46 protein-coding genes, 3 tRNA genes and 2 pseudogenes (2 of these 51 cut by a window edge) are annotated in these 57,671 nt (G+C 69.5%); 26 read left to right on the top strand and 25 right to left on the bottom strand.

Translation table 11 applies throughout. From position 1 onward, the window contains the following. Window positions 1-917, bottom strand: partial view of an SLC13 family permease gene (locus CITRI_RS0105855; RefSeq protein ID WP_010143737.1) — the 5' portion only. The gene continues 460 nt to the left of window position 1, outside the view; the window shows 917 of its 1,377 coding nt (coding positions 1-917); the start codon lies at window positions 915-917; the stop codon falls past the left edge of the window. 140 nt (window positions 918-1,057) lie between these two features. Between CITRI_RS0105855 and CITRI_RS0105850 the strand changes: the two genes are divergently transcribed. Further along, window positions 1,058-1,807: an IclR family transcriptional regulator gene (locus CITRI_RS0105850; RefSeq protein WP_010143736.1), complete on the top strand. Its 750-nt coding sequence runs from the start codon at window positions 1,058-1,060 to the stop codon at window positions 1,805-1,807. Window positions 1,808-1,975: 168 nt separating this feature from the next. On the opposite strand, the gene CITRI_RS16510 is transcribed toward CITRI_RS0105850, so the two are convergent. From CITRI_RS16510 to CITRI_RS0105840, 3 genes and pseudogenes are all read right to left on the bottom strand, one after another. Continuing rightward, entirely contained in the window at window positions 1,976-3,076 is a 1,101-nt protein-coding gene (locus tag CITRI_RS16510; protein WP_010143735.1) for a site-specific integrase, read from the bottom strand. 15 nt (window positions 3,077-3,091) lie between these two features. Beyond that, window positions 3,092-3,286, bottom strand: a pseudogene (locus CITRI_RS20580) (Arm DNA-binding domain-containing protein); the annotation flags it as partial. Then, window positions 3,283-3,945, bottom strand: coding sequence for a helix-turn-helix domain-containing protein (locus CITRI_RS0105840; RefSeq protein ID WP_010143734.1), 663 nt, complete (start codon window positions 3,943-3,945; stop codon window positions 3,283-3,285). The pseudogene CITRI_RS20580 and the gene CITRI_RS0105840, both read right to left, overlap by 4 nt. 115 nt (window positions 3,946-4,060) lie before the next feature. Here CITRI_RS0105840 and CITRI_RS0105835 point away from each other — a divergent pair, with 115 nt between their 5' ends. The 9 genes from CITRI_RS0105835 to CITRI_RS0105785 all read left to right on the top strand — a co-directional run bounded on the left by CITRI_RS0105835 (window position 4,061) and on the right by CITRI_RS0105785 (window position 10,241). Beyond that, the gene (locus tag CITRI_RS0105835) at window positions 4,061-4,267 is read left to right on the top strand and encodes an AlpA family transcriptional regulator (protein WP_010143732.1); all 207 of its coding nucleotides are present in this window, start codon (window positions 4,061-4,063) and stop codon (window positions 4,265-4,267) included. Window positions 4,268-4,407: 140 nt separating this feature from the next. Next, the gene (locus CITRI_RS0105830) at window positions 4,408-4,659 is read left to right on the top strand and encodes a hypothetical protein (RefSeq protein WP_010143731.1); all 252 of its coding nucleotides are present in this window, start codon (window positions 4,408-4,410) and stop codon (window positions 4,657-4,659) included. A gap of 43 nt (window positions 4,660-4,702) precedes the next feature. Then, complete coding sequence (locus tag CITRI_RS19310; protein ID WP_141565974.1) at window positions 4,703-5,473, top strand: hypothetical protein; 771 nt, start codon at window positions 4,703-4,705, stop codon at window positions 5,471-5,473. Continuing rightward, entirely contained in the window at window positions 5,470-5,781 is a 312-nt protein-coding gene (locus CITRI_RS0105810) for a hypothetical protein (protein WP_010143729.1), read from the top strand. Before CITRI_RS19310 ends, CITRI_RS0105810 begins: the two co-directional genes overlap by 4 nt. Continuing rightward, window positions 5,778-6,602, top strand: coding sequence for a sigma-70 family RNA polymerase sigma factor (locus CITRI_RS0105805; RefSeq protein WP_010143728.1), 825 nt, complete (start codon window positions 5,778-5,780; stop codon window positions 6,600-6,602). Before CITRI_RS0105810 ends, CITRI_RS0105805 begins: the two co-directional genes overlap by 4 nt. Window positions 6,603-6,682: 80 nt before the next feature. After that, window positions 6,683-6,823 carry a hypothetical protein gene (locus CITRI_RS19595; protein ID WP_157998905.1) on the top strand — a complete coding sequence of 47 codons (141 nt, stop codon included), beginning with the start codon at window positions 6,683-6,685 and terminating at the stop codon, window positions 6,821-6,823. Between the two features lie 392 nt (window positions 6,824-7,215). Beyond that, complete coding sequence (locus CITRI_RS0105795; RefSeq protein ID WP_010143727.1) at window positions 7,216-7,503, top strand: hypothetical protein; 288 nt, start codon at window positions 7,216-7,218, stop codon at window positions 7,501-7,503. Between the two features lie 112 nt (window positions 7,504-7,615). Next, the gene (locus CITRI_RS0105790) at window positions 7,616-9,187 is read left to right on the top strand and encodes an FAD-binding oxidoreductase (RefSeq protein ID WP_010143726.1); all 1,572 of its coding nucleotides are present in this window, start codon (window positions 7,616-7,618) and stop codon (window positions 9,185-9,187) included. Between the two features lie 547 nt (window positions 9,188-9,734). Then, a complete protein-coding gene (locus tag CITRI_RS0105785) occupies window positions 9,735-10,241 on the top strand; it encodes a hypothetical protein (RefSeq protein WP_141565973.1) in 507 nt (168 codons plus the stop codon). A gap of 427 nt (window positions 10,242-10,668) precedes the next feature. Here CITRI_RS0105785 and CITRI_RS16505 read toward each other — a convergent pair whose 3' ends face one another. Continuing rightward, window positions 10,669-12,369, bottom strand: coding sequence for a DUF726 domain-containing protein (locus CITRI_RS16505; protein ID WP_141565980.1), 1,701 nt, complete (start codon window positions 12,367-12,369; stop codon window positions 10,669-10,671). 231 nt (window positions 12,370-12,600) lie between these two features. Between CITRI_RS16505 and CITRI_RS19900 the strand changes: the two genes are divergently transcribed. Further along, window positions 12,601-12,942 (top strand): IS3 family transposase, encoded by a 342-nt coding sequence (locus CITRI_RS19900; protein WP_050813606.1) that lies wholly within the window; start codon window positions 12,601-12,603, stop codon window positions 12,940-12,942. Here the strand turns inward: CITRI_RS19900 and CITRI_RS18850 are convergent. Continuing rightward, window positions 12,912-13,958 carry an IS110 family transposase gene (locus tag CITRI_RS18850; RefSeq protein WP_083843325.1) on the bottom strand — a complete coding sequence of 349 codons (1,047 nt, stop codon included), beginning with the start codon at window positions 13,956-13,958 and terminating at the stop codon, window positions 12,912-12,914. The two genes, CITRI_RS19900 and CITRI_RS18850, sit on opposite strands and share 31 nt — an antisense overlap. Window positions 13,959-14,207: 249 nt before the next feature. Between CITRI_RS18850 and CITRI_RS0105770 the strand changes: the two are divergent. The 4 genes and pseudogenes from CITRI_RS0105770 to CITRI_RS0105755 all read left to right on the top strand — a co-directional run. Then, window positions 14,208-15,089: pseudogene (locus CITRI_RS0105770) on the top strand (IS3 family transposase); the annotation flags it as partial. An 81-nt stretch (window positions 15,090-15,170) separates the two neighbouring features. After that, on the top strand, window positions 15,171-15,866 hold the full coding sequence (locus CITRI_RS16495) for an HNH endonuclease family protein (RefSeq protein WP_237708998.1): 696 nt from the start codon (window positions 15,171-15,173) through the stop codon (window positions 15,864-15,866). 843 nt (window positions 15,867-16,709) lie between these two features. Continuing rightward, the gene (locus CITRI_RS0105760; protein ID WP_141565972.1) at window positions 16,710-19,001 is read left to right on the top strand and encodes a bifunctional UDP-sugar hydrolase/5'-nucleotidase; all 2,292 of its coding nucleotides are present in this window, start codon (window positions 16,710-16,712) and stop codon (window positions 18,999-19,001) included. Between the two features lie 203 nt (window positions 19,002-19,204). Continuing rightward, complete coding sequence (locus CITRI_RS0105755; protein WP_010143717.1) at window positions 19,205-22,030, top strand: ExeM/NucH family extracellular endonuclease; 2,826 nt, start codon at window positions 19,205-19,207, stop codon at window positions 22,028-22,030. Between the two features lie 92 nt (window positions 22,031-22,122). Here the strand turns inward: CITRI_RS0105755 and CITRI_RS0105750 are convergent, their stop codons facing one another. After that, window positions 22,123-24,090, bottom strand: coding sequence for an FAD/NAD(P)-binding domain-containing protein (locus tag CITRI_RS0105750; protein WP_010143716.1), 1,968 nt, complete (start codon window positions 24,088-24,090; stop codon window positions 22,123-22,125). Window positions 24,091-24,179: 89 nt separating this feature from the next. Between CITRI_RS0105750 and CITRI_RS0105745 the strand changes: the two genes are divergently transcribed. From CITRI_RS0105745 to CITRI_RS0105735, 3 genes are all read left to right on the top strand, one after another. Next, a complete protein-coding gene (locus CITRI_RS0105745) occupies window positions 24,180-26,576 on the top strand; it encodes a prolyl oligopeptidase family protein (RefSeq protein ID WP_040385773.1) in 2,397 nt (798 codons plus the stop codon). 81 nt (window positions 26,577-26,657) lie between these two features. Continuing rightward, window positions 26,658-26,746 (top strand) — tRNA-Ser (locus CITRI_RS0105740). 396 nt (window positions 26,747-27,142) lie between these two features. Beyond that, window positions 27,143-28,090, top strand: coding sequence for a DUF2382 domain-containing protein (locus CITRI_RS0105735; protein ID WP_010143713.1), 948 nt, complete (start codon window positions 27,143-27,145; stop codon window positions 28,088-28,090). 60 nt (window positions 28,091-28,150) lie between these two features. Here the strand turns inward: CITRI_RS0105735 and CITRI_RS18360 are convergent, their stop codons facing one another. From CITRI_RS18360 to CITRI_RS0105715, 4 genes are all read right to left on the bottom strand, one after another. Next, window positions 28,151-28,912, bottom strand: a complete 762-nt coding sequence (locus tag CITRI_RS18360) for a hypothetical protein (RefSeq protein ID WP_141565971.1) — start codon at window positions 28,910-28,912, stop codon at window positions 28,151-28,153. A gap of 23 nt (window positions 28,913-28,935) precedes the next feature. Then, the gene (locus tag CITRI_RS16485; RefSeq protein WP_010143711.1) at window positions 28,936-30,798 is read right to left on the bottom strand and encodes an ABC transporter ATP-binding protein; all 1,863 of its coding nucleotides are present in this window, start codon (window positions 30,796-30,798) and stop codon (window positions 28,936-28,938) included. A 7-nt stretch (window positions 30,799-30,805) separates the two neighbouring features. After that, entirely contained in the window at window positions 30,806-31,951 is a 1,146-nt protein-coding gene (locus CITRI_RS0105720; RefSeq protein ID WP_010143710.1) for a hypothetical protein, read from the bottom strand. Between the two features lie 204 nt (window positions 31,952-32,155). Further along, window positions 32,156-33,367 (bottom strand): MFS transporter, encoded by a 1,212-nt coding sequence (locus CITRI_RS0105715; protein WP_141565970.1) that lies wholly within the window; start codon window positions 33,365-33,367, stop codon window positions 32,156-32,158. Window positions 33,368-33,490: 123 nt separating this feature from the next. Between CITRI_RS0105715 and manB the strand changes: the two genes are divergently transcribed. Next, window positions 33,491-35,008: a hypothetical protein gene (manB, locus tag CITRI_RS0105710; protein ID WP_010143708.1), complete on the top strand. Its 1,518-nt coding sequence runs from the start codon at window positions 33,491-33,493 to the stop codon at window positions 35,006-35,008. Window positions 35,009-35,133: 125 nt separating this feature from the next. Here the strand turns inward: manB and CITRI_RS0105705 are convergent, their stop codons facing one another. Continuing rightward, entirely contained in the window at window positions 35,134-37,344 is a 2,211-nt protein-coding gene (locus tag CITRI_RS0105705; protein WP_010143707.1) for a RecQ family ATP-dependent DNA helicase, read from the bottom strand. A 129-nt stretch (window positions 37,345-37,473) separates the two neighbouring features. Here CITRI_RS0105705 and CITRI_RS0105700 point away from each other — a divergent pair, with 129 nt between their 5' ends. Both CITRI_RS0105700 and CITRI_RS0105690 read left to right on the top strand, forming a co-directional pair. After that, on the top strand, window positions 37,474-37,920 hold the full coding sequence (locus CITRI_RS0105700) for an Rrf2 family transcriptional regulator (protein WP_010143706.1): 447 nt from the start codon (window positions 37,474-37,476) through the stop codon (window positions 37,918-37,920). A 275-nt stretch (window positions 37,921-38,195) separates the two neighbouring features. Then, on the top strand, window positions 38,196-39,377 hold the full coding sequence (locus CITRI_RS0105690; RefSeq protein ID WP_010143705.1) for a globin domain-containing protein: 1,182 nt from the start codon (window positions 38,196-38,198) through the stop codon (window positions 39,375-39,377). A gap of 139 nt (window positions 39,378-39,516) precedes the next feature. Here the strand turns inward: CITRI_RS0105690 and CITRI_RS0105685 are convergent, their stop codons facing one another. Further along, the gene (locus tag CITRI_RS0105685; protein ID WP_010143703.1) at window positions 39,517-41,358 is read right to left on the bottom strand and encodes a phosphoenolpyruvate carboxykinase (GTP); all 1,842 of its coding nucleotides are present in this window, start codon (window positions 41,356-41,358) and stop codon (window positions 39,517-39,519) included. Window positions 41,359-41,658: 300 nt separating this feature from the next. Here CITRI_RS0105685 and CITRI_RS0105680 point away from each other — a divergent pair. Both CITRI_RS0105680 and CITRI_RS0105675 read left to right on the top strand, forming a co-directional pair. Then, a tRNA-Arg gene (locus tag CITRI_RS0105680) sits at window positions 41,659-41,735 on the top strand. A 259-nt stretch (window positions 41,736-41,994) separates the two neighbouring features. Beyond that, on the top strand, window positions 41,995-43,086 hold the full coding sequence (locus CITRI_RS0105675) for an AI-2E family transporter (protein WP_010143702.1): 1,092 nt from the start codon (window positions 41,995-41,997) through the stop codon (window positions 43,084-43,086). Window positions 43,087-43,111: 25 nt separating this feature from the next. On the opposite strand, the gene CITRI_RS0105670 is transcribed toward CITRI_RS0105675, so the two are convergent. The 12 genes from CITRI_RS0105670 to upp form a co-directional block, all read right to left on the bottom strand. After that, entirely contained in the window at window positions 43,112-43,666 is a 555-nt protein-coding gene (locus CITRI_RS0105670) for a histidine phosphatase family protein (RefSeq protein ID WP_010143701.1), read from the bottom strand. 43 nt (window positions 43,667-43,709) lie between these two features. Further along, window positions 43,710-44,996: an acyl-CoA dehydrogenase family protein gene (locus CITRI_RS0105665; RefSeq protein WP_237708997.1), complete on the bottom strand. Its 1,287-nt coding sequence runs from the start codon at window positions 44,994-44,996 to the stop codon at window positions 43,710-43,712. Further along, window positions 44,986-45,897 (bottom strand): 3-hydroxyacyl-CoA dehydrogenase family protein, encoded by a 912-nt coding sequence (locus tag CITRI_RS0105660; RefSeq protein ID WP_050813602.1) that lies wholly within the window; start codon window positions 45,895-45,897, stop codon window positions 44,986-44,988. The genes CITRI_RS0105665 and CITRI_RS0105660 overlap by 11 nt, the downstream gene beginning before the upstream one ends. 46 nt (window positions 45,898-45,943) lie before the next feature. Then, complete coding sequence (locus tag CITRI_RS0105655; protein ID WP_029139074.1) at window positions 45,944-46,780, bottom strand: enoyl-CoA hydratase/isomerase family protein; 837 nt, start codon at window positions 46,778-46,780, stop codon at window positions 45,944-45,946. Window positions 46,781-46,782: 2 nt separating this feature from the next. Continuing rightward, a complete protein-coding gene (locus tag CITRI_RS16480; protein ID WP_050813601.1) occupies window positions 46,783-47,958 on the bottom strand; it encodes an acyl-CoA dehydrogenase family protein in 1,176 nt (391 codons plus the stop codon). Window positions 47,959-48,044: 86 nt separating this feature from the next. Further along, window positions 48,045-49,712 carry an AMP-binding protein gene (locus tag CITRI_RS0105645; protein WP_010143696.1) on the bottom strand — a complete coding sequence of 556 codons (1,668 nt, stop codon included), beginning with the start codon at window positions 49,710-49,712 and terminating at the stop codon, window positions 48,045-48,047. A gap of 53 nt (window positions 49,713-49,765) precedes the next feature. Next, window positions 49,766-50,539: an SDR family NAD(P)-dependent oxidoreductase gene (locus CITRI_RS0105640; RefSeq protein ID WP_029139073.1), complete on the bottom strand. Its 774-nt coding sequence runs from the start codon at window positions 50,537-50,539 to the stop codon at window positions 49,766-49,768. Between the two features lie 77 nt (window positions 50,540-50,616). Continuing rightward, window positions 50,617-51,759: an acyl-CoA dehydrogenase family protein gene (locus CITRI_RS0105635; protein WP_010143693.1), complete on the bottom strand. Its 1,143-nt coding sequence runs from the start codon at window positions 51,757-51,759 to the stop codon at window positions 50,617-50,619. A 64-nt stretch (window positions 51,760-51,823) separates the two neighbouring features. Next, window positions 51,824-52,672, bottom strand: a complete 849-nt coding sequence (locus CITRI_RS0105630) for an enoyl-CoA hydratase-related protein (RefSeq protein ID WP_010143692.1) — start codon at window positions 52,670-52,672, stop codon at window positions 51,824-51,826. A gap of 73 nt (window positions 52,673-52,745) precedes the next feature. Continuing rightward, complete coding sequence (locus CITRI_RS0105625; protein ID WP_010143691.1) at window positions 52,746-53,420, bottom strand: TetR/AcrR family transcriptional regulator; 675 nt, start codon at window positions 53,418-53,420, stop codon at window positions 52,746-52,748. 169 nt (window positions 53,421-53,589) lie between these two features. Further along, window positions 53,590-54,426: a winged helix-turn-helix domain-containing protein gene (locus tag CITRI_RS0105620; RefSeq protein ID WP_010143690.1), complete on the bottom strand. Its 837-nt coding sequence runs from the start codon at window positions 54,424-54,426 to the stop codon at window positions 53,590-53,592. 378 nt (window positions 54,427-54,804) lie between these two features. Then, window positions 54,805-55,440, bottom strand: a complete 636-nt coding sequence (gene upp, locus CITRI_RS0105615; RefSeq protein ID WP_029139070.1) for a uracil phosphoribosyltransferase — start codon at window positions 55,438-55,440, stop codon at window positions 54,805-54,807. A gap of 55 nt (window positions 55,441-55,495) precedes the next feature. On the opposite strand from upp, the gene tadA reads away from it, so the two are divergent. The 3 genes from tadA to CITRI_RS0105600 all read left to right on the top strand — a co-directional run. Continuing rightward, entirely contained in the window at window positions 55,496-55,972 is a 477-nt protein-coding gene (gene tadA, locus CITRI_RS0105610; RefSeq protein ID WP_010143688.1) for a tRNA adenosine(34) deaminase TadA, read from the top strand. A 138-nt stretch (window positions 55,973-56,110) separates the two neighbouring features. Further along, entirely contained in the window at window positions 56,111-57,544 is a 1,434-nt protein-coding gene (locus CITRI_RS0105605) for an FAD-binding oxidoreductase (RefSeq protein ID WP_040385771.1), read from the top strand. Between the two features lie 47 nt (window positions 57,545-57,591). Further along, window positions 57,592-57,671: transfer RNA gene (locus tag CITRI_RS0105600), tRNA-Ser, on the top strand; it runs 7 nt beyond the window's last position.

Raw genomic sequence — 57,671 nt, 5'->3', positions numbered from 1 at the left:
TTGCCGGTTTGCGGGTCGATGAGGGCGAGCACGGTGGCGAAGACGAAGCACAGGATCCCGATGTCCGGGTCCATGCCCATCATGGCGACCACGATGACGCTGACCACCAGGCCGACCATGCACAGGATGGTGGCGATCTGGGCGACGCTCATCCGGGTCTTGGGCGCTGGTGCCTGAGCTTCGCGTTCCAGCAGTGCCGTGGTCACGGACTGGGACCGGGCGGCAAACTGTTCCTTCTCGAAAGGGTGCTGCGGCAGTGGTGACTTACCGGCAAGGCCCGGGCGCGGGGTCGCATCCGGGTCGATGCGCGGGGCGGATCTGAGAAGCCGAAGGCCGCCGAACATGAAGAAGGCCGCCACCGTGAGCACTAGGTTGAAGGCGAGGGCGATGGCGAACAGCACCAAGGGATTCAGCGGGATCCCCACTGAATGGGCGGTCCCGTAGGTGACGATGCCGAAGAGGCTGGTGGGTGCGAACCCGCCGGCGCTGATGCCCGAGCCGACGGCGAGGCCCATCAGGGCCCGGTCAATCCCGTATTTCTTGGCCAGCGGCATGGCGATCGGCAACATGACCAGGCCGGCCAAAGGCGCGCCCATGGCGGCGATGCCAGTGGTGAGGGCGAACATGGCGAAGGGCAGCACGGCGGCGCGGTCGCCGACCCGGGCGATGACGGCGTCGATGAGGCGGTCGACGGTCCCGTTGGCCTGAGCGATGGCGAAGAAGTAGGTGACACCGGCCAAGAGGATGAGCAGCGAGACGGGGAAGCCATCGATGACCTCGTCGAGGCCCATGCCGCCCATCCAGATGCCCACCCCGGCAGCCGCGGCCAGCATGATGACGCCCAAATGGACCTTGCGCAGAGTGGCGACCACGAAGACCGCCACAAAAATCAGGATGGCCGCGAAGGAAACCTCCATTGCCGCCCCTCCTTCCTTGTGGTTCACTAGGTGAACCAACGGTTCACTGACTGACACCGAGTAACCTAGATCACATTCGTGAGTCGGTCAACAGACCAGATGGAGGCCGAGTTTGCGGACCTCCGGGAAGAGAGTCACGCATGGCGACCCACAGTGTTTCGGCCGCGCTCGGGCTGGTCGAAGATCTGGCAGCAGCAGGTCCGCTGGGCCTGTCCGAGCTGGCTCGACGGCTGGACATGTCCAAGGCCACGGCGCTGCGGTTATTGCGCACGCTTCAGGAAGGCGGGTGGGCGACGCAGGCACCGGCGCCTTCGCTGGCCTGGTCCCTGACGCCGCACTTCGCTTGGCTGGGGCGCGGGGTCTCGGTGGACACCACGCTGCGGGAGATGGCGCTCGAGAGCATGAACCGTCTGCAATTGCAGACGAAGGAAACGGTCCATCTCGTGGCACAGGAGGCCGGGCATTTGGTGCTCATTGAACGCCTCGACTCCCCGCATGAGCTCAGGGCGTTCTTCCCGCTGGGTACTGTCATCCCATACCACGCCGCGGCCACCGGGCTCGCCTTCCTGTCCGCCCTACCTGACGAAGAGATCGACAACATCCTCGAAGGGTCGCTGGCGCCCCGCACGCCGCAGACCCTCACCGACCGCCACGCGGTGCTCGACCGGGTGCGTCAGGTCCGCAAAGAGGGGTTTTCCCTCAACAGCAGTGGACTGTTTGAGGGAATCAGTTCGGTCGGCGCGCCCCTGGTGGGCTCGGAGGGCATCCCCCTCGGCGCCCTGTCTGTCTCAGGCCCGAGCAGTCGGATGACCAGGGAACGCTGCCTGGAGTTCGCACCCCTGGTAGTCGACGCTGCGAAGGAAATCGGCCGCCGCGTGCAGCGGTTGTAGCACCTCGGTAGGGTGCTGCGTGGATCGGCCAGTGTCGGCCGGTATAGGCCCACTCGTCGTGGATGCTCAGCCAAGCCAGTCCCCATCGGGCGCGAGAAGTCGACGGGCGTTAGCGTGGGACCTGAATGCTCCGCTCAGCGGGGCCTCTTCCCTTGTCTCCGAGGCCGATTAGGCCCCATTCTTGGCCGAACTGTGGCCATCGGTGCGAGACGCCGCCCGCGGGATCATGCCTGCGCGCTGCTCCGCGGCGGCCTCGCCGACCCCCGGCAGCAGGTGTCCGTACGTGTCCACGGTGAGCTTGATCGTCGAATGGCGCAGCACCTTGGACACCACGGCCACGTCCACGCCGGCCGCGATCATCAGGGACGCCGTGCCGTGCCGCAGATCATGCAGCCGGACGCGCCTGAGCGGCCGCTGAGTGCCTTCCGGGTCCTCCGCGCTCACAGGGACGGTCACACCCTCCTGAAGCTCCAAGAACCGCGCAGTGAGCCAACTCGGCCGGATCGGCGCACCGTCCTCCCGGGCGAACACCAGCCCGTGGTCCCGGTATGCGTCCCCCCATGCCTCCCGCTCCTCGCCCTGCGCCAGCTGCTGGGACAGCAGCACAGACACGGTCCCGGCATCCAGGTGCACCACGGCCGCGCTGTCGTCCGTCTTCGGCTCCGTGATCCCGATCCCCGGGTGCGCTTCTCCGCAGTACTGACAGCTAGCCTCGACCGACTGAAGGTTCATCTGGACGACCTGCTGACGGATGACGACCCGGCGGCGCACCAGATCGACGTCATCCCAGCGCAGCCCCAGCGCCTCTCCCCGCCGCAACCCGAGGTACGCCACGACATGGAAGAGCGCCGCCAGCCGGTCCCCGGCCACCGCGTCCAGGAACGCTCCGGTCTCCTCCGGCGTCCATGGCTCGACCCTCTTTCGCGCCTCCCGCGGCATGTCGAGATCTCTGGCCGGATTCCACGACAGCAAACGTTCCTTCACGGCAGCCGCCAGCGCCGTGCGCAGCGTGGCCCGCACGCGGTGCACCATGGCCGCGCTCCGGCCCTCCGCTACGGTTTGGAGCATGGCGTAGACGTGCTCGGGCCGGAGGTCGCGCAGCTTCAGTCGGCCAAGCTCCGGCCGAATGTGCAGCTCGATGTGCGACCGGTAGGTGTCCACCGTTGTGGGCTTCAGCCCCGCTGCTTTCCGCGTCAGCCAACGGTCCAGGTACTCCCCCACGGTCTGCCGCTGGTCATCCGTCCAGGTGCCGGCCCCCACCGCGGCCATGGCGTCTGACAGCGCTGCTTCGGCTTCCTCACGAGTTACATAGCCGCCCTTGGAAGGCCGTCGTCGCTTCCCCGTCACCGGATCCGGGCCGGCATCCAACCTGTACGACCAGGTACCGTGACGCCGCTTGCACGCCAGCGGTCGCCCGTCCCGTCCCCGAGGCAACTCCTCCGGTTGGCACGGGCACCGCTTCCACACGTGCCCCTTCATGACTTCCTCCGACCCGCGATCAGATCTTGATTTTCATCCGTGACGTCGTCCTTGCCGGAGTGACCGAATCTCACATGAGGAAATATCTTCTCGAGGTCAATGACCCTGTCTTGATCCACTGATCCAACGCGGTGCTCACCCAACTGCGCAGCAAGCTCCCCGAGGTCCAGCGGGGGCTGGAAGGCATTGGTCCAGTAGGACACGAGCGCCTCAGCGCTCCACGAGACCCATTCGACGTTTGTCGCGCCATGGGTGAAATCGATCAGCAGACGAAGCGCCTGTGCGCGATCGCCCGCCGTCCCGAGAGCTGCGTCAACTTCCCGCATCTTTGCTTTCACGCGGATGTACTCCTCCCCGATCTCTTTGAGTTCTTGATCGAGTTGATGCACTTGCTTGGTCGCTTCCTGCAAGCGGAGTTGGAGGCCACTTTCCCATGGCGTGAATAGATCCGACACGTCCATGTCTAGAGCTTGCGCAATGGCCGGAATCTCGGTGGCCCTAACCGGCCTGTCCCCTCGCTCGACTTTGGAGATCGTGGCCTGAGACCAGACCAGCCCCTGAATCGCCAGGCGCTCAGACAGTTCCGATTGAAGGATCCCCAAACGCTGCCTGCCAGCCTGAATAGCGCGGCCGATGCCTTCATCTGTCAGTAGTGCCATTCGGACACAGTACTACGAAATGACATACGAAAGCCCTTGACCGCAGTCGGGATGAGAGATTACGATTTGAAGTGCAGAGACGGTTTTCGACATTCCTAAATCGAATGGAGACGCAATGAGCATCGAAAGTACGGCACGCCCCGAACAGCAGACAGTAAGCCTTCCCTATGCCGGCCGCGTGCTCGGCATCGGGAAAAGCACGGCCTACGAGCTGGCCGCGCGCGGCGAGTTCCCCGTGCGCGTGCTGCAGCTAGGCAGAAAGAAGCTTGTCAGCCGGTCTGAGCTTGAGGCTTTTCTGGCCGGAGAACCTAGGAGTGTCTGAGGGCATAGAGAACCGGCGGCAGAGCATGTCGCGGCTAACGAAGCGGCAAGAGCCGAAAGCACGAGAAAGGGCGTTCGCACACGTCTGGGGAGACCTGCGAACGCCCTTCGGAACCAGCCACTTTTCAGGAGTCAGGATCCATGACCCATTCTAGCGCGAGCGATTTTCCGTGTATCGACCCGCCAGCCGGGTTCACCCTGGACCCGGGCGGCCGGATCGCTTACGGCCCCCAGTCCGGGGAGGTTTACTCCATTTGGACGCCGAACCGGGACGTGGAGGTGGTGGTCCGGGAGGATGCCGCCGGTGGGCACAGCCTCGCCGCAGCTCGTGACCTACGCGACGACCTCGACGCCGTCGTCGTGGCTCTCGGCATTTTGGGGGTGACGGCGTGACCGCGTCCCCGCCGTGGCGCGGCGAGCCCCGGGAGCGTGGCTGATGGGTGCCTCCAACGCGCTGCTGGTCTCGCACTACTGGAAGCACCTAGGCCACCGCGACCACCGTCTGCTGACCTTCATGGCGCTGGTTTCCTTGGACGCCGGCACGCCACCGGTCTACTTCGGTGGCTGGCAAGTCGGTGCCCGGCATCTCGGCCTCGATCCCGAAGCCAACCCGGATAGCGCGGCCGAACAGTTCCGCCGGGTAACGGCCAGCCTGAAGCGTGCAGGCGCCATCGTCCCCAATGGCGCAGCGCGCCATGGTAATCGAGCCGAATACGCCCTGACCCTCGACCCGAACACGACGGCGACCCCGACGATCACCCGAAGCGGCACCGGGCGGCCCGTCACCACCTGGGCAGTTGTCCACAGGACTGACCCCAGACCGCAACGCAGCCCCGCCGAAATGGTGCCCCTGAGCCCCACCGAAACGGTGCCCCAGCAGCCCCACCGAAACGGTGGGTCGAGCCCCACCGAAACGGTGCCCCCTATGAGGACTGAGGAACCACTAGAGGAATACAGGCAGGAGGAACTGGTTGAGTCCCAGCCACCCTCACCAGCGCCTGTGGAAAACTTCGGCGCACAGACGGCAGACGGAATCGACACGGAGATCTATGCAGCCGCAAGTGCTTATCTCCAAGCCCGACCGATGCAGCACCTGGCCCTGATGGAACAGGCCGCGGCCGAGCTCGGCCCGAACTGCTCCGTCCGCCGTCAGGTCATCACCGCGGCCGCGCTCGGCGGGTGGCAACCGAAGGAAACCGCGGCATGAGTACCCACAAGCCCCCAGCCATGCAGCCGCCGCTGCTGGCCACCGTCACGCCCCTGCCGATCCAGTCGCTGAAACACCGCACCCGCGACCTGCTGCACACCCTCAACGCCGCGGACACCTCCGCCACCGATGCCCAGGCGCAAGCCCTCGCCGGGCACGGCATGACGGGCCTCGGCTGCTGGACCCCCAGCCGCGATCTGCGAGCTCTCGACCGGGCCGCGAACCAACACTTCAGCATCGCCCGACGCGCTCAGCGCGCAGCCGAGCAGCACATCGTCCGGGCCATCCGGAAGGAGACCACCCGATGACCACGACACAGGTAGACCTCGACCGCCTCCGCCCCGTCATTACCGCCATGGTCCGCCAGTACGGCGGACCGGCGCACGACATCGACGACCTGCTCCAAGAGACCTGGCTCTCCCTCCAGACGGTGAAGTTCGACCCGGACCGCGGGGACTGGCCCACCCTGTGCCGCGTGGTGGCCCGGCGCCGGGTCCATGACTACTACCGCAAGACCGCCAGCAACGGCTCCCAGTGCAACGGCGGCAAAGCGGACAGTCTCGAAGCCCTCACCGCCACACAAGGAGACTCAGCCGTCCATGGTTGCGTGGACGACGACACCGGGCGCGTGGACGCCGCCGACGAGCTCCGGCAGGTGCTGGGCGTGCTGCACCTGGTCCAGGATGCTCTCGGCATGGACGCCGGACGGGTGGAGACCTTTCTGCGCCTGCATCTGGTCTACGACGGGGACACCACGGCGGCCAGCGCAGCCCTCGGCGTCTCCGTCAACTCCCTGCGGTCCCTTTCCCGTGACGTTGTCGCCCTGGCGCAGGTGATCCGCGCCGCACTGGAGGCGCCCGAGGACGCGCCGTCCATCGTGGCGACGGTAGCCAGCGTGCCCAGCGCGATCGGCCGGCACGCACCGGTGTACCTCGGCGCAGCCCAACGCGCTGGGGGCGTCACGGCCGTGGACGCGCACGCCCTGGCTCGCATCACTGGGACACCGCGCAATACCGTCCGCCAGTACTGGTCACGGATCCGGGTCCTGGCCCGCGCCGCAGCGTGGGCCTTCCAATACAAGGGTTGGCCCGCCGCCGACCAAGACCAGCTGTTCCCCGGGGACCTGTGATGCTGCGCCGGTTTCGTCGGTCCCTCCGGGCCTCTGGCCGTCGGGTCCGCAGGGCCCGCCGAGCGTGGGTCCGTCAGTCCGTGGACGCCGCCCTGCCGCCGTCCCTGGAAGGGCGCGTCCCGGACTGGGCGCGGGGTCCGCGAGGGCGCGTCCTGTTGTCCGCGCTGGCCGTCGTCGTGCTGCTCGGTTGGCTCCTACTGCTGGCCCTCATCACCCTGTAGATGCCCCACCAGGACCGGGTTATCCACTCTCCGAACACACCGACAGACTTCGAAAGCAGGGCTCCTGGCCCAGCCCTTCGAGGCCGGTCGTTATGAAGGAATCTCATGGCCAAGGCGCGCCGCTCCTCTCCTCGTCGTCCTCTCGTCGTCCGCTGCGGGTGGTGTGATGAGCCCTTGACGGACCCTTCCGGGGGCCGGCGGTACTGCTCGGACGCCCACCGCCAGGCCGCCTACCGGGCCCGACACCGGCCCGTCCCCGAGGGGTCCGAGGTGGAGCAGCTGCGGGCACAGGTGCGAGCCTTGAAGACGACCGGCGCCGGCTGGAAGTCCAACTGCAGAGCGCCGAGGCAAGGGCCGTAGACGCGGCCGAGGAAGCCGAACAGTACGCCACTATGTGGGAGAAGACAGTGCGGTCCAATGGCCTGCTGGTGTCCTCCCTCGCAGCCTCGGAAGATCAAGCCGAGAAGCTGCGGACCGAGCTGGAGACGACGGGCGTGCGGCATGCCTATCGCTACGGGTACGAAAAAGGGCACAGGGACGCCGCAGACCAGATGACCCGGCGGGAGGACGTCGACGAACTGACCGCCTACGCGAAGCTGGCCGGATACATGGAGGGGTACGCGGCAGGCGAGAAGGGCAGTCCGAAGTTGACGATCCAGGACCTGCTGCCGAGACCCTAGCTCTGGCCTCGGTCGGGCGGCTGGTGTTCACTGAGCCATGGGATCGTCCGTGGCGCATGAGCGCAGTGGCAGCCCTCGGCCGCCGGAGCGCCGATCGCCGCGCAGGAGGCGGGTGCGCACCTTTCTTGCCGCGCTGGCCCTGCTGTTCGTCCTGGTCGTGGGCGGCCCGCATCTCGCCCTGTGGTCGGGGGATCCGGTTGCGGCGAAGGACTGCGTCGTCAGCCCGGCACCACCGCTACCCACCCCCGCCGCTGCGCGCGCGACCGCGCCGGTGGACGCTGCGGCATACCCCGGTGCTCTGGCCCAGCAGGGCGGCACGGTGTCCGATGCCAGTTGTTTGACCCGGACCCCGGTCTTCGGTGTCGTCCGCCCGGCCAACGAGGACGAGGTGCGGACTGCCCTCGCCTTCGCCGAGGAGAACGACCTGGTCGTTTCCGTCGGGGGCACGCAGCACGCGATGGGCGGGCAGGCGTCCTACCCCGGTGGGCTGGTCGTGGATATGCGCGGGCTGAACGCGATCACGGTGGACGAGCACGCCAGGACGGTCACGGTGCAGGCCGGCGCGACGTGGCATCAGGTGCTGGAGGCGGTGCACCCGCTCGGGCTGTCGGTGGCCACCATGCCCAGCGTGGATGTGCTCAGTGTCGGGGGCACGGTCTCGGTCAACGCGCACGGACTGGACTTTCGCGCCGGGAGCCTGTCGTCCACGATCCGCTCCCTGCGGGTGATGCTCGCCGACGGCACCGTGCACCGGGTCGGCCCGGACCAGGAGCCCGAATTGTTCCAGGCCGTCGTCGGCGGCTACGGGCTCTTCGGGGTGGTGCTCGACGTGGAGCTCAACCTGGTCGATAGCGAAATGTACCGGCTGCGCAGCACCGTCATCGAGCACCGCGACTTCCCGCAGGTCTTCGCCTCGCAGGTGGCGGTCGACGACGCGGTGCGGTTGACCTACACGCACCTGTCGACCTCCCCGGACAGCCTGCTGCAAGAAGCGATCGTCTACACCTATGAGCGGGTCGACACCACCGAGCTGGTCCCACCACTGAAGGAGCGGGCCTCGGACCCGGTGAGTCGGTTGATCTTCAACCTGGCCCGTACCGGTGATCTCGGGCAGCGCCTGCGGTGGACGGCCCAGCGCGAGCTGTTGCCGCGGGTGCGTGGTTGTCTGCAGTCGCGCAACGAGGCCCTGCGCGAGGCTGAGGCGTGCATGGTCGGACGCAACCAGGCGATGTACGAGAGCCTGGGCTTCCTGCAGAATAGGCTCCCGCAGTACACCGACGTGTTGCACGAGTACTTCCTGCCCCCCGAACAGATCGTCCCCTTCCTCGACGAGCTGCGTGTCCAACTCGGCCGTCACGACGCCCAGCTGCTCAGCGCCTCGATCCGTTCGGTCCACCGCGAGGACATCGTCCTGGACTACGCGCAGGGGGAACGGTTCTCGGTGGTGCTCTTCCTCAGCCAAGAGGTCAGCGACGAGGCCAGCGCGGACATGGCCTCCCTGACGCGTGCTCTGGTCGAGTCCTCCCTGGACCTCGGCGGCACGTTCTACCTGCCCTACCAACAGCACTACACCAGGGAGCAAGTAGCGCAGGCGTACCCGCGGCTCGAGGAGTTCTTCGCGACCAAGCGCCGCTACGACCCGGGGCTGCGGTTCCAGAACAGCTTCTCCGCACGGTTCGGATGATCGGTGCCGCATAGCACGTCGGCCACGGGGCCTAGCAGCGCGCCCGGGCGGATCGCCCGTCCGGCACCGACACATCCCACCAACTACACCGGGCCAGCACGGACGGCGCTTGGATCGCCGTGCAGCGCGGGGGCGGTCCCTGCCGTCAAAGCCATGGCAAACCCGTGTGGGCGCCCACTCCCCAGGAGGCACCTGATGCTGTCCGCGCTGGCCCTCGTCACGCTGCTCGGCTGGCTCCTACTGTTCGCCCTCATCACCCTGTAGACACCCCACCACGACCGAGCCATCCACTCTCCGAACACACGGACAGACTTCGCAAACAGGACTCCAGGCTCGGCCCCTCGAGTCCGGCCTCGCAGCCGCACTTTTAGCAGGCACTACCAACACCAAGATTCGTCAGCACACGTCTGGCACCAAGGTGCACTTGGGGACATTTTGTCCGTGACGATGTAACGGGTGCCCGTTATGAAAGGGAACCATGGCTAAGGCCCGCCGCTCCTCTCCCCGTCGTCCTCTCGCCGTCCGCTGCGGGTGGTGTGATCAGCCCTTGACGGACCCGTCCATGGGCCGGCGGTACTGCTCCGACGCGCACCGCCAAGCGGCCTACCGGGCCCGGTGCCGGTCGGTCCTCGAGAAGTCCGAAGTGGACCAGCTGCGGGCTCAGGTGCGGTCTCTGAAGGACGATCGGCGCCTGTTGGAGGTCCAGCTGCAGGGCGCCGAGTCAAGGGCGGCAGACGCGGCCCAGGAAGCGGAACAGTACGCCACCATGTGGGACAAGACGGTGCGCTCGAATGCCCTGCTGGTGTCCGCCCTCGCAGCCTCGGAAGAACAAGCCGAGAAGTTACGGACCGAACTGGAGACCTCCGGAGTCCGGCACGCCTACCGCTACGGGTACGAAAAAGGGCACATGGACGCTGCGGATCAGATGGCCCGGCGTGAGGACGTCGACTACCTGACCGCCATGGCGCAGATGGCTGGATACGTGGAGGGGTACGAGGACGGGTCCAAGGGGCGGCCGAAACTCACCCTCCAGGACATGCTCCCGAGACACTAGAACCGGCGGCCACAGCGTGCAGCGCCGAATCGTCAGTCAGAGCACGAATCGCACCGTCCGGTGGCCGGCAGCGTGATGCGACAAGTGGGGCAAGCTGCGGCCTGCCTCGATGAAGGACGTTGCTTAGGAGTCGGCCCAATTTTAGCTTGGGTCGTTGATGACGTCTGCCGTCGTTTCGGCGTCTCTGACCAGTCCAGTTGCTGCCGTTCCCGCCATTCGTCCCCGTCGCCGAAGGTGTCCTCAACCCGGCGGCCCCTCCATTCGCGGCCGCCATCGGCTCGGGCCTTTGCGGCGTTTCCAGTGAGGTTCCGGGCTCCGCGCTTAGACCTCAAGGTCGAGAGCACCAATCAGCGTGATGGCAATCCGACCGTCCAGTCTTATGGACGTGGCAGTTTGAGCCGCCGGCGAGCCCATCCGATGGGTGCAGTCAGGCATCAGCTGAAACCGAGGCTTCAGGTGCTGTGCCGCCGGGCCGCCCTGGATCGGACTCATCAGGGGATGCGGCTTTCTCCAGGTATACGTTGTGGTGGTAGTCATGGTGCGACTTGACGATGCTTGACACGTCAACGTTCTTCAACCGGTCCACCGCGGGCTCGAATCCGCTGTATCCGGCAGGGGTCTGTCCCGCCTGTGCAGCCGGATAAACGTACTTAAGGACATCGTCCATTTTGGAGTGGTAGTTGTACACCGCGTCATCAACCGTGGCCGTCAGCGAGTGCCAGTCGCTTTTGGCGCCGATGGCAGGTCCGAGCAAGTGCGCCGCGTGAACGCGTGGCCCACCAGGTTTGGTGCTCAGCGTCTGGGCTGTGACCACCATCGCCCTCGCGCCCAGGCTGTGCCCGATCAGCACATAGGACTCCTCATCGGTCCGAGCCAACAGGTCGGCGAGGATGACGCCGGTCTTGTCTGCACGGTTCTTGGCGACGTGCCAGGGGTTCTTCGCCAGGTCCGCGGCGATCAGCGCCGGTGCGACCGCGTTGATCTTTATCGCGGCCGATTTGGCTGCCCTTGCTGCGGCATTCTTGAGGGCCGCTATCCCGAAAGCGCCTGCAGCCCCGTTACCTCCAAGCAGTTCCAGGTGTCTAAGTTCCCTGGCACCCCAGTGGACGCGGTAGACGGGAGAGTCCGGGTATCGGCGGGTGACAATGTCCTTCCACTCGCCCCAGCCCTTGCCACTTTCGCTGAGAAACCCATTGCAGACCACCACAGGAATGCCGGTACCCCCCCTGAGCATCTCAATGTGGAAGGACTTGTCCTGCTGGACGTAGGCGTTCATGACCGAGGCCCCCAGGCTTCCGCCCAGGGCAGCACCCAGACCGGCGACCACATAGGTGCCACCGACCATCCCTAAACCGCCGATCGCCAGTGATCCTCCCCCCAGAAGGGCGAGACCGAAACTGGTGGCCGCGGCCCCCGAGTAGCCGCCGACCATCGCCCCGATCGCGCCCCCGACGACGGGGGCACCGAAGTAGGCGAGTGGCGTCGCCAAGGCAACGCCGGCGCCAACAGCGCCTGCGATCTTGGCGTTACGTGCCAAGTTCGGTTTGTCGTACGCGAGGAACTCCTCATACTCGTTCAGCGCTGCCAGCTCGCTATCGGCCTTGGCGAAACCGGGAATGTCGTGTCGATGCTCCGCACAATAGGGCTGCATCTTTAAGGCGGTCCGGTCGCGAACCGCCATGTTCTTACACCCGATTCCGGCGCAAGACCACGTTGGGGTACCACATCCGTTGCAGAGGTAGGCAGGCAGTTGACCGACGGGCTGCTTCACCTTGCGGTGCCCTTGTTGCTTGATGCAAGCAGAACACCACCCGAACTTCTCTTCGTCCGAGAGATCGTCGGCAAGGTCGGCCACCCACTCGGTGATCTTCCTCGCCTCTTCGGCTCGCTTCTCGGCGTTCTTCTGCTGGCCGAGGTCCGGCAGGTTAACGGCCTGAAACCTGGACAATGCGTAAGCCCAGGCATGGTCCACGAGAAACGCGTGGGTTCCGAGCCCAGACTTCTCGAACTGGGGAATCGGATCAGTCGCCGCGCCCGAGAGCGTCAGGGACTGACCCTGAGGTGGCGTCACCACGCATTCAAGTCGGTGTCCATCGAGGACTCGGGCAACAACCTTGGACGTCGTCATGACATGGATATTCTCACGGTTCGACACGTGAGCGTGCCCGCGTGGCGACCAGCAGACTCAAATGGATCCGCCGCCGTTTCGCTTCGACCTTTGGAACACAGATGGTGATTGATCAACGCATCACCATGGGCTGAGGACGCGAAGACATCGTGCACCGCAATAGGGACTGCTGCACGAATAGGTGACATCTGATCTGTGACGCTGTGAGGCGTTGCTGGAAGGATGAGCACCGTGCCCAAGCCCTATCCCCGGGAGTTCCGCGACGACGTCGTGCGCGTCGCCCGCAACCGTGAACCCGGCCAGACCATCAAGCAGATCGCCGCGGATTTCGGCATCGCGGAGTCTTGCCTGCGCAACTGGATGCGCCAGGCCGACGTCGAGGACGGCGCCCGGCCCGGAACGACCGCCGCAGAGAACGCGGAACTGCGCGAGGCCAAGAAGCGCATCCGGTTGCTGGAGCAGGAGAACGAGGTGCTGCGCCGCGCCGCGGCCTACCTGTCGCAGGCCAACCTGCCGTCAAAAGGACGCTTCTATGCCGGGAGTCAAGCCATTCGCCTGCGTAGCTCCCGGTAGAGGGAGCGGCAGACGTAGCGTTTGAGGCAGCGCCTGATCTCCCGTTTCGAGAGGCCTTCGGAGCGTCGGCGTGTCACATAGTTGCGGGTGGGTTGGTCGTAGCTCATGCGGGTTCGGACGACGACGTCGACTGCGCGGTTGAGTTGGCGGTCGCCGGATCGGGAGAGCCGATGGCGGGTGGTGTTTCCCGACGATGCTGGCAACGGTGCTATTCCTCCAAGGGACGCGAAAGCGGCTTCAGATCGCACGCGGCCGTGGTGGGAGTACGCGGTGACGAGAATCGCGCCGGTGACTGCTCCGACTCCGGGAATGGTCTGCAGACCGGGTGCGAGAGCTTCGGTGAGCTGGGCGAGGTGGCGGTGATTGTCTTGAAGGAGACGAGTTTGCTCGACAACGGTCTTGGCGAGCCGGCGCGCTTCTTCCCGGAACACCCGCGTGGTGGCATCGTCGCGTCCGGTCCGCCATCCGGCAATGGCTGCGACCTGGGTGTCTGTGAGCGGTTTGCGGGCGTCGACGGCCAGGTTCGTGCTGCGTAGCAGCGCGGTGAGTGCGTTCCGGTTGGCGGTGCGCTGCTGGTCCAGGAGGGAGCGAGCCGCAAGCAGTACCCGCAGGGCTGCTCGATCTCCGGTGCGGCGCGGTTGAGCGAGGCGGCGCAGGTCTTCGCCGATCACCACCCGCGCCGCGGCCTCGGCATCGATGGGATCCGACTTGCCCGTTCGGGCACGCGACGGTCGCGACAGTGGCCGGATCTCGGCCACCTCGATACCGGTGGCGGTCAGGGCTGCGGTGATGCCGGCACCGTAGGAGGAGGTTCCCTCGACGGCGGCCAGCACTGTCGTTCCTCGCGATCGTCGCCCGATCCAGCTGATCGCGCGGTCGAGCCCCGCGCTGCTGGTCGGGAACGTGCCGGTGTCGACGACGACACCGGTGCGCGTTTCGACGATGCAGTAGGTGTGAGAGCGGGCATGGGTGTCGATGCCGACAACGTGTTCGAAGTGTTCGGCGACTACAGGCATAGTGAGCTCCTTCGGGGTATCAGCACTGCGGCGGGCTGGCCCGGGGTCGCTCAGAGACACTTCTGTAATGAGTCACGCCGTGGGGGCGGACAGGCTTCTGATCAAGGCATCTGCGCGGACAGACCGAGCCGTAGTTCGACCGCGGACACGTCCTTTTAAAGACACCGCCACCGGGCGGGTCGGTTCTACCCGGAGTCACACGACCGAACTACGGCTCAGCCTCTCAGCCGGCCACAGGCCCGCCAGAAGCCATTACAGCGCTACCCGCTCGTGAAGGAGCTCGCCGCCGACGGAGTCCCCGTCACGGTGACGTGTCGGGTCCTGAAGCTCTCCCGCCAGCCCTATTACCGCTGGCTCGTCACTCCGGTCACCGACGCCGAACTGGCCGAGGCGCACCTGGCCAACGCGTTGTTCGACGCCCACTGCGACGACCCCGAGTTCGGCTACCGGTACCTGGCCGACGAGGCCCGCGATGCCGGCCACGCCGCGTGCGACCGGACGATGTGGCGGGTTTGCTCGACCAACGGGTGGTGGTCGGCGTTCGGGAAGAAGCGCGGCAAGAACGGCAAAAAGCCCGGCCCGCCGGTCCACGACGATCTGGTGAAACGCTACTTCACCGCCGACGCCCCGAACGAGCTCTGGTTGGCCGACATCACCGAACACCGCACCGGTCAGGGAAAGCTCTACCTGTGCGCGATCAAGGACGTGTACTCCAACCGGATCGTGGGCTACTCCATTAGCGACCGGATGAAGTCCCGCCTGGCCGTGGATGCGCTCAACAATGCCGTGGCCAGACGCACCGAAGTGGCCGGCTGCGTGGTCCACACGGACCGGGGGTCTCAATTTCGGTCCCGGAAATTCGTGCGCGCCCTGCACCGTCACGCCATGGTCGGGTCCATGGGCCGGGTCGGCGCGGCCGGGGATAACGCCGCGATGGAGAGCTTCTTCGCGCTCCTGCAGAAGAACGTCCTGGACCGCCGCCAGTGGACGACCCGCCAACAGCTGCGGATCGCGATTGTCACCTGGATCGAGCGGACTTACCACCGACGCCGCCGGCAAGCAGCCCTGGGCCGATTGACCCCCGTCGAATACGAGACCATCATGACCACACCGGCCGCTCAGGCAGCCTGACCCACCCTGTCACCTATTCGTGCAGCAGTCCCATTGATGCGTGCCCAGGGTGCGCCCTCGTATGTGCTGATCATGTGGCTGATGTCTAAGCAGTCCGAACTGGAACTGACCGACAAGCAAGTTGAGACGGCCGTTGATCGCCTGACAAGCTTCTTCGTCCGGCGTAACTTGACGGGGTACCCACCCACGTATGCCCTCGCGAAGCTGTTCATGACCACTATCGACGCTGTGGGTAATGCCCGTGGTGATGAGGTCCTGGCGGTCGTCAGCGAACGTCTAAATTCTGTTTCGGCGTCGGACGAAGAGTTCCGGGCGCGCCTGGTGGGGCGGATCTACGAGGAGAACACAGACGTAACGAGGTTCGTACTCGCAACGTTGGCCGAGGATGCCATGACCAAGGAGACGAAGGTGGACCTGTGGCGTCAGGAGAAGAACCATTTCGTCTGGACGATCGAGCACATCCTTCCGCAGGGCGAGAACTTGCCATCCGCGTGGCAGGAGATGCTCGGGGGCCCAGAGGCAGCCATGCAGGTTCAAGAGGAGCACCGGCACCGACTCGGTAACCTCACCATTACCGCCTACAACAGCAACCTTGGTAATAAGTCGTTTATGGAGAAGCGCGACCGTCAGGACTCCAAGGGCAGGTTCATCGGATACCGCAATAATCTCTCGCTGAACACCGAGCTCGCCACGCGAGACTCTTGGACCGCCGATGACATCGACAGTCGGACAACGTCGCTGGCCGATATGGTGATTAAGCGCTTCCCACTCCCTTGATCCCGCGGTCTCCCTCAGACGCCGCACGCTACGCCCAGGCTCATCTCAAAAGCCAGGATCTCTCGGACCAAGGCGGCTCGATTAGGGTGCGACCCAGCGCTAGCCTCAGGCCGGAGCTCAACGAAGTGGCGAGTACTAATCCGATGAAGCGACTATTGAGGCAGAAGAACTCCTGCCTTGTTTCTGCCCGCATTTTGCCCTCAGATGGCCCTATACCCACTATTCTCGCCGTATCGAATATTTCGAAATCATGCGGAAGTCCCCACTGGGATAGGCGGTGGGGGATTTCGGAGACCATGTGCCCGCCGTGGCGGACTACCTCCCGGGTATTCGAGCATCCCCATGCCGACTGTGGCGAAACACTCTGTTCAGACAACGCGCCGTCACTCTGAACGATCCGGAAAATGCCGGTGCCGACTGTGGCCATTCTGTGGCCACAGGCGCAGCAACGTCGCAACACGAGGAAGCACGCGACAGACTCAAATGCGCGTGATTCCGGGGAACTTGGGACACCGCGAAACCGTCCGGAACCCGCCATTCCGGGGTCGCCGAAACTTGAAAACCAGTGTGCGGTAACCCCGTGCCAAGGGTTCGAATCCCTTACCATCCGCTCTCCGCGGCATCACGCGCCGCATGCTCCCGTGTCAGGCGGGGAACCGGTCCGCCGTGCCCCTGCATCTGTCGTATGCCCTCCCGTTATTTCCGGCGTCACCGAGACTTCATGCGGGGGTGGTGCGATGATGGGACCGTCGTCCTTCTCGGACGGCGGTCGTCCACGCCGGAATCAGCCCCGTCGCCGGCTGGACCGCACCGTTTCTGGGGCACCAGAGGAACCACAGACTGATGCAGCCAAGGAAATCCTTGCTGGCCGGTGTGCTCACCGCGGGGCTCGCCATCGCCCCTGCCGCAGCGCTCCCGGCCTCCGCCGACACCACCGTGCCGACCGTGACCGCCGGGGAGGCCATCGAGGCCGCCGCCGTCCCGGCCGCCGAGGGCACGGAGAAGATCTCGCTCCTGAGCTTCAATGACTTCCACGGCGCCCTGTCCCCCGACTTCTCCGGCACGCAGTTCGCCGACACCGTGGAGGACTATCGTGCCGCGTTCGAGGCCGCCCAGGGGGAGGGGTCCACCCTGTTCACCAGCGCCGGGGACCTGATCGGCGCCTCGGCCTCGGTGTCCAACGTCCAGCAGGACGAACCGACCCTGGAGATCATGAACGCCCTCGACCTGGACGTCTCGGCCGCCGGCAACCACGAGTTCGACAAGGGCCTGGACGACCTGCAGGACCGCGTGCTGGAGATCGCGGACTTCGATATCCTGGCCGCGAACTTCGTGGACCCGGAGACCAAGGACCCGGTCCTGTCCTCCCACGAGGTGTTCGAGGTGGGCGGCGTGACGGTCGCCGTGATCGGCGCCGTGCCGAACAACCTCTACGCCACCACCACCGGTGCCGGCCTCGAGGGCAATGAGGTCCCGTACCACGTGGACGCCGTCAATGAGGTCGCCCGGATGCTCTCGGACGGCGTCGAGGACGAGGACAATGAGGAGGCCGACATCATCGTGGCCTCCTACCACGACGGTGCCGACGGCAACGGCTCGCTCGAGGAGGAGACCGCCCGTTCCGAGGTCTTCGAGCGCATCGTCAACGACACCGACCCGGCGGTGGACGTGATCTTCAACGGCCACTCCCACCAGGCCTATAACTACGACACCACCGTCCCCACCGAGGACGGACCCAAGAACCGCCCGGTGGTGCAGGCCGGTCAGTCCGGCAACCTGCTCGCCGCCGTCGAGCTCGAGATCGATACCGAGACCTCCGAGGTCCTCGGCTACGACTCCTCGCTGATCGAGCAGTCGGAGCAGGATGCCGCAGCCGCCGCCGCGGAGTCCGAGGCCACCGCCGCCGTCTACGCCCTGGAGCAGGCGGCCGTCGCGGAGTTCGAGGAGCTGCAGAAGACCGAGATCGGTGAGATCGACGCATCGATCACCACCGACTACAAGGTGCGCATCGCCGAATCGGGATCCTGGCGAGCCGGCGGCACCCGACGCCAGGAGACCACCCTGGGCAACTGGGCCGCCAATGCCCTCAAGGACAGGGTCGCCCTGTCCAATCCCGCCGTCGACCTGGGCGTGACCAACTCCGGCGGCCTGCGCGCCGAACTGCTGTACGACCAGTTCACCGCGGGCGGTGAGTTCACCGCCAAGCCGACCGCCGCACACGGCACGGTGACCCTCGGCGAGGTCCTCGACTTCGCGCCGTTCGGCAACACCCTGGTCTACTTCGACCTCCCGGGCTCCTCGATCAAGCAGGTCCTCGAGGAGAACTGGCAGAACGGGCAGAAGACCAACCACCTGGGTTGGTCCGAGGAGCTGACCTACACCTTCGACGACTCCCGTGCCCAGGACGACAAGGTCACCGGCATCTGGATCGGCGGCGAGCCGGTGGAGATGGACCAGGTGTACACCATCGCCACCCTGTCCTTCCTGGGTGACACCTCCTGGGTCGGCACCGAGAACCCCGCCCCCGACGGTTACGAGGGCTTCGCCACCGGCCAGCAGGGGTACGTCGACCTGGGCATCATGGACAACCAGGCGTACCAGGAGTACATCCAGGCGCAGACCGCCGCCACCGGTGACATCCGTCCGGACTTCTCCAAGAACTCCGTGGAGGTGACGGGAGCTCCCGGGACAGTGGCCCCCGGTGAGGAGATCGTCCTGACCCTGGACGACCTCGAGCTGGACTCCGACGGCGCCGGCGAGGCCACCGACGTCGCCGTGGCCTTCGAGGCCACCGACGGCACGGTGACCGAACTCGGCTCCCAGGACATCGCCGCCGAGGGTGAGACCGTCACCCTCGCCGGGATCTCCGCTCCCGGGACCGCGGCCGAGGGCACCCTGGTCATGACCGTGACCTACGACGACCGGTACGCCTCCACCTCCGAGGTGCGCCTCCCGCTCAGCGTCAGCGGCACCGGCCAGCCGGGTGCCGGCACGGACAACCCGAACAAGGGGCCCGGCAACAACAGCGGCCGGGACAACCCGAACAGGGGCCCCGGCAACAACAGCGGCAACCACGACGGCGGCCGCGCCCCCGGTGAGAACCAGGGCAACGGCACGGGCCCGCGCTCGTCCTGATCCGACGCATTGACATGGACGGAACACCGGCCGTCACGGTGATGCCCCCGGGATTCGTCCCCGGGGGCATTGCCGTCCCCGGGCCCGGCCGGAGGGTACTGCACCGCCGTCCACCCGCGGCCAACCGCCGGACACCGGCCGTTCAGCGTCACATGTGACCATGTCAACCGTCCTTCACCGCTCGCACCACCGAAAGTGACTCCATGAAGACCACCCACCGACTGACCGCCGTCGGGGCCACGCTGGCCCTGCTCTCCGCGGCCGTCGTCGTCCCCGCCCAGGCCTCACCGGCGGGTGACGCCGTCGTCATCAGCGAGGCCTACACGAACGGCGGGTCGGCCAACGCCGTCTACACGCACAAGTTCGTCGAGCTCCACAACCCCACGGACACCCCGGTTTCCCTGGAGGGCTGGTCCCTGCAGTACCGGTCCTCCGGCGGCAGCTCGGCCCCGACCGGCGTCGTGCGGCTCTCCGGCACGATCCCCGCCCGGGGGTACTACCTGGTCCAGGGCAGCTCGAACGGCTCCGCCGGCCAGGCCCTGCCCGCCCCGGATGCCACCACGGGCGTGTCCTTCTCCGGCACCAGCGGGACCCTGGTGCTCTCCGACCAGTCCGCGGCCCTGACGGGACTGTCCACCGGTTCGGTCCTCTCCGGCCAGGACGAGCGCTTGGTCGACCTGCTGGGCTACGGTTCCTCGAACACCTTCGAGACCGCCGCCGCGCAGTCCCCGTCCGCCAACTCGGACCCGAGGTCGATGAACCGTGCCGCCGGTGGTGTGGACACGGACGACAACTCGGCCGACTTCAGCCTCTCCGGGACCGTGACGCCGACGAACGCCTCCTCGGAACCGGGCGACCCCGGTGACCCGGCCGACCCGGCCGACCCGGCACCCGAGGATCCCGTCACCCCCACCGAGGTCATCCCCATCGCCCGGATCCAGGGCGCCGGGGAGGCCACCCCGCTGGCCGGGCAGGTCGTGACGACCCGCGGCGTGGTCACCGCGGTGTACTCCACCGGCGGCTACGCCGGCTACTACCTGCAGACCGTCGGCACCGGCGGTGACACCGGCGACGGTGACGGCGACGGCGCCTCGGACGGCATCTTCGTCTACTCGCGGGACACCGTGGACGACGTCGCCCTCGGTGACCACGTCCAGGTCACGGGCACGGCCGGCGAGTACTACGCCCTGACGCAGTTGACCGTGGCCGACGGCGGCGTGGAGGTCCTCAACGAGGACGCCGCGGTGGAACCCACGGAACTGGAGTTCCCGCTCACCGAGGCCGAGAAGGAGGCCCACGAGGGCATGCTCATCGCCCCCGCCGGCGACTGGACGATCACGGACAACTACGACGTCAACACCTACGGCTCGCTGGGCATCGTGCCCGGGGACAGCCCGCTGCTGAACCCGACGACCGTCGCCGAGCCGGGTGCCGCGGCCCAGGCCGTGATGGCCGAGAACGACGAGAAGCTCATCGTCCTCGACGACGGCGCCGGCACGAACTTCATGCGCTCCCCCGGGAACCAGAACGCGCTGCCGTACCTGGACCTGGACGACCCGGTGCGCGTGGGCTCCGGAGTCGACTTCACCACCCCGGTGATCCTGGACTTCCGCTACGGCGCCTGGAGCTTCCAGCCGCTGGCGCACCTGACGGACGAGAACGCCGACCAGGTCCAGCCCGCCCGGTTCGAGGACACCCGGACCGGCGAGGAGGCGCCCGCCGAGGTCGGCGGCACCGTCTCCGTGGCCACGTTCAACGTGCTGAACTACTTCACCACCCTGGGGAACCGGTTCGAGTCCTGCGACGCCTACGAGGACCGCGAGGGCAACCCCATCACGACCAACCGGTGTGATCCCCGCGGCGCCTACGACGAGGTCAACCTCGAACGCCAGCAGGCCAAGATCGTCGAGGCCGTCAACGGGCTGGACGCGTCGGTCGTCGGCCTCGAGGAGATCGAGAACTCCGCCGTGTTCGGACAGGACCGCGACCACTCGCTGGCCACCCTGGTCGAGGCGCTCAACGCCGATGCCGGGGCCGAGAAGTGGGCGTATGCCGAGACTCCCTCGGTGACCCCGGACCTCGCTTCCCAGGACGTCATCCGCAACGCCTTCATCTACCAGCCTGCGATCGTGGAGACGGTCGGGGAGTCGGTGATCCTCGACGACCAGGTCGCCTTCGACAACGCCCGCGAGCCGCTGGCGCAGGTGTTCCAGGCCGTGGACGGGGATGAGTCCACCCGGTTCATCACCATCACCAACCACTTCAAGTCCAAGGGTTCGGGCTCCGGGGCCGGCAACACGGACATCGGCGACGGCCAGGGGGCCTCCAACGCGGACCGCGTGGCCCAGGCCGAGGCCCTGGTCGCCTTCGCGGCGCAACTGCAGGACGACACCGGCGTGGAGAAGGTCCTGCTCGTCGGCGACTTCAACTCCTACGAGAAGGAGGACCCCATCCGGGTCATGGAGGACGCCGGGTACGTCTCGCAGGCCCCGAAGACCGGTGAGCACACCTACGCCTTCGACGGCTCTGTCGGTTCCTTGGACGGCATCCTCACCAACGCCGCGGCCGAGGCCACGGTGACCGGTGCCGATGTCTGGGACATCAACGCCGACGAGTCCGTGGCCCTGGAGTACTCGCGCTACAACTACGTCAACGAGATGCTCTACGCCGCAGACCAGTGGCGTTCCTCGGACCACGACCCGGTCCTGGTCGGACTGGACCTCGCACCGGCCGACGCGGAGGACCCGGGAGAGCCGGGCGAACCGGGTGAACCGGGCAACGGCGCGGACAACCCGAACAAGGGCCCGGGCCACAACAGCGGCAACCACGAGGGCGGCAACGCCCCGGGCCAGAACAACGGGGTGGGCCAGGAAAACGGCGGGGGCCAGGAAAACGGCGGGGGCCAGGAAAACGGCGGGGGCCAGAACAACGGGGCAGGTGCCCCGGGCCGCGGCGGGGACCACCCGCATCGGGGTCCGGGCCACCACGGTGGTCCGGGCACGGCCGGCGATCACCCCACCCGACCCTGATCTCAGGGACCGAACGCCCCGCTGAGGCCGGTCGACGCCCCGGCCGCGGGGAGGGTGCCCCCGGGACCTGCCAGGTCCCGGGGGCACCGTCGTCAGCGGACCAGGAGGTCCCAGACCGCGCGGGCTGCCGCGTCCGCGTCACCGAGCGTCCGGGCGCGGCCGTCCGGGTCCTGCCCGGCCTCGGCGGCGATCGCGGTGCCCCACTGCACGGAGGCCAGCTGCAGGCCGAGGACGAACACGCGCTCGTGCACCCGCCCCTGGGCGTCCTTGAGCCGGTAGGGCCGCCCGGTGACGTCGAAGCCGCGCCCCGGAAGCACCTCCCCCTCCTCGTCCTCCACCGCGTACGGCACGGCCGTGCCGTCCCTCAGCAGGGAGGCCACCAGGGGCGAGGAGGACTGCTGCACCCGGTTCGCCGGCATCATCGCCTCGACCATCCACCGCCCGTGGTGCACGTCCAGCGCGGCCTCGTCGGTTCCCACCTGCGGACTGGAGACGGTGAACAGGGACCGGCCGGCGTCGGCCTCGAACTGCGGGTCCGGTCCCACGAACCGGACCAGTCCGGCCCGGGCCAGGGCCAGCAGCTGCTCCACGCGCAGCAGGGGCGGACCGGAGGCCAGCCCCTCGACCAGGACTTCGAACCACCCGGACACATCCCGCCGGCGGGAGGCATCGGTGATGCGCCGCTCCGCCACCAGGCGCTTCACCTCCAGCCGCGCGGCGTGCAGGGTGCCGATCGCGACCATCAGCGGGGAGTCCTCCCCCGCCGCGGCCTCGGCGCAGACACCCGCCAGGAAGTCGACGACCTCGTCCTGATACTCGGTCCCCGAGTCGAACACCTGCCGCTCGAACGGCCGGGCGAGGGCGCGGATGTCCAGGAAGGGCATCCCCGGCTGGTAGGTGTGCAGCAGCTCCTGGGCGTGGTGCGCGGTCACGGGCTCGCCGCGGCCGGCGGCCTCGAACTGGCCGACCAGGCCCGCGAGGAACTCCCCCGCACGCTCGGCGCCGCCCAGGACCTCCGGTCGGGTCCGGGCCATGGTGAAGTAGTAGGCCCGCACCACGTCACGGTGGATCAGCGGCCACAGGTGCACCATGAAGTCGAGCGTCCCGTGCTCGTCCTGCAGCCGGTCCACCTCCTCCGGGACCAGGTACTTCAGGGACACCGCGTGCGGGACGAACGTCTCCAGTTCGGCCTTGGGCAGGTAGCAGACCCCCCGGCGGGAGGCCGGGTGCATCACCGGCTCGCGACCGGACGGCTCGTAGCGCAGGGCGCGGCCCGGTCCGTCCCCGCTGTCCACGAACCGCCCGCCCCGGCCGAGCGTCAGCTGCGCCATCGCGTCGAAGAAGTTCAGCCCCATGCCACGCACCAGCAGGTCCTCGCCCGCGGGCACGGCGTCCCAGTCCACCTCGGCCGGCAGGTTCGGCCCCCGGTAGTCCAGCCCCAGTTCCGCGGCCGACGACCGCAGCCCCTGCTGCTCCCGGTTCAGCCGGGCCGGGACATGGCCCAGGCCCAGCACCACGGCGTCCGCCTCCAGCGTCCGCCCGCCCTGCAGCCCCAACCGGACCCCGCCTTCGGGGCGCGGTTCCAGGCACTCCACCTCGGTGCGTTCCCAGGTGATGGTCCCGACGGCGCCGCTGGCCTCGAGCGCCCGGGTCACCTCCCAGTACAGGTCGGACAGGTACAGGCCGTAGACCGCGCGGGGCGGGTAGTCGGTGCGGTCGAGGTCACCGGCCCGGTCCGGGTAGGACATCCGCCACTGGTCGAAGGTCTGGCCCGCGGAGGAGGCGCGCAGTCCCGGGGTGCCGGCCGCGGCCGCCGTCGGGAAGAAGGAGGGGGTGTTCATCAGCAGCAACGGCGACTGGTCGGTGCGCCAGACCCGGCCGGGGCCCGGGGCGTGCGGATCCAGCACCACGATGTCCACCACCGGTGCGGACGGTCCCGTTCCCGCGTCCCGTGCCTCCTCGATCACCGCCAGGAGCCGCTCCAGGAACGTGGTGCCCCGAGGTCCGGCTCCGACGACGGCGATCCTGGCCGGGGGCGGAACGTCGGGAGTGGGCGGCATGGGCGGTGTCCTCTCGGGCCGGGAAGGGTGCTGTCCCCCAGCCTAGGGGGGAGGACCCGGCCGGACGCAGTCCGTGGTCTGATGGAGGGATGGCGAAGACACCACCCGTGACCGGCACCGACGACGAGTTCCTCTGGCTCGAGGACATCCACGGCGAGCGCCCCCTGGAGTGGGTGCGCCGGCAGAACGCCCGGACCGAGGCGCAGCTGGACACGGAGGGGTTCCGCCGCCTGCGCGACCAGGTGACCGAGGTCCTGGACGCCCCGGACCGCATCCCCCACGTCAGCAAGCGCGGTGGGATGTACTACAACTTCTGGCGGGACGCCGAACACCCCCGCGGGGTGTGGCGGCGCACCGACTGGGAGTCCTACCTGGCCGGGGACCCCGACTGGGAGGTGCTGCTGGACGTCGACCGGCTCGCCGAGGAGGAGGGCACCCCCTGGGTCTTCTCCGGTGCCCGGCTGCTGCGCCCGGACTGGGACCGCGCGCTGGTGCGCCTGTCCCCGGACGGGGGTGACGCCGTCGCCGTGCGTGAGTTCGACCTGACCGCCCGGGCGTTCGTTCCCACCGACGGCCGACCCGGGGACGGCGAGCGGTCCGCGGGCACGGATGCGTCCCTGCCGGGCTTCAGTCTCCCGGTGGCCAAGACCCAGGCGTCGTGGATCGACCGGGACCACCTGCTGGTCGGCACCGTGACAGACCCTGATCCCGACGCCGGCGACGCCACCCAGTCCTCCTACGCCAGCACGCTGCGGATCCTGGCCCGGGGACAGTCCCTGCAGGAGGCGCAGACCGTGTTCTCGGTGGACCGCGGGCACGTGGCGGCCTTCGGCGGCCACGACTCGACACCGGGGTGGGAACGCACCGTGGCGATCGACGCGATCGACTTCTACCGCTCCACCACGTGGCTGCGGGACCCGGAGGCCGAGGGACCGCGGCCGGGCTGGCGGCTCGTGGACGTGCCCGAGGACGCCGAGGTGGACGTGCACCGGCAGTGGCTGGTGCTGTTCCTGAAATCGGACTGGGACCGGCACCTGCCCGACGGGACCACCGTCCGCCATCCCTCCGGCTCCCTGCTCGTGTGCACGGTGGCCGGCCTCCTCGACGGGACGGAGGAGCCGCAACCGGCCTTCGTGCCCGGCCCGGAAGCCACCCTGTCCTCCTGGTCGTGGACGAGGTCCCACCTGGTGCTGACGGTGCTGCGCCACGTGGCCTCCTCCGTCCTGGTCCTCCCCCAGTCGCTCCTGGGCACCCCGGATGCCGCCGCGAGCGCCCGGCCCCTGGTCCTGCAGACCCCCAATCCCGCCGACCCCTACCTGACGCTCTCGGTCGGGGCCGTCGACGACGAGGACGAGGACTGCGGCGACGACCTGTGGATCACCGCCACCGGGGCCCTGACGCCCCCGACCCTGCTCCGGGCGACCCTGCCGGCGGTCCTTCCCGCGGCCCCGTCGGCCGGGGCGACCGGGCCGGGCGCCCCGAGCCCGGGGACCGGTGCGGCCGGCGTCGTCCCCGCGCTGGTGACCGTGCGCACCGCCCCGCACCGCTTCGACGCCACCGGGCTGTGCGTGCGGCAGTACTTCGCGGTGTCCGCGGACGGCACCCGCGTCCCGTACTTCCAGGTGGGACCCGAGGACCTGGAGGCCGACGGGACGCACCCGGTGCTGATGGACGGCTACGGCGGCTTCCTGGCGTCCAAGCTGCCGGCCTACTCCGGTGTCCACGGACTGGGCTGGCTGACCCGGGTCAACGACGCCGGACGGAGCGGGATCCACGTGATCGCCAACATCCGCGGCGGCGGTGAGTACGGGCCGGACTGGCACCGCGCGGCGCTGCGGGAGAACCGGCACCGGGCCTACGAGGACTTCGCCGCGGTCGCCCGGGACCTCGTGCACCGGGGGGTCACCGACCGCGCCCACCTGGCGGCCACGGGACGCTCGAACGGAGGGCTGCTCATGGGCGTGATGGCCACCCGGTACCCCGAACTGTTCGGCGCCCTGAGCTGCGGGGTGCCGTTGCTGGACATGCGCCGGTACACGGTGCTGTCCGCCGGGCACAGCTGGATCGCCGAGTACGGGGACCCGGACGATGCGGACCAGTGGGAGTTCATCCGGACCTTCTCTCCCTACCACCTGCTGCTGGACGAACCGGTGGCGGACGCGACGCAGGGCCGGGACGGGGCCGGAGACGGCACCGGGCACCCGGACCTGCTGGTGTGGACGGCGACCTCGGACGACCGGGTCGGTCCGGTCCAGGCGCGCAAGATGGCCGCGCGGATGCAGCGCCTCGGGGTGCCCAACGCCTGGTTCCACGAGGACCTGGAGGGCGGGCACGCCGGGGCGAGCGACAACCGCCAGGCGGCGGCCATGCACGCCAGGTCGTTGGAGTTCCTCTGGCAGTCGGTCGGTGACGGCGCCCGGGTCCCGGGGGTGCGCCAGGACGCCGGGACGGCCGATCCCGCAGGCGTCGGCGGGCCTGCCCAGTGACCTGGCCGGGGCGCGCTTTGATTCGGAGCGCCCGAGGCGGCTAACATGGCAGGGTTACCGGCCGTCGAGCCGGTGGCCGAAGGAGACGTGCCAGAGCGGCCGAATGGACTTCACTGCTAATGAAGGGCCCGGCGAAAGTTGGGCCGGGGGTTCAAATCCCCCCGTCTCCGCCCGCGATGCCGCGGGACCCGTTGTCCGGGTCCCGCGGCATCTCTCGTTCCGACCGTCCTTGCGGGTCTCCTGCAGGGGCCCAGTCACCCCTCCGCCTTCCCGCCGCCCGGTCGACGATCCGGAGCCTCCCGCGCGGGACCTCCGCATCGACCGCATCGACGTCCGCGACCTTGGCGGATCCTCTGAAGAGGCTGGTAACTCCCTGTTTGAGGTGACAAGCCCCCGGGTGGCGTGCCTAGCGTCAGGGGTAGGCACTCGGTCGGTATCCCACCTGCTTCCGCGACCCGGACAGGCGAGACCGGTCGATACCGAATCCTCGCCGGTTCATCCCGGCAGGTGCGTCTCCATCAGGCATGTGAACGCATGCCGGACACCACGAGTAAGGGGAACATGCCATGCAGGATTTCACCTCAGTCGAGAAGCTTCAGCACGCCACCGTCTACGGCACTGACGGGGACAAGATCGGGTCCGTCGGCCAGGTCTACCTGGACGACCAGACCAACCAGCCCACCTTCGTCACGGTCAAGACCGGGTTGTTCGGGATGAAGGAGACCTTCGTACCCGTCTCCCAGGCCACCCAGTCCCAGGACGGCCTCCAGGTCCCGTTCGACAAGGCCTTCGTCAAGGACGCCCCGAACATCGACGCCGACGGATCCCTGACGCCCGAGGAAGAGCGCCGGATCTACGAGTACTACTCCCTGGACTACCCGGCTGGCGGGCGGCACGGCGATGACGCCGTCGGCTCCCCGCGGGCCGCGGGGACCGGCCTCCGGCAGGACACCGACCCGGACGTCGGACGGACCGCCGCCAGCGGCACCGCGGCCGGCGGCGTGGGTGGCCTGGGTGTCCAGCGCGGTCACGCGAACGACACCGCCGCCGACCTGGACCGCGATGTGGATGCCGGCGGAGCCGACCGCCAGGGCGGCATCCACACCACCGGCACCGGCGGGGCGGACACCCACGGCGCCGGCACCGACCGCGAGTCGGTCGTCGTGCGCGATGAACAGCTCGACGTGGGCACCGAGGTCCGCGAGACCGGGCAGGTGCGGTTGCGCAAGCACACCTACACGGACACCGAGACCGTCGAGGTCCCCGTGTCCCGCGAGGAGGTCGTCGTCGAGCGCGAGCCCATCGATCCGAACTCCCCCGAGGCCCTGAGGAACACCGGCGACGAGGAGGTCGTGGTGACCACCCGCGAGGAGGTGCCGGTCGTGGACAAGACCGCCACCGCCGAGAAGGTCACCGTGGACAAGAACCGCGTGCAGGACACCGAGCGCGTCTCGGGCACCGTCCAGCACGAGGACGTCGAGGTGGACGGCGAGGGCGACGCCCGTCGTCGCTGACCCGACCCACTCATGAAGGCGCCCGGTCCCCTCGAGGGGCCGGGCGCCTTCGCGTGTGCCTCAGTCGTCCTGGCCCTGTTCGCGCTGCAGGATGTGCAGGAACTGCAGTGACTCCTCCGCGGTCAGCACGGTGTGCGCCGACAGTTCCAGCGCCGCTTCCTCGATGCGGCCGTCGCGCACCATCGCGGTGAGCTGGTCGCGGAGGAAGGGGGGCAGGTCCGCGCTGGAGACCCGCACCGTGGTCTCATCGCGGACCACTTCCAGCTCGAAGGGCCGATCTGCCGGCAGCGCGTCGGTGAGCCAGTCCTGGGGCACCACGAGGTTGGTGGTGTCCGGGGCCTCCTCGGTCGCGGAGTCCCCCGGCCCCGCCGGGCCGTCCTGCGCCGGCGACGGCTGGGGTTGTCCTGCCGGCCCGGCGTCCGCGGCCGGTCTCGGGGCCGGTCCCGGGGCCGATGCCGGGCCCGGGGCGGACCCGGGGCGGACCCACATCTGCGGATAGGTGGCCAGTGCCTGGACGTCCAGCATGGACTCGAAGGTCCCCAGGCCGGTGGACTGGCGGTAGGCCATGACGGCGTCGCTGGTCCGGCCCGCGGCGATGAGCCGGTAGATCTCCCGGTGGGACTCCTGGTCGAGCCGGCCCGAGGCCACGCGGGCACTCTCCGAACTGACCCGGCCGGCCAGGGACCGCCTGCCGCGGCGCCGCTGTCCGGCAGCGCCGGACTCTGGGGTCGGGGAGGACGCGCGGCGGGAGAGCCACCAGGCCCCACCGCCCACGATGGCGCCCACCACCACGACGATCAACGCCGGCACGAGGTATTCCATGGGACCAGTCTAGGTGGCCCCCCTCAGGGCGCGTCGACCGTCCAGACCCGGTGGCCGGGGGCCACCCTGCCGGGATTCTGCGAGGTGAACAGCACCACTCCGGGGTACTCCTCCAGCTCGCGGCGCAACAACCGCAGGCCCTCCTCGTCCAGGTCCGTGTCGATGCCGTCCAGCACGAGCAGGGGCGGGTCGTCCAGCAGCGCCCGGCCCAGTTTCAGGCGGGCGATCTGGGACCCGGTGAGCGGGTGCCCGCCGTTGGTGATCCTCGTGCGGGCGCCCTTCGGCAGGCTCGGCAGCACCTCGTCCAGCCCCACCCGGGCCAGGGCCTGCGCGGCCTGATCGTCGGTGGCCGCGGGCTTGCGGTAGGTGATCGCGCGCGAGACCGTGCCGCGCTCCAGCGGCACCCTCCCGGAGGCGTGGCCCACCAGCCTGCGGCGCTGGCGGCCCGGGGCCAGGGTGTAGTCGTAGCCGTCCACGGTCATCTCCAGGTCCGGCACCGGTTGCCCCGGAGCAGCAGGGGTGTTCTGCCCCGCGAGCAGGTTCAGCAGGAACGGGTGGACCCGGCCCGGGTCCTCGGACCGGACGTGGATGACGTCCCCCGCGTGGGCCTGGAGCATCGGCACCCGTTGGCCCTGGACCACCATGTTCCCGATCCTCAGGCCGTGGCGACCGGAGGCGGGCCGGTCCCGGGGGCGGTCCTTCCAGCGCTCCTCGCGGTCCCTCTCCGCCTTCTCCAGTGCTGCCGCCTCGGCGAGCAGCGGGGCCTGGATGCGGCGGGCGGCCTTGTAGTTCTGCCGGTACTCCACCACGCGCCCCAGGTCACCCAGCGGGGTGGTCATCACGCCCACCAGGGTCATGGACGAGGCCACCCCGGCGGCGTCGATGATCCCCAGGGCGCCCAGCACCACCACGGTCGCGGTGGCCAGTGAGGCCGCGGTGATGGCCGAGGCGCGGACCAGCCCGGTGATCCGGGCGCGGGCGACGGCGGCACCCACCACCTTGCCCGAGTCGCGGTCCAGCGCGTTCAGTTCGCGACGGACACCGCCGGCGGCCTGGATGGACTCACCGGCCCGGACCGTGTCCGCGATCCGGGCGGACATCCGGCCCCGACGGCGGCGCAGGTACCGGGCGCGGGTGAAGGTCGCCCTGGCCAGCGGGGGCACGGCGAGTCCGAACAGCACGATCGGCAGGCCGACGGCCAGGCCCACCCGCCAGTCGGCCAGGGACAGCACGGCCAGCACCACCGCCACCAGGGGCAGGGAGGTCATCAGCGGGACGATGCCCTGGGAGACCCAGTTGCGCACCGCGGTGAGGTCGTTGGAGGCCCGGGTGATGGTCACCCCGAGGGAGGGGTTGCCCGCGCCGGCCAGGGAGGTGCCGATGAGCTTGCGGCGCAGTTCGTACACGTAGTCCTGGCCGAGGTCCTCCCCGGCCACCCGCTCGGCCCAGCGTGCACCGAAGACGGAGAGCACGGCCACGCCCAGGACGGTCAATTGCGGCCAGGGGACGAGGGGCCGCGCGCCGGCGACAGCGGCCGGGTCCAGGGCCGATCCGTCCGGCGCGGTCCCGGAGTTCAGGGCGGCGTTGTACTGCGCCGGGGCGCCCAGCAGGGCATCCACGCTGAACGCCATCACCAGTGCCATCACTGCCTGGAAGATGCCGAGCAGGACCAGGATCACCAGCAGGTGGCGGCGCCGGCCCGCCCAGATCGTGGGCATCCGCTCGGACGTGCCGGTCGCCTCGGCGGTGCCCTCGTCCTCGAGGTCCGCTGCGTGACCCGCGGCGTAGGGGGTCTTTGTGGTGTCGGGGGTGTCCAGGATGTCCTCCAACGTGGGATGGGTGGTGGCCGTCCCGGGGACCGGCCGCGAGGCCGTGATGCGCTCCACCCCGCGCTCAGTGCCGCGGCAGCAGCGCGGTGGAGACGGCGGCCCCGGTGAGTGCGTAGGTGTCGATGACCGGAACGGACAGGACCGCGCGGGCCTCTGCGGTGGCCAGCGGCGAGGAGGTCAGCACGCCGGACACCGCGGCGACGTCCAGGCCCGCGGCCTGCAGCTCGCGCACGCCGCCGACCGCGCCGAGGGCGTCCCCGGCTGCGAACACGATGCGGTCCACGACGGCGTGGAACAGCGGATCCCGCAGCAACCGGGCGGTCTCGCCCTGGTACACGCCGTCGGCGATCTCCACGACGACCACGTCGGTGTCCGTCCCGGACAGGGCGTCGATGACGTTGACCGTCAGCGCACGGACCTGCTCGAAGTCCAGCCGGAAGGTGGTCGGGTACCCGAAGTCGGTGAAGTCCAGGACCCTGGCGGCGCCGCCGTCGCGGTAGATCATCGGGTCGTTGCCCGCACCGGTGCCGGTGGACTTGCCGGCCGAGACCGTCAGGCCGGCGTTCGTCAGGCCGTTCACCAGGGTGGCCATGGCCGTGGACTTCCCCGAGTTCATGGAGGTGCCCAGCACCCCGATGACCGTGGGCCGGCCCGGCAGGGTGCCGGCCAGCTCGGTGGCGGCGGCGCCGAGCGGAGGGACCGGGTTCAGGGCGTAGGGCGCGAACCGGGTGAGGTTGACGACGCCGAGGTCGTCGGCGAGCAACCCGAGCGGCTCGATCCGGGTGGGGTCGTCCACGCTGACGTGCTGCTCGGTGACCATCCCGGCGACCCCACCGGCGGCCACCAGGTGGCAGGGCTCGAGGGAGTCCGGCACGTGGGCCAGGAACTGGTCGGCCGCGTAGCGGTGGCCGTAGGCCAGCATGATGAGCGCGCCGGGGAACAGGATGGCCTTGCGGGACTCGGGGGTCTCTACGCGCTTGTGGTTGAGGATCTCGGTCACGCGCGCCACCACCACGTCACCCGCCTTCGGGGTGACGGTGGGGCCGGCGGCCAGGTGGAACCCGGCCCGGTCCGCCTCGACGGCGTGGGCCACGAAGCGGGTGGTGTAGGACGCCTGGACGCGGGCGGGCAGCTCCAGCCGCTGGTAGGTGGCGCCGGCGGTCTCGACCAGGGGAAGGGTGCTGGCGGTGTTGGTCATCTCGATCGTCATGGCTGATGCCTCTCACGTGCGGTGCGTCGGTGACCGTCCGGGGTGTTCCGTCGGCCTCGTCACCCATGGAACCAACCGGCCATGAACGGCACATGAGCGGCGGATGAGAGGGCTCTCATCTTCGGTGCCGGCCGCGTCAGGTCCTCCCTGAACTGGGACGATGCCGCATCGAGGATCATCACGGAACGGGTGCCGTGAGCCTTCTCACGCAGGGGTGTCGCGGGGCAGGAGCACCGAGGCGAGCGCGAGGGCCAGCAGCGCCAGCACCACCGTCATCAGGACCGTCCCGGGCCAGCCCAGTCCGGTCAGGAACACCCCGCCCAGCCAGCCGAACACGCTGGAACCGGAGTAGTAGCCCAGGTTGTACAGGGACGCGGACTGTGCTCGTCCGGCCGTGGCCGCGGCCCCGGCCCAGCCGGAGGCGACCGCGTGCGCGGCGAAGAACGCCCCGGTGAACAGCACTGTGGCCCCGAGCACGACCCACACGCTGGGCACCAGGGTGAGCAGCACGCCGGCGACCATCACGGCGGTGGCCGCCCGCAGCACCGCCCGGCGCCCGTGGCGCGCGGCGAGCCGGCCGGCCAGCGGTGAGGTCCAGGTCCCGGCCAGGTAGGCCAGGAAGACGAGGGAGACCAAGGTGATCGGCAGGCCGAAGGGCTCCCCGAGCAGGTGGTAGCCCAGGTAGTTGTACATGGCCACGAAACCGCCCATGAGCAACGTGCCCTGGGCGTAGATGCCCAGCAGCACCGGGGAGCGCAGATTGACCGTCAGGGCCTCTACGGCCCGCCGGAGGGTCGTGCGGTGCGGGGTGAAGCGGCGGGCGGCGGGAGCCAGGGCCAGGAACCCGGCCGCGCAGACGACGGACAGCAGGGTCACCACCAGCATCCCGAGCCGCCAGTCCACGAGCTCGCCCAGCGGGGCGGCGACGATCCGCCCGGTCAGCCCGCCCACGGTCGTGCCCGAGATGTAGGTCCCGGCGGCGGCCGCGGCGGAGAGCCGGTGGACCTCCTCGTTGAGGTACGCGATGGCCAGGGCGGGCACGCCACCGAGCGCGAGCCCTTCGAGGAAGCGCAACGCGAGCACGGCCTCGAAGGCCGGGACGGCGGTGGCGACCAGGGAGAAGGCGCAGGCCGCCAGGACCGCGCAGCCCATGGTGCGCTTGCGGCCGAACCGGTCCCCGGCATAGGACCAGGGGATCACGCTGACCGCCAGCCCCAGGGTGGCCAGGGACACCATCAGGGCGGCGTCCTGGGCGGAGACGGCCAGGTCGGAGCTGATCAGCGGCAGCATGGCCTGCGGTGAGTAGAGCTGGGCGAAGGTCGCGACGCCGGCCAGGAACAGTCCCAGCAACAGCCGCCGGTAGCCTCCGGCGCCCGGCACGTGGCCGGACCACGCAGCACTGCCTGAACCGTTCACGATGGCGACTCTAGACCCTCGGTGCAGGCCCCTCCGTCCGGTGTCGCGGCACAGCACACCGGCACGGGCACGGCACGGGCCCGCGGATCCGGACCGGGGACTGGCCTAGGATGGCATGTCGTGATGACTTCAGTTGACCTCAGCCAGTCCTTCAAGGCCTACGACGTCCGCGGCATCGTCGGCGAGACGATCACCGTCGCCTCGGTGCGCGCGGTGGGTGCCGCGTTCGTGGACGTGCTGGGACTGGCCGGGGACCGGGTCCTGGTGGGTGGGGACATGCGTCCCTCCTCCCCGGAGTTCGCCCGTGCCTTCGCCGCGGGGGCGACGGCACGCGGCGCCGACGTGGTCATGCTGGGGCTGGTCTCCACGGACATGCTCTACTACGCCTGCGGCGTGGAGCAGGCGGCGGGCGTGGTGTTCACCGCCTCCCACAACCCCGCCGAGTACAACGGCATGAAGATGGCCAAGCCCGGGGCCGTCCCGGTGTCCTCGGACACGGGCCTGTTCCAGATCCGCGACGTCGCCCAGGGGTACCTGGACGCCGGTGACGTGCCCGCCGGTGAACGCACCGGGTCGGTCACGGAACAGGACATGCTCTCGGGCTACGCCTCCTACCTGCGGTCCCTGGTGGACCTGTCCGACATCCGCCCGCTGAAGGTGGTCGTGGACGCCGGCAATGGCATGGCCGGCAAGACGACGCCCGCCGTGCTCGGAAATGCCGTCCTGGAGGCGCTGCCGCTGGAGATCGTGCCGCTGTACTTCGAGCTGGACGGTACGTTCCCGAACCACCCGGCCAACCCGCTGGAGCCGGAGAACCTCCGGGACCTGCAGCGGGCCGTCACGGAACACAGCGCGGACCTGGGCCTGGCCTTCGACGGCGACGCGGACCGCTGCTTCGTGATCGACGAGCAGGGCGCCCCGGTCTCCCCGTCCGCCGTGACCGGCCTCGTGGCCCGCCGGGAGATTGTCCGGGCCAGGGCCGGTGACACCGTGAACGGCACCGTGCACGCCCCCGAGGCCGAACCGGTCATCATCCACAACCTGATCACCTCCCACGCCGTGCCGGAACTGGTGGCCGCCGAGGGTGGCCGCGCCGTGCGGACCCGCGTGGGGCACTCCTTCATCAAGGCGGTCATGGCCGAGGAGAGCGCCGTGTTCGGCGGCGAGCACTCCGCGCACTACTACTTCCGGGACTTCTTCAACGCCGACACCGGGATGCTGGCCGCCATGCACGTCCTGGCGGCACTCGGGGCCCAGGAGGGACCGCTGTCGGAGCTGGCCGCCGAGTACGACCCGTACTCCGCCTCCGGTGAGCTCAACTCCGAGGTCGAGGACAAGGCCGGAGCGGTGGCGCGCGTGCTCGAGGTCTTCGCCCCCACGCTGGCCGGGGACACCGCCTCCTCCGGTCAGGACACCGTGGCGGACGACGCCCACCTGCAGGGATCAGGCTTGGCCGGCACGCGGGTGCGCGTGGACCGGATGGACGGCACGACGGTCGCGGCCGTGGACGGCGCCTGGTGGTTCAACCTCCGCCCGTCCAACACGGAGCCGTTCCTGCGCTACAACGGGGAGGCCCGGGACACCCCGACCATGGAACGCGTCCGCGACGCCGTGCTGGCCCTGGTCCGACAGGCTTCCTGAGCCCGGTTCCCGAGCGCCGTTCCTGAGCGCCGTTCCTGCGTCCCCGTCCCCAGGGACGCCACCCCAGGGACGACACCGCAAGGCCCCCTGGCGCGTGCGCCCCCCCAGATGCCGTCCTGGCCCTCCTAGCCCGCGAGCGCCAGGACGAGGGGCAGCACGCCCTGGGCGCCGGCCTCGCGCAGTACCCGGCCGGCCTCGGTCAGCGTCCAGCGGCTGTCCGCCCGGTCATCCACCAGCAGGACCGGTCCGTGCCGACCCGACTCCTCGGCGGAGGCGAGCTGGTCCCGCATCGGGCCGGGCACCGTGTACCGCTGCCAGACCGAGGCCAGGCGGAACGCGCTGTTCCCGCCGGACTCGCTGCGCGGGACGTCGCTGGCGAACTCCAGGTGGCCCAGGTAGGGCAACCGCCCGATCCGTGCGATCCCCTCCGCGAACGAGGTGACCAGCTGGTTCCGTGACGTCGACGGAACCGAGACCACGGCGATCGGACGCTGCTCCCACTCCCAGGCGGTCAGGACCTTGACGGCCGCCTGCAGCAGGTCCTCGTCGATGGGCGCGTCGACCACACCGTCCCGGGTGGTGGCGAAGAGGGCCCGCAGCCGGCCTCCCCAGCCCAGGTCGGTCAGGCGGGCCACGGCCCGGCCCTCGCCGTTCTGCAGTTCCTCGGGGATGCGGCCCTTCAGGGGCACGCCGAGCCGGTCCATCCCGCTCGGCCAGGTCCGGCGCGGCTCGATGGGCACGCCGACGCGGCCCATGGCCCGCGAGGCGCTGTCCCGGGCCGTCTCCGCCACCGCAGTGGGATACCAGGGGCCGGCGCAGTTGTCGCACCGGCCGCACGGGGTGGCCTCGGGGTCGTCGAGCACGCGGGAGAGGAACTCCATCCGGCAACCGGTGGTGTTCTCGTAGTCCAGCATGAGGTTCTCTTCGTGCACCCTGGCCTGCGCGACCCGGCCGTACCGCTCCCCGTCATAGGTCCACGCCTGGCGGGTGCGCTGCCAGCCGCCCTGGGTCCGCTCGACCGCCCCGTCCACGGCCAGCACCTTCAGCAGCAGTTCCAGCGGGGTGCGCTTGACGTCCACGCGGGTCTCCAGGGCGGGCACGGACAGCGGCCGGCCCGCCGCCTCCAGCTCGTTCAGCACCGTCCGGGCCCGGTGTTCGTCCGGCATGGACGTGGTGGCGAAGTACCGCCAGATGTCCCGGTCCTCGGTGCCCGGCAGCAGGAGCACGTCCGCGTGGTCCGTGGCCCGGCCCGCGCGGCCGACCTGCTGGTAGTAGGCGACCGGGGAGCTGGGCGCTCCCAGGTGGATGACGAACCCGAGGTCCGGCTTGTCGAACCCCATGCCGAGCGCCGAGGTGGCCACAAGGGCCTTAACCCGGTTCTCCTTCAGACCCTGTTCCAGCTCCGCGCGTTGTTCCGGATCCGTCCGGCCGGTGTACGCGGCCACCTCGTGCCCGGCCTCCCGCAGGGCCCGGGCAGTGTCCTCCGCCGCGGACACGGTCAGCGCGTAGACGATCCCCGAGCCGGGAAAGTCCCCCAGGTGGGTGAGCAGCCACGCCAGCCGGCTGGCAGGGCTGGGCATCCTCAGCACCCCCATCCGCAACGACGACCGGGCGAGCGGGCCCCTCAGGACGAAGACCTCCTCGGTGCCGGCGACGCCGAGCTGTTCCGCGACGTCCTGGACGACCCGGGCATTGGCCGTGGCGGTGGTGGCCAGGACGGGGACACGGCGCTCGCCGGAGCCCGGCAGCTGGGCGATGAGGTCACGGATCCGCCGGTAGTCCGGACGGAAGTCGTGACCCCAGTCCGAGATGCAGTGTGCCTCGTCCACCACGAGCATCCCGGTGCGGCGAATGAGGTCCGGCAATTGCACGTCCCGGAAGTGGGGGTTGTTCAGCCGCTCCGGGGACACCAGCAGGACGTCCACGGAGTCCTCGGCGAGGCGTTGCTGGACCAGGTCCCACTCGGTGGCGTTGGCCGAGTTGATGGCCTCCGCCCGCACCCCCGCCCGGGCGGCGGCGGCGACCTGGTCCCGCATCAGGGCCAGGAGCGGGGAGACGATGAGGGTCGGTCCGGCGCCCCGGGCCCGCAGGAGCAGGGAGGCCACGAAGTAGACCGCGGACTTCCCCCAGCCGGTGCGCTGCACCACGAGGGCGCGACGACGGCGGGCGACCAGCGCCTCGATCGCCTCGTACTGCCCCTCGTGGAACTGTGCGTCGGGGTGGCCCACGAGCCGGCGCAGGATCTCCAGCGCCTCGTCCTTCAGGCCGTCCGGGCGCTCGGCACCGCCCCCCGTCAGCAGGTCGATGTCTGCCTGGCCGTACTCTTCGTCCACCATGCGCCCAGTATTCCAGCCGGCGGGGACACGCTAACCGGCACGCCGCCGCACCGTGAAGTCGGGGCCTCGCCCGGTGGGCTGTGCAGTACCTCGGGTCCCCCATGGTCCTGGATCTGGGACAATGGAGGGGTGAAGCTCAACGCGTTCGGCGACGTCTGCCTGCGCACCCTCATGCTCCTGGGCGCCCAGCCGGACCGGCAGATGACGGGCCGGGAGATCGCCGAGTCCGTCGGGATCCCCTACAACCACGTCAGCAAGGCGGTACTGGAGCTCAAGAACCGCGGCGCCCTCGAGGTGTCACGCGGGCGCCATGGCGGGGCCCGCATCACCCCGGTCGGCCTCGGGCTGTCCGTGGGCGGCCTGTTGCGCGACCTCGACACCCAGCCGGACATCGTGGACTGCACCGGTGCCGTCACCGACGGTGGGCGGCCCTGCCCGCTGCTGGACGGCTGCAGACTGCGGTCCGCGCTGGCCCGGGCGCGGGAGGCCTTCTACGCGGAGCTGGACGGGACCACGGTCGCCCAGCTGACCGGCCCGCCCGAGCCCGTTCAGCTGCCGACGCCGGCGGTCCGCTGACCGGCCTCCCCCGCGCCCCCCGGAATCGCGGCCGCACCACCTCCAGCCATCGCCAGCGCCTCCGCCACCGCCACCGCCATCCTCAGCCACTTTCGGCACCCCTCCACCAGTGCGCCCTGGACTCCCCGGACTCCTCCTGACTCCCCCAGGGGCGTTCGGTGGCGTCCCGTGGACGGGTGTGACGCGCTCGTTTTGACGTGAACTTCTACGAGGTGTAGAAATCAGAGTGTCAATCTTGCATACGCCAAGCAAGTTTCATCGACGAAGGAGTCGACATGCTCTCGGACACCGCCCGCCCCGTCATCGAGGCCACGCTTCCCGTGGTGGCAGCCCACCTGGACGAGATCACCCCGAAGTTCTACGCCCGCATGTTCGCCGCGCGCCCCGAGCTGCTCGACGGCATCTTCAGCCGCGCCAACCAGCGCAACGGCACCCAGCAGAAGGCACTGGCCGGTTCCATCGCCTCCTTCGCCTCCCACCTCATCGAGCACCCGGACACCCTGCCCGAGAAGGTGCTGACCCGCATCGCCCACAAGCACACCTCCCTGGGCATCGTCGAGGAGCAGTACCCCATCGTCTACGAGCACCTGTTCGCCGCGATCGTGGACGTGCTGGGCGAGGCCGTCACCGAGGAGGTGGCCGCGGCCTGGACCGAGGTGTACTGGCTGATGGCCGACGCCCTGATCAAGATCGAGAAGGGCCTGTACGCCCAGCAGGCGAACGACCAGGCCTGGTCCCCGTGGCGCGTGGTCGCCAAGGAGCCCGCGGGCCGCGGCAGCGTCACCTTCCGCCTGGAGCCCGCGGACGCGACCCCGGCCACTGTCGCCCGCCCGGGCCAGTACGTCTCCGTGCGCGTGCGCCTGGCCGACGGCCTGCGCCAGTGCCGCCAGTACTCCCTGTCCGAGGACGCCGCCTCGACCACCACCCGCGTGTTCACCACGAAGCTGGACGAGGGCGGGGAGGTCTCCCCCTTCCTGCACCACAGCGTGCAGGTGAGTGACGTCGTCGAACTGTCCAACCCCTACGGGGACATCGAGCTCGACACCTCGGACGCCCCCCTCGTGCTGGCCACCGCCGGCATCGGCTGCACCCCCAGCGCCTCGGTCCTGCAGACCCTCGCCGCGGAGGCCTCCGAGCGCCAGGTCCTGGTCCTGCACGCCGAGCGCACCGAGGGCGACTGGGCCCTCAAGGACCAGATGCGCGAGAGCCTGACCGCCTTGCCGAACGCCGATCTCGCCCTGTGGCTCGAGGACACCACGGACGCCAGCGCCGAGCTGGCCCCGCGCCCGGGATTCATGGACCTGGCCGCCGTCGATCTCCCGGCCGACGCCAAGGTCTACCTCTGCGGGCCACTGCCCTTCATGAAGGCCGTGCGCTCCCAGGCGATCGCCGCCGGCATCCCGGCCACGGACATCCACTACGAGGTGTTCGGGCCGGATCTCTGGCTGGCCGCCTGAGCCGGCCGGGCCGGCGTCGTGCCCCACGACGCCGGCCCGCGCCCACCTGACGAGAACGGGCCGGGCCCGGTGGTCACCCACCGGGCCCGGCCCGTTCGTGTCCCGCCCCCCGGACGCGGCCGAGGGGGCTACCGGCGCCTCAGGCGCCCAGTCGCTGCTTCAGTCCGTCCAGCTGACCGCCGATCGAGGCCGGGAGGGAGGAGCCGAACCGCGCGAACCACTCCTCGATGGAGGCCACCTCGGCCGTCCACTCCTCGGTGTCGACCTTCAGGGCGTCCTCGAGGTCCTCGGCCGAGATCTCCAGCCCGGTCAGGTCCAGGGACTCCGGGGTCGGGGTGCGGCCGATCGGGGTCTCCGTGGCATCGGCCGTGCCCTCGAGGCGCTCGACGATCCACTTCAGCACACGTGAGTTCTCGCCGAAACCGGGCCACGCGAAGCCGCCATCGCGGTTGCGACGGAACCAGTTGACCAGGTAGATCCTCGGCAGCTTGTCCTGGGCGACCTTGCCCGACTCCCGGACCCAGTGCTCGAGGTAGTCACCGGCGTCGTAGCCCATGAACGGCAGCATGGCCATCGGGTCGCGGCGGACGACGCCCACGGCGCCGGCCGCGGCCGCGGTGGTCTCCGAGGACAGGGTGGCGCCCTTGAAGATGCCGTCCTCCCAGTCGAAGGACTCGGTGACCAGCGGGACGGTGGTCTTGCGGCGGCCACCGAAGAGGATGGCGTCCAGCTTCACGCCGTTCGGCTCGTTGTACTCCGGGGCCAGCATGTCCGTCTGCTCGATCGGCGTGCAGAACCGGGAGTTGGGGTGGGCCGCCGGGGTTCCGGACTCGGGCGTCCAGTCGTTGCCCCGCCAGTCGGTCAGGTGCGCCGGGACCTCGTCGGTCATGCCCTCCCACCACACGCCGCCGTCGTCGGTGAGGGCGACGTTGGTGAAGATCGAGTTGCCCTTGGCGATCGCGCGCATGGCGTTCGGGTTGGTCGACCAACCGGTCCCCGGGGCCACGCCGAAGTACCCGGTCTCCGGGTTCACCACGCGGAACTCGCCGTCATGGCCGGGGCGGATCCAGGTGATGTCGTCACCCAGGGTCTCGGCCTTCCAGCCCTCGATGGTCGGGTCGATCAGCGCGAGGTTGGTCTTCCCGCAGGCCGAGGGGAAGGCGCCGGAGATGGTGTAGGACTTGCCCTCCGGGTTGGTCAGCCGCAGGATCAGCATGTGCTCGGCGAGCCAGCCCTCGTCCCGGGCCATGACCGAGGCGATGCGCAGCGCGTAGCACTTCTTGCCCAGCAGGGCGTTGCCGCCGTAACCGGAACCGTAGGACCAGATGGAGCGCTCCTCGGGGAAGTGCACGATCCACTTGGTCTCGTTGCACGGCCAGGCGACGTCCTCCTCGCCGTCCTCCAGGGGGGCGCCGACGGAGTGCAGGGCCGGGACGAAGAACGCCTCGGTCTCCTCCATCTTGCGCAGCACGTCGGTGCCGATGCGGGCCATGATGCGCATGGAGTTGACCACGTAGGCGGAGTCGGTGATCTCCACGCCGAACTTCGGGTCCTCGGCGTCCAGGTGACCCATCACGAAGGGGATCACGTACATGGTGCGCCCGTGCATGGAACCGGCGAAGGCGTCCTGGAGGATGCCCTTCATCTCGCCGGGCTCCATCCAGTTGTTGGTGAAGCCGGCGTCCTCCTCCTTCTCGGAGCAGATGAACGTGCGGTCCTCCACGCGGGCGACGTCGGCCGGGTCGGAGAAGGCGGCGTAGGAGTTCGGGAACTTGTCCTCGGCGAGCTTCACGAAGGTGCCGGCCTCGACCAATTCGGCGGCCAGGCGGTCATACTCCTCCTGCGAACCGTCCACCCAGTACACGGAGTCCGGCTCCGTCAGGGCGGCGACCTCCTTCACCCAGTCGAGCAGCTTCCCGTACGAGGTCGGGGCCTCCGCCACGGCTCGGTCTGCGAAGGTGAGTGAGGAGTTGTCTGCCATGGGGGTTCCCTCCATTGGGTAGCGGCTGCCTTTGGGGTCGCCTCCGGAACGGGCCGTCAGTGGCCGGCACTCCGTTGTGCGTACACCGTCTCCGGTGCCTCATTCTACCCACGCAGATCACACGCCCGTTCCGGTGACGTCACCTACCGGACACCCGGCCCCGGCACCGCACCCCCTCCCCGCATGCCCGGAATGACCCGCCGGGGGACCCACCCCCGGGGCCCACCGGGACCCCGATCGAGGCCGATTTGGCGAACGGCAGGTGAATCGCTATAGTTCTTCAAGGCCGTTCGCGGCGATGCGCCCTTAGCTCAGCTGGATAGAGCGTCTGTCTACGGAACAGAAGGTCAGGGGTTCGAATCCCTTAGGGCGCACCAGGTAATGAAGACGGAAGAGGCCGGACCCCCACGGGTCCGGCCTCTTCCGCATCCACGCCCTTCCGTTGACCGTTGGCGGACCGTCTACGATCAGGCATGCGGGTACCCGCCGGTCCTCGCCGATCCAGACGAATCCCAGGCGGCGTCGATGACCCAGGCCAGTTCCCCAGAACCCCCCGCACGGGATCCCCGGCAGGACCGGCCGTCCCCGCCGCCCCCGCAGACGGCGTCGCCCCCGCCCTCACCGCGGGACCGGCCCGTGCGGTCGGGCCCCGAGGCCACCCGGACGAAGCTCCGCACCGCGCTGGACGCCCTGGGCCATCCCTTCGGCTTCGGCTTCGTCCTGACCCTGGGCGCCCTGACCGCCGTGGTCCTGGCCCTGGCGCTGTCCAGCCTGACGACGGTCCTGATGTACATCCTGCTCGCCCTGTTCGTCGCCCTCGGGCTCGACCCGGCGGTGCGCGCCCTCGAACGGGCCGGGCTCGGACGGCCGGCGGCCATAACCCTCACCTTCACGGCCTTCGTCCTGGCCGTGGTGGGCGTGCTGGCGCTGATCATCCCCGCCGTGGTGGGGCAGATCGTCGTCTTCGTCCAGCGCATCCCCGGTTTCGTCGATGACGTCATCCGGTCCGAGGCCTACGCCCGCCTGCGGGAGATGTTCGGCGACGGGCTGGGCACGCTCACCGGTCGGGTCGAGGACTTCCTCACCGACCCGGGCAGCCTGTCGGTGATCGGCGGGGGCGCGCTCCAGGCGGGCTTCGGGATCGCCAACGGGTTCTCCGGACTGCTCATCGTCCTGGTGTTGTCCCTGTACTTCCTGGCGTCGCTGCGGCAGATGAAGCAGTCGTTCTACCGGCTGGCCCCGGCGCGCAGCCGTGAGGTCCTCGAGGACCTCACGGAGAGGATCACCCAGTCCGTCGGCGGTTACCTGGGGGGCATGGTGATCCTGGCCCTGTGCAACGCCGCCGTGGTCCTCATCCTGCACCTGGTGCTCGGACTCGCGTTCCCGGCGCTGATGGCGGTGACCGCGTTCTGCATCACCCTGATCCCGCTCGTGGGGACGGTCCTGTTCTGGGTGATCGGCAGCGTCCTGGCCCTGTTCACGGGGCCCGTGCCCGCCCTGTTCTTCGCGATCGCCTACCTGGTGTACATGCAGGTCGAGGCCTACCTGCTGACCCCGCGCGTGATGACGCGGGTGATCGCCGTCCCCGGTTCACTCGTGGTGATCGGCGCCCTCGTCGGCGGGACGCTGCTCGGCCTGCTCGGCGCCCTCATCGCCATCCCCGTGACCGCCGCGGCACTGCTGGTCATCCGGAACGTCGTGATCCCCCGTCAGGACGCGAAGACCTGAGGCCGCCCTCGACGTGGCCGGCGCGTCAGGGGCGCGGCACGACGAAGTGCGTCATCCGCGCGTCGCGGCCGTCCAGGGTGGCCCACTCCCCCGGCACGGCGAACACCTGCAGGCCCAGCGTGGGCAGCCGCTCGGCCATGCTGACCACCGCCTCCTCGTCGGAGTCGATGGAGGACAGCCGCATCCCGAGGTCCTGGACCCACGGCAGGTGGCCGACCACCATCAGGGTCCGCACCTGTTCCTCGGTCTCGTTGATCACGGCGAGGGCGCCGGTGTCATCGGTGTCGTAGAGGCGGGAGTCCAGGTAGGGGGTCGGCGCCTTCTCGCCCAGCTCGCTGCAGACCCAGGTACAGGTCTGCCGGGTGCGCACGGCGTCCGAACACAGGATCATGTCCGGGTAGATCCCGTGCTCCACCAGCCACTTCCCGGCCAGCGGTGCCTCCCGGTTGCCCCGCCCGCCCAGGGGCCGCTCGTGGTCCGGCACGCCCTTGGGCCAGTCGGACTTGGCGTGGCGGAGGATCACCAGGGTCTTCTCCCCGGTGCGGTTCCGGGAGGCGGGGTTCACGACGTCGGAGGGCATGGACCCAGCGTAGTGGTCGCCCCGACTGCCGGGACCGCCGAGGTCACAGGGCGTTCTGCCCGGTGATCTTCCGTCCGATCAGCAACGACTGGATGAACTCGGTGCCCTCGTAGGTGTGCACGACCTCCATGTCCGTCAGGTGCCGCGCCACGTGGAAGTCGAGCAGCAACCCGTTGCCGGCCAGCAGGTCCCGCGCCTGCTGGGCGATCCAGCGGGCCTTGTTGGCGGTGTGCATCTTCGCGATCGAGGCCATCGACCCGGTCCACTGGCCGGTCTCCTGCAGGTGGGCCATCCGGAAGCACAGCAACTGGATGGCCGTGAGCTCGGTGAGCATCTGTGCCAGCGTGTTCTGCACGAGCTGGTTGGACCCGACCGGGCGGCCGAACTGCTCGCGGACCTCGGCGTAGGTCACGGCCGCCTCGAAACAGGCCAGGGCATGCCCCAGCGCCTCCCAGGACGCACCACCGCGGGTGGTCGCCAGGACCCGGGACACGTCCCGGAAGCCCCGGGCCCCCGGTAGCCGGTTCTCCTCGGGGATCCGCAGGTCCCGGAAGGACAGGTTGGCCTGCAGGATCGCCCGCTTGCCGACCTTGCCCTCGATGACCTGGTAGTCGAAACCCTCCGGGCGGTCCTCCGGGTCGCGGGGGTCCCCGCGTTCCATCACGAAGGCCTTGACCTGCCCGTCGGCCTCGTCGCGGGCGAAGATGATGACCAGGTGGGCCATGGAACCGTTGCCGATCCACCGCTTGGCACCGTTGATGACCCAGGTGTCGCCCTCGCGGCGGGCGGTGGTGTCCAGGTTCACGGAATCCGAGCCGTGCCGGGGTTCGGTCAGCGCGAAGGCCCCGATCCTGCGCAGGGCCGCCATGTCCGGCAGCCAGCGCCGTTTCTGCTCCTCGGAGCCGAGCATGTTGATCGTGCCCATGGACAGGTTGGCCTGGACGCCCAGGAACGTGTTCATCGACCCGTCCCCGCGGGACAGCTCCACCGTGGCCAGTCCGGCGGCCAGCCGCGAGAGTCCCGGCGCGCCGTGCCCGGTGATGGCCCCTCCGACCACGCCCGTGGCGGCCAGCGGTTCCAACAGCTCGTAGGGGAACTCGGCCCGTTCCCAGTAACCGTTGATGACCGGGAGCACGTCCCGGTCCACGAAGGCCCGCACGGCGGCCCGGGCCCGCCGTGCGTCCTCGGGCAGGTCCTGCTCGAGCAGCAGGTAGTCCGTGTCCCGGGCCGTGGTGAGCCCGGAGCGCAGGGAGTCCAGGTATTCCGCGGTGTCCTGCGCCCAGTCCACGGGGTGGGGGTCGGTGGCCTGCGGCATCGCCTCAGTGTCCATAGCTGTACCAGCCCTTCCCGGTCTTGCGGCCGAACTCGCCGGCCCGGTACTTCTGCTCCAGCAGCGGGTGCGGCTTCTCGGCCTCGTCCCCGGTGAGCTCGTAGGTGGCCTGGCGGATGAGGTAGGTGACGTCCAGGCCCACCAGGTCCATCAGCTCGAAGGGACCCATCGGGTGGCCCAGCGCGTTCTTGGCGGCCTCGTCGATGTCCTCGACCGAGGCGACACCCTGGGAGTACAGGTCCAGGGCCTCGTTGCGGACCGCGCCCATCAGCCGGTTGGCCACGAAACCGGGCACCTCCTTGGTGAGCAGCACCGGGATCTTGCCCATGGCCCGGGCCACGGCCTCGACGGTCGCGACGGTCTTCTCGGACGTCGAGTCGTGACGGACGACCTCGACGGCCTTCATGACCAGGGCCGGGTTGAAGAAGTGCATGTTGCACACCTTCTCGGGCCGGCCCGTGGCATCGGCCACCGCGGAGGAGCCGTAGGTGGAGGAGTTCGTGGCCAGGATGGCGTGGGGCGGGGCCAGGCGGTCCAGCTCGGCGAAGACCGAGCGCTTGACGTCGAGCTTCTCGGTGGCGGCCTCGATGACCAGGTCGGCGGTGGTGATGGCCGGTTCCAGGTCGGTGGTGAACGTGATCCGCTCCCAGGCCGCGTCAGCGCTCTCCTGGTCCATCCGGCCCTTGGCGACCCGGCCCTCCAGCCAGGTGCGCATGTCCTGCTCCGCGGCGGACACCGCCTCGGCGGCCACGTCCCGGACGGTGGTGGTGAACCCGGCCACGGCGGCCGCCATGCCGATCTGCCGGCCCATCGCCCCGGACCCGATCACCAGGATCTGCCGGACCCCGGTGTCCGTGGCCGCCGGGGGCGTGGCCTGTCCCGCGTTCTGGTTCGTCGTCATCGCTGCATCACCCTTCGGGTCGTCCATGTCGTGTCGGTCGCGCGCGTCATCGGCCCCGGAACTCCGGGGTGCGCTTGTCGAGGAAGGCGGCGGCGCCCTCGGCCTTGTCCTCGGTCGTGTACAGCAGGGTCTGCGCCAGCCGCTCGAGCAGCAGGCCCGTCCTCTGATCGGTCTCCGCGCCCTGGCCGATGACCATCTTGGCCAGCCGGATCGCCAGCGGACCCTTGGTGAGGATAGTGCCCACGGTGGCTGCCGCCGTCGGGAGCAGCTCGGCGGCCGGGACGACCGCTGTCACCAGGCCGTAGCGTTCGGCCTCGGCGGCGGTGAGGATCCGGCTGGTCAGGATCATCTCCACCGCCCGGCCGGTGCCGACCAGCCGGGACAGGCGCTGGGTCCCGCCCGCGCCGGGCAGCACGCCCAGCGTGGTCTCCGGCAGGCCCATCCTCGCGTGCTCCGCGGCGATCCGGATGTCGCAGCTCATCGCCAGTTCCAGTCCACCGCCCATCGCCACGCCGTTCAGGGCGGCCAGGGTCGGCTTGGGGTAGTCCTGGATCCGGTCGTACAGCCGCTGCATGTGCGCCGCCAGGCCGTAGGGCAGGTCGTAGTGCGCGAGCTGGGAGATGTCCGCACCCGCGATGAACGCCTTCTCCCCGGCGCCGGTGAAGATCACGGCGGAGACGGCCTCGTCCTCCTCCCAGGCGTCCAGGACCCGGCCGATCTCGGCCAGCACCGTCCGGGACAGCGCATTGCGCTTGTCCGGGCGGTTGATGGTGATGGTCCCGACGGCGCCGCTCACCTCGGCCAGGATCGTCTCGAAGGCCTCCGGGAGGCTCTGCAACGAGACCGCGATGTCGACCTGCTGGTGGGTCTGCTGGTCGGTCATGGTCACTGCTCCGTTCGGGTGAAGGCGCCGATGCCGGTGAGGGTGCGGCCGATGGTGAGTTGGTGGACCTCGTCGGTGCCCTCGTAGGTGCGCACGGACTCGAGGTTGTTGGCGTGGCGCAGCGGGGAGTGCTCCAGGGTGATCCCGTTGCCGCCGAGCATCTCGCGGGCGTCCCGGGCGATGCCGATCGCGACCCGGCAGTTGTCCAGCTTCCCGGTGGAGATCATCGCCGGGGTCAACGCCTTGGGGTCGGTGTCCTTGGTCCGGCCGATCTGGTGGGCCAGCAGGTACCCCTTGTTGATCGCCACCGCCATGTCCGCCAGCTTGGCCTGCGTCAACTGGTAGGACGCCAGCGGGGCCCCGAACTGTTCCCGGCCCAACGTGTAGTCCAACACCGCGTTGAACGAGTCCCGCGCGGCGCCCATCACCCCCCAGATGATCCCGTAGCGGGCCTCGTTCAGGCACTGGAACGGGCCCTTGAGCCCGACCGCGCTCTCGGCCGGCAGGATCGCCTCGGCCGGCAGGCGCACTCCATCGAGGTGGATCTCGCACTGCACCGAGGCCCGCATCGACAGCTTGGACCCGATGGCCTCGGCGGAGAACCCGGGAGTGTTCGTGGGCACCACGAACCCGCGCACCCCACGCCCGTCGCCGTGCTCACCGGTCTGGGCCCAAATGATCGCCACATCGGCCAGGGTCGCCAACCCGATCCACCGCTTGGTCCCGGTCAGCACCCAGTCCCCACCCGGCTCCTGACGGGCGGTGGTTCTCATCGAGGCCGGGTCCGAGCCGGCCCCGGGCTCGGTGAGCCCGAAGCAGCCGATCGCCTCACCCTTCGCCATGGCCGGCAGCCACTGGGTCTTCTGGTCCTCGGAGCCGTGCTTGTGGATCGCGCTCATCGCCAGCGAGCCCTGCACCGAGACGAAGGTCCGCAGCCCGGAGTCCCCGGCCTCCAACTCCTGGGCCGCCAGACCGTACTGAACGGCCGAGCGCCCGGCGCACCCGTACCCTTCCAGGTGCATGCCCAGCACCCCGAGCTTCCCCAGCTCCGGGACGATCTCGCGCGGGAACACCGCCGCCTCGTACCAGTCAGCGATGTTCGGGCGGATCACCTCGTCCACCAGGGACCGGACCTCCAGGGCCAGCTGCTTCTCCTGGTCGGAGAACAACCCGTCCATCCCCGTCAGGTCCACCGGACCCAGGAACGAGGCCGAGAGATCCCCCGACGCAGACCGACCGGTCGGTGCGGTGTTGATTGCGGTGTTCACTTCTGTGCTCCTTGTGCCTGGGCCTGCTCGACGAGTTCCTTGCGCAGCAGGTACTTCTGGATCTTTCCGGAGGGGGTGCGGGGCAGCTCGGGGACGATGATGAGGCGCTCGGGCCAGTACGGCTTGGCCAGCCCCTTGGAGTCGAAGAACGCCCTCAGGGTGTCCATCGTCAGCTCCTGCGCGCCCTCGCGCATGACCACGGCAGCGGCCGCGGTCTCCTGCAGCCGCTCGTGGGGAACGCCGATCACGGCCACGGCCTCGACGTCCGGGTGCTCGTAGAGGACGTTCTCGACATAGGTCACCGGGATGTTCTCCCCGCCCCGGATGATGACGTCCTTGGTGCGCCCGGCCAGGCGAACGTAGCCGTCCTCGTCCATGGTGGCGAGGTCGCCGGTGTCGAACCAGTCGCCGTCGAACTCCTCGCGGGTCTTGTCGAGCTGGCCGAGGTAACCGCGGAACAGGAACGGGCCGCGGATCTGCAGCTTCCCCTCCTCGCCGGGGGCAGCGGGGCGGCCGTCGAAGCCGATGACCCGCGTCTGCATCCCGTCCAGGGCACGCCCGTCCGTGGAGATGATCTTCTCGTCCGGGTCGGAGGGGTGTCCCATGGTCACGAGGCAGCACTCCGTCTGCCCCCAGCCGCCGAAGACGCTCATCTCCGGCAGCTTCTCCCTGGCCTCGGCCACGTAGGACCGTGGGATGGGGGCGCCCATGCAGCAGAAGTGCCTCAGGGAGCTCACGTCGTGCTCGGCGAGGTTCCTCGCGCCGATGAGGTCGTGCAGGAAGGGTGTGGCCGCCGAGGTGTGGTTGATCCCGTGCTTCTCCACCAGTTCCACGAACTCCTCGACGTCCCACACGTCCTGGAAGACACCCGTGCCACCGAGCATGATCGGCAGGGAGACGCCGTAGAGGAATCCGGTCAGGTGCCCGAAGGTCGAGGCCATGTGGATGACCGAGTGCTCGTCCAGGCCCAGCCGGTCCGGCCACGGCAGCGCGCCGGACAGCACCGAGTTGTGGGTGTGCATGACGCCCTTGGGACGGCCCGTCGTCCCGGAGGTGAACATGATGAGCGCCAGCGAGTTCGGGTCGGGACGCAGCGCCGCCAGGTCCACCGGGTCGGACTCCCGGCGGGCCCGGCCGCGGGCCAGGAAGTCCTCCCAGGACGTGAAGCCGTCCCGCGCCCCCTCACCGTGCACGATCACGGTCTCCCGCAGGTCCGGCAGCTCCGGGCGCAGGCGGTCGACCATGTCCGCGTAGTTGAACTTCCGGAAGGTCTCGGTGATGAACAGCACCGAGGTGCGCGCGGTGGCCGCCATGAAGCCGATCTCCCGGTCGCGGTAGATCGGGATCAGCGGGTTGGCGACGGCGCCGATCCGGTTGGCGGCCAGGTAGATGACCAGCCACTCGTACCAATTGGGCAACTGGATCGAGACCACGTCCTCAGCCTGGACGCCGGACTCCAGCAGGGCGTGGGCACAGTCCTCGACGTCGGAGGCCAGTTCGGCATAGGTATGGGAGCCGCGCACGTCGATCGTGCAGGCCTGTCCGGGGCGTGCCGCGACGGCGTCGTCGAGGTAGTCGACCAGCAGCCTGTTCCGCCAGTGTCCGGACTCGGTATAGGTGGTGATCTCCTCGTCGGTGAGGAGCATCTCGAAGGTATGGGGCATGGTGTTCTTCCTGGTCGGGCAGCCACCGGGGGTAGGAAAGCGGGGCAGGGCGGTCAGAGCATCGTGAGGCCACCGGAGACCGAGAGGGTCTGTCCGGTGATGTACTTCGAGGCAGGGGAGGCCATGAAGGCCACGGCGTTCGCCAGGTCCTCCGGCTGGGCCAGCCGCCGCAGCGGGATGGACTTCTCCAGGGCCGTGCGCAGCTTGGGGTTCTCCGCGGAGATCTGTTCGAACAGCGGGGTATCGGCAGGGCCGGGGCACACGGCGTTGGCCGTGATGCCGTGGCGTGCCGCCTCCCGGGCCAGGGTCTTGGTGAAGGCCACGACGCCGCCCTTGCAGGCGGAGTACACGGCCTCGCCGCTGGACCCCACGCGCGCCGCATCCGAGCCGATGTTCACCACGGTGCCGTGGCCCTGCTCGACCATCCTGCGCACCACGGACTGCGAGCAGTGCAGGACCCCGTAGAGGTTGATGGCGATGACCCGGTCCCAGACGTCCACCTCGGACTCGAGGAAGGGCCCGACCTTGTCCCAGCCGGCGTTGTTGACCAGGACGTCGATGCGCCCGAAGGTGGAGAAGACCTGCTCGGTCATCGCGTCCACGGCGGCACGGTCGGTGACGTTCACGGGGATGCCGATGGATCCGTTGCCCAGTTCGGCGGCGGTGGCCTCGGCGGCCTCGCCGTTGAGGTCGGCGACGACGACGGTCGCCCCCTCGGCGACCAGTCGGGTGGCAATGCCCTTGCCGATGCCGCTGGCTGCGCCGGTCACGATGCAGATCCGGCCCTGCAGGTTCTCCTCGTTGACGGTGGTGGTCTGTTCAGTCATGGTGTCCTCCATGGTTCTGGCGGTCTGGTGGAGTCGGGTGGAATCTGGGGTGACGCTGGCGCGTGAGCCGCACCGGCTCAGGGAGCCACCGCGCGGGGCAGGTTCTGCCGCGAGATGATGAGCTTCATGATCTGGGCCGTGCCGTCGCCGATCTGCAGGCCGAGGACGTCGCGCATTCGCTGCTCGATCGGCCGGGTCGTGAGGTAGCCGAACTGGCCGTGGGACAGCAGGCACTGGTTGATGACGTCGTACGCGGTCTTCGGCGCCCACCACTTGCACATGGCTGCTTCCTTGGTGTGCGGCAGGCCGGCGTCCTTCAGTGACAGCGTCTTCTGGCACAGCACCCGGGCCGCGGTCAGCAGCGTGTCCGCCTCGGCCAACGGGAAGGACAGTCCCTGGAACTTGCTGATGGGCTGGTCGAAGGCCATCCGCTGGCTGGCGTACTCCCACGTCTCGTCGAGGGTGACCTGGGCGGCGCCGATGACCTGGAGCCCGATGAGGGCACGGGAGAAGTCGAAGCCCTGCATGACCTCGGTGAACCCCTTGCCCTCGGCCCCGAGCAGGTTCTGTTCCGGGATCCAGGTGTCGGTGAAGGTGACGAACCCGCGGCCCACGCACTTGGTGCCCATGTCCGGGGTGCCCTGCCGCTCGACGCCGTCGCGGTCGAGCTCGACGAGGAAGGCGCTGATGCCCCGGCCCCGGCGGTTCTCCTCGGTCCGGGCGAAGACCACGGTGGCGCCGGCGTGGAGGGCGAAGGACATGGACTTGGTGCCGTTGAGCACCCAGCCGCCGTCCTGGCGCCGGGCGGTGAGGCCGGGGTTGCCGGCATCGGAGCCGCCGTCGGGCTCGGACAGGCCGATGGCCACGATGTCCTCGCCGCTGGCGATCTTCGGCACCCAGGCCTTCGCCAGCTCGGGTCCCGCGTTGCGGGCCAGGATCTGCCCGACCAGGGAGCCGACCACCTGGACGTAACCGACGTTGATGTCGCCGCGGGAGATCTGCTCGGTGATCATCCCGGAGGTCAGGGCTCGCTCACCCCGTCCGCCCAGCTCCTCCGGGAGTTCGGGGGCGATCAGCCCACGTGCGCCCATCTCCAGGCGCAGGGCCGGGTCGATGATCCGGTCCGCCTCCCGCTGTTGGTAGCCCGGCGCCAGCTCATCGGCCATTGCCGCCGCGGCATCGATGTAGCCCTGCATCGCCGTGTCGATCGTGAAGTCCATGGGTCCCTCGTCTGGTCCTGGTGGGGTGGTCGTGGTGGGGTGGTCGTGGTGGGTCTGCCGACGGTCAGTGGCTGACGACCTTGGAGGCGAAGTCGGGGGCCCGCTTCTCGGCGAAGGCGATGGCGCCCTCCATGCCCTCGGGTGACACGGCGTAGAGGTCCAGGGCGGACATCGCCATGGCGCTCAGGCCGGCCTGGTGCTCGGTGTCGGCGTTGAAGGACTGCTTGAGGAAGCGGATGGCGGTCGGGGACTTCGCCGCGATCTCGTCGGCCCAGGCCAGGGCCTCGTCCATCAGCCGGTCCGGTTCGACGACGGCGTTGACCAGGCCCCAGCGCTCGGCGGTGGCGGCGTCGTACTTGCGGCAGAGGTACCAGATCTCGCGGGCGCGCTTCTCGCCGACGATGCGGGCCAGGAAGGCCGAGCCGAAGCCCGCGTCGAAGGACCCGACGCGGGGCCCGGCCTGCCCGAACTGGGCGGTGGAGGAGGCGATGGTCAGGTCGCACAGCACGTGCAGCACGTGCCCACCGCCGATGGCGAGGCCGTTGACCGCGGCGATGACCGGCTTGGGCAGGTCGCGGATGGTCTTGTGCAGCAGGCCGATCTCGAACATGCCGGACTCGCTCGGGCCGTAGTCCCCGGTCTCGGCGCGCTGCTTGACGTCCCCGCCGGTGCAGAAGGCCTTCTGTCCGGCCCCGGTGAGGATCACGGCCTGCACGCCGCGGTCGGCCCAGGCCAGCTTGAGGGCCTTGATGAGCTCCTCGACGGTCTGGGAGCGGAAGGCGTTGTAGCGGTCCGGGCGGTTGATGGTGATGACGGCGGCGGCGTTGCGGCGCTCGTAGGTGATGTCCCCGAAGTCCGGGACGGCCGGGGCCTGGGACGAACCGGTGGTGGCGGTGGTGTTCTCAGCGGTCATGATGGTCCTTTCCGTGGTGGCCCTGCCGCGTCTCCGGGCAGGTCCAGGGGTGGGTGGTCGGGGCGACCCGTGCTCAGGCGGGCGCGCCCAGCAGGTCGGCGTACGTGTCTCGGTGGTCGGGGTGCACGGCCGTGGCGAGCATGAGGGCCGACTGGCTCGCCACGAACTCCTCGAACGTCATCCTCGGTGCGAAGTACCAGTGCTTCAGGGACCACGAGTGGGCGATGAGGAGCAGGTCATAGGAGAGGATCCGGGTGTCGACCGGCATCAGCAGGCCGCGGTCCAGGGCCTCCTGGATGGCGTCGGTCAAAGGCTGGGCCGTCCTGACCTCGAGGTCCTTGATGAGCCGGCGCCCCTCCTCGTCCAGGGTGTGGGACTCGCGGTACGTCAGCAGCACGGCCTCGCGGTTGTCGTCGACCACCCTGCAGTAGGCCGAGAAGGCCGCGACCATGCGCCGCACCGGGTCCGCCTCCGGCGCCACGGCCGCGGGGATGAGCCGTGCCATGTCGTCCAGGACGCCGAGGATCACGCCCTGGACGAGTTCCTGCTTGTTGGCGAAGTAGCGGTAGATCAGGCCCACGGAGACGCCCGCCTCGTCGGCCACCGCCTGCATGGAGACGCCGTGCGAACCGCTGCGCTCCATGAGCCGCGCCGCCGCCTCGAGCAGTTGGCGGGTCCGGGCGTCCGAGCGGGCCTGGCGCGCGGCCTCGGCCGGTACAGCCAGTTCTTCCGCGCCCTTCAGCACCATGGACCTGCCCCTTCAGTTTGTGTGAATATTGGTTCAGCAAGAATGAATGCTCGTTCATTCGTGACTGTACTCACACATCGACGGCGGGGTCAAGGGTGCAAGGGGCGTTAAACGACGAGGACCCCGGATCCAGTGGATCCGGGGTCCCGCGGGGCCTAGAGGGCCTGGGTCAGATGCTGTATTCCGGTGCCGCCCACACGACGACCTCGGGATGCTCGTAGAAGCGGTATCCCTGGCCGCGCACAGTGCGCACGGTCCCGGACAACCGGCCCAGCTTGGAGCGCAGCCGACGGATGTGGACGTCGATGGTGCGCTCGTTCGGCACGTCCTCGGCGTTCTTCCACAGCGATTCCAGCAGCTCGTCGCGCCCCACCGTGCGGCCGCCGTTCTCCACGAGGTAGTTCAGCAGCTCGAACTCCTTGTAGGTGAGGTTCAGTCCCTCGCCGTCCAGCATCACCTCGCGGCGGGCCAGGTCGATCAGGACTCCGGGCTGACGAGTGGAGACGGGTGCGGGCGCCTGCAGCAGGTCCGGCCGGGCGCCCTGCTGGATGGTGGGATCACCCAGCACCTGGCGGACGACCTCCAGGTCGGCCCCGGGGGCGCCAGCCGGGGCGATGGCCACGGCCGCCGCGGACTGCGAGCCCGGGACCAGGGACTCCACGTAGTGGCGCAGCTCGTTGGCCAGCCGCGTCAGGGAGGTCCCGGCCGCCGAGGCCGCGGACTCGTCCATCCCCACGTAGATCACGAAGCCCCGAGCCTCGGTCTCGGTGGCCACGGCCTGGGGGCCGGGAGTGCCGTTGGGGGCCAGCACCGGCGTCGGAGCGGTCTGGGGCTCGGCGTCCCGCGCGACCGCGCCGGAGTCGCCGTGGTCCTGCACCGACTGCAGCGGACGGGTGCGGGGCATCCCATAGGTCCCGCCGTGCTCGCGGTAACTGCGGACCCGGGCCGCGCGGCGCTGGGCGTTGCGGACCGAGATGTGGACGTATCCCTGGGGGCTGGTGGTCATGTCGATGAATCCTTGCGTCGATCTCCTCGTCGGCGCGGAGCCAGCAGGTCGGACCGGATCACGGTCGTCCCCGCCCGCCGCGCACCGGCCAGGAGCCGGCCTGGTCGCACCGCCGACGCCATCGCCGGGCGGACTGGGCCTCAGGGAGGCCGACCAGGTCGCGGAACTTCATGTGACAACCCTGAAGCGTCACAATCTGTTCTCGCAAGTAACAATGGTCACGTCGTCTCACATCGTGAGACGCATGTACCTTTTTGTGACGAAGGTCACGTCATTTGAGGGGTCTGAAGCACTCCTCCGGGTATTCCGGGGTAAGTTACCGCCTCTTTGCCCCGGCGTCCCCGTTTGTTACCGAGCCCGTTGCCGGGGCGACGCCTTCTATTCGGCGACGCCGTAGAGACGGTCACCGGCGTCCCCGAGCCCGGGGACGATGTAGGACTGTTCGTTCAGGCGCTCGTCGACGGCCGCCAGGTAGATGTCCACGTCGACGTCGGCCAGCTCGCCCTCCAGGCGCGCGATGCCCTCGGGCGCGCCCAGGAGGCAGATGCAGGTCACCCGGCGGGCCTTGCGGGCGTACATGAACCGCACCGCCTCGGCCAGCGTCCCGCCCGTGGCCAGCATGGGGTCCAGGATGAACACGTGCCGGCCCGTCAGGTCGGCCGGCAGGCGCTCGGCGTAGGTGACGATGTCCAGGGTCTCCTCGTTCCGGGCCATCCCCAGGAAGCCGACCTCCGCCGTCGGCGCCATCCGGACCATGCCCTCGAGCATCCCGAGGCCGGCGCGCAGGATCGGCACCACCAGCGGCGTGGGCCGCGCCAGCCGGACCCCGGTGGTGGTGGCGACGGGGGTCTCGATCCGGACGGGCTCCACCGCGACGTCCCGCGTGGCCTCGTAGGCCAGCAGCATGACCAGTTCCTCGGTCAGCTGCCGGAAGATCATGGACGGGGTGTCCCGCTTCCTGAGGACCGTGAGCTTGTGGGCTACCAGCGGGTGTTCGACGAGCTGTACGCGCATGGTGCCAACCCTACAGAAGGAGGGGCCACGCCCCCTCCGGATAGGCTCAGTCTCCATGGATCCCGAGCACGATTCCTGGATGGCGCTGGCCCTGGACGAGGCCCGCCGTGCCACGGACACCGGTGACGTGCCGATCGGCGCGGTGGTCCTGGGCCCGGACCGGACCGTGCTCGGCACCGGTCGCAACGAACGGGAGGCGAGCGGGGACCCCACCGCCCACGCCGAGGTGCTGGCCCTGCGGGCCGCGGCCGCCGCGCGTCGGGCCTCCGGGCACGGCGACGGGTGGCGGTTGGAGGACTGCACCCTCGTGGTCACCCTGGAGCCCTGCGCCATGTGCGCCGGGGCGATCGTCCTGGCCCGCGTCCCCCGACTGGTCTTCGGCGCGTGGGACCCCAAGGCCGGGGCGTGCGGGTCCGTGTTCGACGTCGTCCGCGAGCCGCGGCTGAACCACTGGGTCGAGGTGTTTCCCGGCATCCGCGAGCAGGAATGCGCGGAGGTGCTGACGGGGTTCTTCCGCGCGCACCGGGGCTGAGGGCCGCGGACCGGAAGCGGCCCGCCGGACCCCCAGGACCGGCGCTCCCGGCGCGTTGACCGGTGACTGGCGCCGGGGAAGAATTCACGGCAAGGCCGGCCCGTCCGGGACCGGCACCGAACCGGAAGCTGGTCCGTCATGGCTGGACCCCGACTCTCTCCCGAGGCGTTACGCACCCTGTCCTCAGCGGTGCGCGGCACGGTGATCGGACCCGAGGACGCGTTGTACGACGACGCGCGGAGCGTGTGGAACGCGATGATCGACCGCCACCCCGCGGTGGTGGTCCGCGCCGGTGACGTGGCCGACGTCGCCCCCTGCCTGGAATTCGCCGGACGCCACGGGCTGCCCGTCGCGCTGCGCGGCGGCGGCCACAGCGTGGCCGGTTACGGAACCGTGGACGACGGTCTGGTGCTGGACCTCGGGGGCTGCCGCGACGTCACGGTCGAGGTGGACACGGGCACGGTGACCGTGGCGCCGGGCGCGACGCTGGCGGACCTGGACCGGGCCACCACCGCCCACGGGCTGGCCGTGCCGATCGGGGTGGTCTCGGCCACCGGGGTCGCCGGGCTCACCCTGGGCGGCGGTTTCGGCTGGCTGACCCGGAAACACGGGCTGACGGTGGACAACCTGCTGGCCGCGGACGTCGTGACGGCCGACGGGCGCACCGTGCACGCCAGCGCGGAGGAGAACCCGGACCTGCTCTGGGGGTTGACGGGCGGCGGCGGGAACTTCGGGGTCGTCACCTCCTTCACCTTCGCGGCGCATCCCCTGCCGCCCACGGTCCTGGGCGGCAACCTCATCTACTTCCGGCCCCGGTGGGAGGGGGCGCTCAGGGCCTTCGCCGACTGGACCCGGGACCTGCCGGACGAGATGACGGCCATCATCACGGCGCTGACTCCCCCGCCGGACTGGGACCTCGGCGCCGATCCGGTGCTGGTCATCGGCTTCGCCTGGGCCGGCGCGGAGCACGGCGACGGGCTGGACCACGCGGACGAGCTCGCCGGGATGGCCCCGCCGGACGCCGAGGAGGTCGGCCCCACGGCCTGGCCGGAGTGGCAGTCCGCGATGGACGGCCTGTTCCCGAAGGGTGTCCGCGCGTACTGGAAGAACTCGGGGGTGCTCCGGCTGGACGACGAGGTCATCGCGGTGCTGTGCGCGCGGGCGGAACAGCAGACCTGGCAGGGCACGGCCTTCGACCTGCACCACATGGGCGGGGCGTTCCGGCGCGTGGACCCCCGGGCGACCGCGTTCCCGGACCGGAGCCCGGAGTACTGGCTGAACGTCTACGGCTTCTGGGGGTCGGCGGCCGACGACGAGCGCAACATCGCCTTCGTGCGCGGCCTGGCCCGGGACGTGGAGCCGTTCTCCGGTGGCGCACAGTACGTGAACTTCATGGCCCGGGAGCCCGAGGGCCCCTCCTCCGGAGCGGACGAGGGGGACCTCTGGCGCCGGGCGGCATCCCTCTACGGCGAGGAGAAACTGGAGCGCCTGGCCGCCCTGAAGGGGTGGTACGACCCGCAGAACGTCTTCCGGCTCAACCACAACATCCCGCCCCTGCGAATGGGGGCCTGAACAGGATTCGGCGGTCCACCGCCTCCTCCGGTAAGATGGACCGGTCTGGTGACGTGTCCGAGCGGCCGAAGGTGCAACACTCGAAATGTTGTGTAGGTTCACCCCTACCGTGGGTTCAAATCCCACC

This window comes from Citricoccus sp. CH26A (assembly GCF_000224415.1).
Classification (GTDB): domain Bacteria; phylum Actinomycetota; class Actinomycetes; order Actinomycetales; family Micrococcaceae; genus Citricoccus.
Note: the sequence above shows the minus strand (reverse complement) of the source record. Positions and strands in the feature narration are given on the sequence as shown.

Excerpts from the sequence above, each read along its gene's own strand:
- CITRI_RS0105850 (WP_010143736.1), top strand. The coding sequence starts at position 1,058 with ATGGCGACCCACAGTGTTTCGGCCGCGCTCGGGCTGGTCGAAGATCTG.
- CITRI_RS16510 (WP_010143735.1), bottom strand. The coding sequence starts at position 3,076 with ATGGCCGCGGTGGGGGCCGGCACCTGGACGGATGACCAGCGGCAGACC.
- CITRI_RS0105840 (WP_010143734.1), bottom strand. The coding sequence starts at position 3,945 with ATGGCACTACTGACAGATGAAGGCATCGGCCGCGCTATTCAGGCTGGC.
- CITRI_RS0105835 (WP_010143732.1), top strand. The coding sequence starts at position 4,061 with ATGAGCATCGAAAGTACGGCACGCCCCGAACAGCAGACAGTAAGCCTT.
- CITRI_RS0105830 (WP_010143731.1), top strand. The coding sequence starts at position 4,408 with ATGACCCATTCTAGCGCGAGCGATTTTCCGTGTATCGACCCGCCAGCC.
- CITRI_RS19310 (WP_141565974.1), top strand. The coding sequence starts at position 4,703 with ATGGGTGCCTCCAACGCGCTGCTGGTCTCGCACTACTGGAAGCACCTA.
- CITRI_RS0105810 (WP_010143729.1), top strand. The coding sequence starts at position 5,470 with ATGAGTACCCACAAGCCCCCAGCCATGCAGCCGCCGCTGCTGGCCACC.
- CITRI_RS0105805 (WP_010143728.1), top strand. The coding sequence starts at position 5,778 with ATGACCACGACACAGGTAGACCTCGACCGCCTCCGCCCCGTCATTACC.
- CITRI_RS0105795 (WP_010143727.1), top strand. The coding sequence starts at position 7,216 with ATGTGGGAGAAGACAGTGCGGTCCAATGGCCTGCTGGTGTCCTCCCTC.
- CITRI_RS16505 (WP_141565980.1), bottom strand. The coding sequence starts at position 12,369 with ATGACGACGTCCAAGGTTGTTGCCCGAGTCCTCGATGGACACCGACTT.
- CITRI_RS18850 (WP_083843325.1), bottom strand. The coding sequence starts at position 13,958 with ATGCCTGTAGTCGCCGAACACTTCGAACACGTTGTCGGCATCGACACC.
- CITRI_RS16495 (WP_237708998.1), top strand. The coding sequence starts at position 15,171 with ATGTCTAAGCAGTCCGAACTGGAACTGACCGACAAGCAAGTTGAGACG.
- CITRI_RS0105760 (WP_141565972.1), top strand. The coding sequence starts at position 16,710 with ATGCAGCCAAGGAAATCCTTGCTGGCCGGTGTGCTCACCGCGGGGCTC.
- CITRI_RS0105755 (WP_010143717.1), top strand. The coding sequence starts at position 19,205 with ATGAAGACCACCCACCGACTGACCGCCGTCGGGGCCACGCTGGCCCTG.
- CITRI_RS0105750 (WP_010143716.1), bottom strand. The coding sequence starts at position 24,090 with ATGCCGCCCACTCCCGACGTTCCGCCCCCGGCCAGGATCGCCGTCGTC.
- CITRI_RS0105745 (WP_040385773.1), top strand. The coding sequence starts at position 24,180 with ATGGCGAAGACACCACCCGTGACCGGCACCGACGACGAGTTCCTCTGG.
- CITRI_RS0105735 (WP_010143713.1), top strand. The coding sequence starts at position 27,143 with ATGCAGGATTTCACCTCAGTCGAGAAGCTTCAGCACGCCACCGTCTAC.
- CITRI_RS18360 (WP_141565971.1), bottom strand. The coding sequence starts at position 28,912 with ATGGAATACCTCGTGCCGGCGTTGATCGTCGTGGTGGTGGGCGCCATC.
- CITRI_RS0105720 (WP_010143710.1), bottom strand. The coding sequence starts at position 31,951 with ATGACGATCGAGATGACCAACACCGCCAGCACCCTTCCCCTGGTCGAG.
- manB (WP_010143708.1), top strand. The coding sequence starts at position 33,491 with ATGACTTCAGTTGACCTCAGCCAGTCCTTCAAGGCCTACGACGTCCGC.
- CITRI_RS0105705 (WP_010143707.1), bottom strand. The coding sequence starts at position 37,344 with ATGGTGGACGAAGAGTACGGCCAGGCAGACATCGACCTGCTGACGGGG.
- CITRI_RS0105690 (WP_010143705.1), top strand. The coding sequence starts at position 38,196 with ATGCTCTCGGACACCGCCCGCCCCGTCATCGAGGCCACGCTTCCCGTG.
- CITRI_RS0105685 (WP_010143703.1), bottom strand. The coding sequence starts at position 41,358 with ATGGCAGACAACTCCTCACTCACCTTCGCAGACCGAGCCGTGGCGGAG.
- CITRI_RS0105670 (WP_010143701.1), bottom strand. The coding sequence starts at position 43,666 with ATGCCCTCCGACGTCGTGAACCCCGCCTCCCGGAACCGCACCGGGGAG.
- CITRI_RS0105665 (WP_237708997.1), bottom strand. The coding sequence starts at position 44,996 with ATGGACACTGAGGCGATGCCGCAGGCCACCGACCCCCACCCCGTGGAC.
- CITRI_RS0105660 (WP_050813602.1), bottom strand. The coding sequence starts at position 45,897 with ATGACGACGAACCAGAACGCGGGACAGGCCACGCCCCCGGCGGCCACG.
- CITRI_RS0105655 (WP_029139074.1), bottom strand. The coding sequence starts at position 46,780 with ATGACCGACCAGCAGACCCACCAGCAGGTCGACATCGCGGTCTCGTTG.
- CITRI_RS16480 (WP_050813601.1), bottom strand. The coding sequence starts at position 47,958 with ATGGACGGGTTGTTCTCCGACCAGGAGAAGCAGCTGGCCCTGGAGGTC.
- CITRI_RS0105645 (WP_010143696.1), bottom strand. The coding sequence starts at position 49,712 with ATGCCCCATACCTTCGAGATGCTCCTCACCGACGAGGAGATCACCACC.
- CITRI_RS0105640 (WP_029139073.1), bottom strand. The coding sequence starts at position 50,539 with ATGACTGAACAGACCACCACCGTCAACGAGGAGAACCTGCAGGGCCGG.
- CITRI_RS0105635 (WP_010143693.1), bottom strand. The coding sequence starts at position 51,759 with ATGGACTTCACGATCGACACGGCGATGCAGGGCTACATCGATGCCGCG.
- CITRI_RS0105630 (WP_010143692.1), bottom strand. The coding sequence starts at position 52,672 with ATGACCGCTGAGAACACCACCGCCACCACCGGTTCGTCCCAGGCCCCG.
- CITRI_RS0105625 (WP_010143691.1), bottom strand. The coding sequence starts at position 53,420 with ATGGTGCTGAAGGGCGCGGAAGAACTGGCTGTACCGGCCGAGGCCGCG.
- CITRI_RS0105620 (WP_010143690.1), bottom strand. The coding sequence starts at position 54,426 with ATGACCACCAGCCCCCAGGGATACGTCCACATCTCGGTCCGCAACGCC.
- upp (WP_029139070.1), bottom strand. The coding sequence starts at position 55,440 with ATGCGCGTACAGCTCGTCGAACACCCGCTGGTAGCCCACAAGCTCACG.
- tadA (WP_010143688.1), top strand. The coding sequence starts at position 55,496 with ATGGATCCCGAGCACGATTCCTGGATGGCGCTGGCCCTGGACGAGGCC.
- CITRI_RS0105605 (WP_040385771.1), top strand. The coding sequence starts at position 56,111 with ATGGCTGGACCCCGACTCTCTCCCGAGGCGTTACGCACCCTGTCCTCA.